Raw genomic sequence first — 56087 nt, forward strand, 5'->3', positions numbered from 1 at the left:
CGTGGACGCGGCCGCCCAGGTCGCCCACGCGATCGGGGTGCATGCGGTGGAGACCGAGTCCGACTACTTCACCGCTGTGGACGACAGAAATGCCTCCGACGAGTCCGGGGCCGGAATGATCGGCACCGTCGACTTCAACTCCAGCACGCTGTACCGCTACGCCGCGGTTGATGTGGACCGGCTGTACGACAACCTCGGCGCGGGTCCGAGCGACAGCGGCCCCGCGACCGATCCGGTACGGAGGGCCGTCGAGGCGTTCCTGGAGGGCTTCATCACCTCCCTCCCCACCGGCAAGATCAACACCTTCGGCAACCACACTCTCCCCGATGCCGTCGTGGTGAAGCTGCGGACGTCCCGCCCGATCAGCTTCGCCGGGGCCTTCGAGGCGCCCGTGGTCGCGAAGGGCACGGGCGGCCACGTCGAGGAGGCATGTACGGCGCTCGCCTCGTACGTGCCCGGTGTCGAGGCGGCGTACGGAGCCGAGAAGGACACGAGCACGTGGGTCGTGCGGGTCGGATCAGCCACGGACGCGCTGGCGGGCCTGGGTACCGAGGTCACCCTGGCCCAGCTCGTCGAGTCGGTGGGTGCGGCTGTCGGCGACCGGCTGGGCGGCGTCTGAATGAGCGTCCTGACCCTCCGGCTCGCCGGTCCGCTCCAGGCCTGGGGCTCTTCGGCCCGCTTCTCGCGCCGCACCACGGATTCGGCGCCCACGAAGAGCGGAGTGGTCGGCCTCCTGGCCGCGGCGCTCGGACGCCCCAGGGACGGTGACCTCTCCGACCTGGCCGCGTTGCGCTTCGGCGTACGCATCGACCAGCCGGGCACCCGTATCCGGGACTTCCAGACCGCGCACCACGACGACACAGGCAAGTCAATGCCGGTGTCCGAACGCTTCTACCTTGCCGACGCGGTGTTCGTCGCCGGCCTGGAGGGTGACGAGGACCTGCTGATACGCCTGCTCGCAGCCGTACGAAGCCCCGTCTTCCTCCCCTTCCTCGGCAGGAGATCATGCCCGCCGAGCCGCAACATCGATCTCGGTCTGCATCCCGGAGCCGAGCTCGCCGCGACGCTGGCCGCCCACGCATGGGAGGCATCCGACTGGTACTGCCGACGACGGCGCCAGGACGAGTCCGTCGACCTCACCATGCTCCTGGAAACCGGGCCCGATGCCGACGGTACGGAGGGGCCGGGCGACGCGGTACGGGATCAGCCGATCAGCTTCGATCCGCGTCACCGGCGGTACGGGCTGCGCGGGGTGGTCGCGCGAACGGTGACGGTCCCCAACCCGCGTGCCGACCGGAGGAACGGGCGGGCGGCCCTCGCCTCGCACGAACCGGTCGGCCACCTCACTCTGCTGGACAGGGACGGTGCCTGACATGTACCTCACGCGCTTCCGTTTCAACGCGGCGAGGACGGGCGCCCGGCGACTGCTGACATCACCGCAGATGCTGCACGCGGCGGTGATGTCCTCCTTCTCCGACGCACCCCCCACACCCGACGGGGGACCCCGGGTGCTCTGGCGGATCGACTACAACTCGGCGGCCGAGGTGCTGCTGTACGTGACCAGCCCGGCCAGGCCGGATCTGACGCATCTGGTGGAGCAGGCGGGCTGGCCGACGGCGGAGCCCCAGGGCTGGTCGACGTACGACTACGCCACCTTCCTGACGGGACTGTCCGCCGACAGCGTCTGGGAGTTCCGGCTCACCGCCAACCCGGTGCACAGCATCCGCCGCAAGGAGGACGAGCCGACGAAACGCACCGCGCACCGGACGCCCCGCTACCAGATCGAGTGGCTGCTCAAGCAGCAGGACCGTGGCGGCTTCGCCATCGTGGAGAAGGCGCCGGAGGCCCGTCGCCTTGAGCGGGGGGACGAGTACGAGCTGGCGGTGGGCGGGGCCCGGGGCCTGTCCTTCAGCAAGAAGAGTTCGTCGACGGGTAGGGACGGTTCCTCATCCGGTAAGGACGGTTCCAAGACGGCGGGCAGGGATGCCGTACGGATCGCCGCCGTGACCTACCAGGGTCGGCTACGGGTGACCGACCCGGAGGTCTTCCGCCTGAGGCTGGCGTCCGGACTGGGTAAGGCGAAGGCTTACGGCTGCGGGCTGATGACCCTCGCTCCGGTGGTGTGAGGGCGGACCGTGACCTCTCCATCGCTGGGCGCTCGCAAGCTCTCCTCGCCGCGTGAACTGAGCCGGGTGGGGGACCGGCTGTCCTTCGTCTATCTGGAACGGTGCGTCGTGCACCGCGACGCGCACGCCATCACCGCCGAAGACGCGGAGGGCACGAGGCACATTCCGTCCGCGACCATCGGAACACTCCTCCTCGGCCCCGGAACCCGCATCACCCATCAGGCCATGAGCGTCCTCGGCGAATGCGGAGCGGGCGTGGTCTGGGTCGGTGAACACGGAGTCCGTTTCTACGCGGGCGGGCGTGCCCTCACCCGCTCCTCCGCCCTGGTGCAGGCTCAAGCCACGGCCTGGGCGAACCAGCGCCGGCGCCTGGCGGTCGCCCGCGACATGTACCGGCTGCGCTTCCCGGACGAGGACCCGGCCCGCCTGACCCGTCACGAACTGCTCGGGCACGAGGGCACGCGCGTCAAAGCCTGCTACCGCAAGGAGGCCGCCCGCACCGGTGTCCCCTGGCACGGCCGCCACTACACCCCGGGCGACTTCGCATCCGGCGACGCGCCCAACCAGGCGATCACCGCGGCGGCACAGTGCATGTACGGCATCGCCCACGCAGTCGTGGCCGCTCTCGGATGCGCCCCAGGCCTCGGGTTCGTCCACTCCGGCCACGAGCTGTCCTTCGTGCTGGACATAGCCGACCTCTACAAGACAGAAATCGGCATCCCGGTCGCGTTCGACGCCGCGGCCGAGGGCCCTGAAGACATCGGCCCCCGAACCCGACGCGCCTTGCGGGACGCCGCGAACCGTACGGGCCTGATGGACCGCGTGGTCAACGACATCAAGCAACTCCTCGGAGCCGGGACCGGTTCTGGAACCGACGCCGACACAGCCGACGAGGACGCGCGAGATCAGGTGATGCTCCAGTCGGACGGTGGAACGGAGCTGAGTGCGGGGCGTAATTACGATGAGGGCATCATCTGGTGACGGTCATCGTCCTTACCAACTGCCCGGTGGCCCTGCGTGGTTTCCTCACGCGCTGGCTCCTGGAGATTTCCCCGGGCGTCTTCATCGGCGGCCCCTCTACACGCGTGCGGCAGGCATTGTGGGCGGAGGTCAGAAAGTACTCGGGCCAAGGACGGGCCCTCCTTGCGTACAGCGACAACAGCGAGCAGGGATACGCGTTCGAGACCCACGACCACAAGTGGCACCCGGTGGACCACGAGGGCCTCACGTTGATCCTCCGCCCGAAGGACAGGCCTCCGCCCGCTCTGTCACCACCCACCAAGGGCTGGAGCAAGGCCGCGAAGCGGCGGCGGTTCGGGGGGCGTTGAGGGCGGCGAGACTCCTGTTTCGCGGGGGTTGCTCGCCCCAGGTTCCATCGCGGACACCCCCTGCTGCCTGCGCACGTCAATGACCGAAGCGGTGGCGTGCCTCGGAGGATGACGAAAGAGGCGAAATGCCCGAGTTGCTGAAGCTGCTTGAGTCCAGCCAGCCCGCCGGATAAAACCGCAGGTCACGGAGTCTGCTCCCCGCGCGTGCGGGGATGAACCCGTGCGGGAGAGGGCCGCACAGGGCGCCCACTTCTGCTCCCCGCGCGTGCGGGGATGAACCCGGCTTCCTTGAAGGCTTTGGTGTTCCGCACCACTGCTCCCCGCGCGTGCGGGGATGAACCCAGGGTGGCGAGCATCCGGCGGACGTCGTCGGGCTGCTCCCCGCGCGTGCGGGGATGAACCCACTCGGGTGCCGGGGATCATCCCGCAGAACCCCTGCTCCCCGCGCGTGCGGGGATGAACCCTGGCCGAGCTGCTCTTCGAACCCGCCGCTGTACTGCTCCCCGTGCGTGCGGGGATGGATCCTCAAGATCCAGATCCAGACCCGCCGCACCAGCCTGCTCCCCGCGCGTGCGGGGATGAACCCAGATTGTCCCCGCCGTCACCGGTCAGGTGGCACTGCTCCCCGCGCGTGCGGGGATGAACCCGCGAAGGTCAGCGACGCCGACCTCCTGGACGCCTGCTCCCCGCGCGTGCGGGGATGACCCCTAGGGCCCCTAGGGGTCCCGCCGCGCATATATGTAAGGAGCCCGCGGCTGCGGTCACCGTGTACAGCCGCTGGCCATACCTCAGGAAGCCCGTACCCGGTCGGGCCACGGCGTGGCAGGGCGTACTCAGCCTCGCCGTAACGCCCGTCGAAGTGGCGACTCATAACCAGGTGCCAACCGCGGAGCCCTGCAGTCGGGGTCGTCGGCGGGGTGCGCCCAGGCATCAGGTCGCGCTCCGCTCATGGAATCGGAGTGGTCGAGTCGGACCGCGTCACCGATGATCAGCTGGTCGCAGCGTCCGCAGATCATTTCCGGGCCTGCTCTGCCTCGCGAACCACGCAGACGGCTACGTCCGAGCAGGCTCGCGGGAACCACGAGTAGGCAGCCCCATCGCTCGGCCGTGCACGCTGCTCGCCCAGGTCGACGTCCGCGCCGACTGTGAGCGGGTACCGGCACCAGACGCACCGCCATCCGCGCTGTTGCTGCATGGTGAGCTCGTTGACGGGCGGGAGTTCTCGCGTGGTCACGCCAGCCGCCTCCCCTGGTGAGCCGAGCAAGTGGTGACCGACCACGCTCTGGTGCCGTCATCCAGGGTGATCTCGCCGACGGGAGCGAGCGTGCCGTTCACGGGGCCACAGAACCAGCAGGCGAAGCTCGGTCGCTCGCCCGTTCCGACCGCTTCGGTCAGTGTGAGTGACGCGCTCATAGCCTGTCCCATCTGCCGCTTCCGTTGACGAGGCAGATCATGAGCCGTGGCGATGGGCACAAGTACCCCAGCCAGGGGTACCGGATGCACTCAGCCCGCGTGACACCACTCGGCGAAGTTCGTCAGCGATTCCGCATCAGCGCGTCGCAGTCGGCGCAGTGTCGCCGCGTCTTCCCGAACCCACGGGTGCTCGCGGGTGTGCTGCGGGGCGATTCGACGGGCGAGCTTGAGGGACTCGAAGCTGTCGTCCATGAGGCCGCCCCACAACTGGGCGCGGGCGAGCTCGATATAGAAGCCGCTGCGCCGTTCGGCCGGCAGATCAGCGGGCGGCTTCCACTCACGGGCCACATCGAAGGCGCGCTGAACGTGGTCGTTGCCAAGGCTGACCGCCACACCGACCTCGTGGATGCGGACACTGTCCGGGCCGAACGCGGTCCCCTGGTAGATGCCTTCGGGCACCTGGTCGGCCAAGGCTCTCGCTTCATCGAGGTGGTCGTCAGCCGCGTCGGTGTACCCCGCCCGGCCTGCGATCACAGCAGCGCGCATGTGCAGTGCGCCGCGGGCGGCGGCAGCCTCGTTGGTGTCTGGGGCCGGGCATGCGTCCACGGCCCGTTCCAGGGATCGGAGTCCTGGCTCGTGGGCGCGGGCGGCGAAGAAGACTTCGGTACGGACATAGCTGACGGTGGCGGACAGCAGCGGGTCGTCAGCGCCAGGGGCTGCCCAGCGCATCAATTCGATGAGCCGGGCAGAGAGGTCTCGCGCCCCGTATTTGTAGGCGACGGAATCCGCGCACCGGTAGGCCGTGACGAGCAGCGACGCCAACTCGGGACTGCCGGTCCCCGACGCGGTCCGAGCGGCTCGGGCGAGTTCGGCCAGAAGGGCGGGAGCCGCGCGGGCGATCTGAAGGTACTGGGCGGACAGGCGCCACGCCGTGACCTGGTCGACCGCAGCCCGCAGCTGGGGCATCGGTCGGACGGGGCCGCCGTCGGGGATGTCATAGGTGGCGATGGCTGCCGAGAGTTCGGGGAGGGCGTCGCGGATGCGGGTGGATACGCGCTCCCGGTCTGCGACGAGCCGGGACGGGTCCACGCCGAGAGCTTCCGCGATGGCATCGAGGGTGTCGTCGGTGAGGCTGCGCTCCCCGCGCTCGATCTTGCGGATGGTGCCGAGGGCGACGTGGGCTCGGTCGGCGAGTTGCTTCTGGGTCATTTTCGGGCGGGCGACGCTGCGGCAGTACGCAATGCGCCGGCCCACCAAACCCGGCTGGGTCGATGGCATCCGGGCTCCGTTCCAGGCGTGCACTTCGAACCGTACCGGCTGCTATGTGCTGTTGGGGCGCGAACGGCTCCACCTCCGACACGTGCTCGGGAGTGGCTGGTTCGGTCAGGGGGAGACCACGTCCAGCAGATCGGTCAGTGAGTTGATGGACCAGTCCGCTGCGGCCCGAACCTCGGGGTCGTCGGCCCACCAGTACCCCCATGGGCCGCGACGGATGTGGGCTGTCAGCAGCCCGGCCGTGCGGGCGGGGAACACGTCGTTGGCGGGGTGGTCGCCGACGTACAGCGTTGACTGAGGACCCGCTCCGGACACCGCGAGGACCCGGGCAAAGAACTCCGGGGCCGGCTTCGCGACACCCCACTCCGCGGACATCACCACCAAGTCGGCGGGCAGATCGAAGGCGCGTAGCAACTGGCCCGCCTTCGCCGTCTGGTTGCCGGCCACAATCACGCGGATGCCCCGTCCTTGAAGCGCCGCCAGGGTGGGGCGGACATCGGCGTAGAGGTCGCGCTCGTCAAGGGATTCGCCACAGCCGGCTGCCTCGCGGGCGGCATACTCGGCGGCGATGTCGATGCCGGGGCGCAGAAGTCGCAAGGCGTCTGCGTTGTCCCGACCTTGGACGACCGCGGCTCCCACGAGGGCGCTGAGCGTGTGCGGAGGTGCGTCGAGCCAGTCGGCCCAGGCGCTCCAGTACCGGTCGTCGCGGATCAGGGTTTCGCCGACATCGAGGACGATGGTCTCAATCACGTTTCGACCCTACGCGGGGGTGTCGTGAGACCACGGCCGTATTCTGAGGGCATGCCCACCCCTCTACCCTCTACGCCAGGCTTCTCGCCGTGCGTTCGCAGGCCGTGGTGAACGTTGACATCCGCGCGTTCCGGCAGCGGCCATCGGGGCGGCTGTCGGCCGATGGGTGCCGGGGCCGGAGGGAAGTTGCTCCCCGCGCATGCGGGAATGAACCCGTCCTCGGCGACGGAGTGGGGCCCACGTCCCACTGCTCCCCGCGCGTGCGGGGATGAACCCCCGGCCCGGACTCTGCGGCGGATCGAGACGAACCGCTCCCCGCGCACGCGGGGATGAGCCCATGTAGAGCTGGGTCTGGCGGACAGCGGAAGGATGCTCCCCGCGGTTGCGGGGGTGAACCCGAGGCCGGGCAGCGGCAGTGCGCCATCGAGCGCTGCTCCTCGCGCATGCGGGGATGAGCCCATCATGATCAGCGGGACCCAGGGCGTCGGCAGCTGCTCCCCGCGCGTGCGGGGATGTGCCCGAAGCGCCAACCTGCTCACGTGAGTAGGTTGGCGCTTCCCGCGTACGCACACAGTGCCGTTCTGCGCCGTGGCCCCGTACGAGCCGAGCCCCCGACCGCCCCCCCAAGACGCCCCCCCCAGACGCGCACGTGCCCGGACGGTGGGGGAACCGGCCGGGCACACGCGGGTGTTGCTATCGGGTATCGGCGGTCGGGGTCAGTCCGTGACCTCGATCTTGCCGTTCTGGGCGGTGGAGGCCGAGGGGGTGGCCGGCTGGGCCGGGACCTCCGGCTTCGGGTTTGCGCCCTTGAGGTTCTGCAGGAGGGCGGCGAGGTCGACGCCCGTGGTGGAGCTGAGGAGTTCCATGCCCTGGGCGACGTTGTCCGTGACGGTGCGCGAGAGCTGGCTCGCGCCGTCCGTCGAGATCACGGTCAGCTTGTCGATGGCGCTCAGCGGCTCGGAGGCCTTGGCGACGACGTGCGGGAGGACCTCGACGAGCATCTGGAGTACGGCGGCGTCGCCGTACTGGGCGAAGGCGTTCGCCTTCTTCTGCATGGCTTCGGCCTCGGCCGCACCGCGGGCCGCGATGGCGGCGGCCTCGGACTCGCCCTCGATGCGTATGGCGTCGGCGAGGGCCGAGCGGTGGAGCTTCTCGCCCTCACCGGTCAGGCGGGAGCGTTCGGCGTCCGCCTCGGCCTCCTTGACCTGGGCGATGCGGCGGGCCTCCGCCTCCTGCTCGGCCTGGTAGCGGGCGGCGTCGGCGGGCTTGCGGACCTTGGTGTCGAGCTCGCGGTCGGTCAGGGCGGCCTGGCGCTGGGCTACCTTCTCCTGCTCCTGGAGGATCTCCTGGCGGCGGGCGGCCTCGGCGAGGGGGCCGGCGGCGTTGGCCTTCGCGGCGGCGGCCTCCGTCTCGACCTTGATCTCGGCCTGCTTGAGGTAGTACGTCCGCTCGGCGATGGCGATCTCCTCGGCGGCCTTCAGCCGGGCCTGCTCCGAGGCGCGGCGGGCGATCGCCTCGGCGATGTCCGCCTCCTGCTTGGCGCGGGCGGCCTCGGGGCGGCCGAGGTCCTCCAGGTAGGAGCCCTCCGTGGTGATGTCCTGGATCTGGAAGGCGTCCAGGATCAGGCCCTGACCGGACAGGCTGGCCTCGGCCTCCTCCGCCACCTGGCCGGCGAACGCGGCCCGGTCGCGAATGATGTCCTCGACCGACATCCGGCCGACGATGGCGCGCAGAGCGCCGGAGAGCACTTCCTGGGTGAAGCCGACGATGCCGTTCTGCTGCTGGAGGAAGCGCTGGGCGGCGGCCCGGATGGCGTCCTCGCTGCCGCCGACCTTGACGATCGCGACGCCTTCCAGGTTGGACTTCACACCGCGCAGCGTGACGGCCCCGCGCACGGCGACGGGGATGTGCCGGCTGGAGAGGTCCAGGGTGAACTTCTGCTGCACGAACGGGACGACGAAGACGCCGCCGCCGACGACGACCTTCTGGCCGCTGTTGTCGATGCTGGCCCGCCCGGTCACCGGGTCGACGGACTTCTTGCCGCGGCGGCCGGTGATGATGAAGGCCTCGCTGGGCCCGGCGACCTTGTAGCGGGTGATGACCACGAGGGCCAGCAGGACGAGGAGTACGACGACTCCGACGATGGCGAGCAGTACTGGACTCATAAGGGTGTCCCCCTCTGCCTCCCGACGGGGACGGCAGTTCTGTTGCGAGCGGTGGTGGGCCGGTCGGCTTGCCGGCTCAGCGTTCGACGGGACGGACCGAGACCGAGGTGGTCGAGAGCGTTGCCTCGACCCAGATCTCGGTGCCGCGTTCGACCGGCACCGGGCTCTTCGCCGACAGCTTGATGACGTGACCCCCCAGCCGCAGCAGTACCTCGCCGTAGCCGTCGGCCGGAATGGCCGTGACTACGGACCCGGCGGAGCCGACGAGATCCTCGTCCCGCGGTGTGGCGTTGGTCTGGTCCGCCATCAGGGCCTGGCTCAACTTCCAGGTGAGCCAGGCGGCGACCAGACCGGCCAGAACCCCGGCCCCCGCGGCGACGAACGTGCCGACGCCGGTCGTACCGAGCACGATCGCGCCGCAGAAACCGAGCATCGAGACGAAGCCGGCGATCACCGGAAGGGAGAGCAGCCCGTCGAAGAGGCCGTCCAGCACGCCCCCGAAGAGGCCTTCGAGGATTCCGTCGAAGATCAGGGACAGTGCCAGCAGCACGACTCCCGCAATTCCGAGACCGAGAAACAAGGTCACGTGATCACCCCTCCCCGTCTGCGGAATCCCCCGAACATTTCCGTCGAACTGGCTGGATGGTCCCATACATACCGGTCCGGCGACACTGCCGGGTTCCGGCAGTTTTCTAGGGGGTCTGGATGCCGGAGAGGTGGCCGGCCAGGGTGTCCAGTGACTGGAAAGTGGCCCCGAGGAGCGCTACGTGCTTCCAGCGCAGTACCCCCTCGGCGTCGATCAGGAACACCGCCCGCCGCACACCGATGCCGGGCGCGGCCACCCCGAAGGTCCGGGCGAGTTCGCGGCCGGTGTCCGCCAGCAGCGGCATCCGCAGGTTGTGGGCGCGGGCGAAGGACTCGTGGCTGTCCACATCCTGTGGACTGATTCCCCAGACCTCCGCGTCGAGCCCCTCGAAGGTCTCCATGCCGGAGGAGTACGAGCAGAGTTGCTTGGTGCACACGGCCGTGTTGTCGCCGGGGTAGAAGGCGAGGACCACGGCCCGGCCGCGGGCGGCGGAGAGTGTGTAGTCGCGGCGTTCGAACGTGTCACCGTCGAGTGCGCCTCCCGGGAGTGTGAAGTCCGGGACGTTGTGGCCGAGTTGTGGTGACGAGCCCATGATGTGTGTCCTTTGTTCCGTGCCGCTGTTCCGTGCCGCTGTTTCGGACTGCTGTCCCGCGCCGCTGTTGCGTGTTGCTGTTCCGTGCCGCTTGTTTTCCGGGGCGACAGTGCCGTCCGCGCTCGTACAGCATGCTCGTTACGGGCCCATCCATCCGCACCGGAGGTACGCATGACACGACGACAGCCCCCCGCGGCGGCGGTACTCCTGCTGCACGGCGGACGGGAGGACGGGCTCGGGGCGCCGCCGCCCGGACCGTTCAACCTGCCCGCGCTGCGCATGCGTCCCTTCGCGCGCGCCCTGCGGCGGGCGCTGCCGGGGGACGTCGTGGTGCGCACCGTCCGGTACGGGCACCGGGGCTGGAACGGGCCCAGGGCCGATCCGCTGCACGACGCCGTGCGCGCCCTGGACGAACTGCGGCGGGCGGCGGGGGACATCCCCGTGGTGCTGGTGGGGCACTCGATGGGGGGCCGCGCCGCGCTGCACGCCGCGGGGCATCCGCTGGTACGGGGTGTGGTCGGCCTCGCCCCGTGGGGTCCGGACGGTGACCCGGTCGAGCAGCTCGCCGGGCGCGACGTCGTCCTCGTGCACAGCCCCCGGGACCGGGTCACCAGCCCGGCGGGCTCCCGGACGCTCACCGCACGGGCCCGCCGGGCCGGGGCGCGCAGCTGTCTGGTCACCGTGCACGGCAGCGATCACCCGATGCTGCGCCGCGCGGCCGCCTGGCACCGGCTGACCACCGCCCTGGTCACCGGGCTGCTGGACCTGGCCCCGCTGCCGGGGCCGGTCGCCGAGGCCCTGCGGCTGCCGCCGGGGTCCTCCGGGGAGGACGGGACGGTGGACCTGGACCGGCTGCTCCCCGGAGGCGGGAGCGGCGGCGGGAGCGGTGGTGCGACGGGCGGGGCGGCGCGCTCGGGTACGGCCCGCTGATCGGCGGTCTGCGGATGCGGGCCGGGTGCGGGCGGCCGACGATGAAGGGCCGGGCAGTCGGGCGGCCCGCGTCCCGCCACAGGAGGTTGCCTTGCAGGCCGATGAGTACGCCGGCAGTCCGCCGCCGCTCGACACCCTGGCGCTCGCGGCCCTGATCGGTGGCACCACGGCCGGGGTGGGCGTCCTCGACACGGAGCTGCGCTACCTCTACGTGAACCCGGCCCTCGAACGGCTCAACGGCATCCCGGCCGCCGACCACCTGGGCCGTACGGTCGCCGAGGTGCTCCCCGGGGTCGACGCCCGGGAGGACCTGATGCGGGCGGTGCTCTCCGACGGCAGGTCCCGCGAGATCACCTCCAGCGGCGTGACCCGCGCCGGGTCGAAGACCGTACTGCGCCACTGGCACGGGGTGTACCACCGCCTCGAGGTGGGCGGCCGGGTGGTGGGCGTCGCGGGCATCCTGATGGAGGTCATGGCCTCCGACGAGGAGCGGCGCCAGCTGGCCGAGGCCCGTCGCCACCTGAGCCTCCTGGACACCGCGAACACCCGCATCGGCACCACGCTCGACATGGACACCACCTGTGCCGAGCTGGTCGACCTGGTCGTGCCGGGGCTCGCGGACCTCGCCACGGTCGAGGTGTTCCCGCCGGACGTCGCCCCACCGGTGCGCCCGGCGCCGCCCGGGGTGACCCGGCTGCGGCGGGCGGCGATGACGGCGGTGCCGGGGCTGCGGGAGCGGGTCGCGCGGTTCGGGGTGGCCGGTGACTACGTCGACTACCAGGAGGACGCGGCCGTGACGCGCTGCCTGGCCACTAACCAGCCGGTCGTCGAGAACCTCACCGGCGACGAGCAGCTGGGCCGCTCCGCGCCCTCCCCCGAACGGGTCGCCGTCTACCGGGCCCTCGGGATGCACTCGGCGGTCATCGTGCCGGTCTCCGTGCGCGGTGGGCCGATCGGCGTCCTCGGCCTGGTGCGGGCCGGGGCGTCACCGGCCTTCACGGAGCAGGACGTGGTGGTGGCCCGGGAGCTCGCCGGACGGGCCGCCGTCGATCTGGACCACGCGCGCCGCTTCACCCACGAGCACACCATCGCACTGGAGCTCCAGCGCTCGCTGCTCTCCGAGCCGCGCCAGCCGCATCCGCACATCGAGGTCGCCACCCGCTATCTGCCGGCCGACCGGAGCGTGCTGGTGGGAGGCGACTGGTTCGACATCATCCCGATGCGCGACGGACGCCACCTGAAGGCGATGGGCGATGTGATGGGCCACGGTGTGGAGGCGGCCGTCGCGATGAGCCACTACCGCTCGCTGCTGCGGCTGCTCGCGGACGAGGAGCTGCCGCCGCACCGCATCCTGGAGCAGCTCGACCGGATGGTGGAGCGGTCCGGTCTCGACCGGGCGGCGACCTGTCTGCTCGCGGTCGTGGACCGGTCCGGCGGTATCTGCAAGGTGTCGAGCGCCGGGCATCTGCCGCCGGTCTTCATCGACCCCGGGCCGGGGGGCACCCGGCTGGGCGACGTACCGGCCGGACCGCCGCTCGGTACCGGGTTCGGCGGCTACCGGACGACGGAGGTGCGGTGCGCGCCGGGAACGGTGCTGTTCATGTACACCGACGGCCTGGTGGAGCGGCGCGGCGAGGACATCGACGTCTCCGTGGGCCGGCTTCGGGGGCTGAGGCTGCCGGAGAGCGGCAATCTGGAGGAGCTGCTGGACGAGGTGCTCGACCGCTTCGGCCCGGGGGCCGAGGACGACATCGCGGTGATGGCGTCGCGGGCCCGGTACGCCCCCGGTGGCGGGGAGACCTTGCTGGGGAGCGTGTGACGGGAGCGGTCGGGCAGCCGGTCGAGCGGCGGCGTTGTCAGCGGCGGCGGACTTGTCCGTGGCGGCTGCGGACGGCCGGCTGGGCGGGGGCGTTGTCAGTGGCGGCTGCGAGGATCGGTGTCATGAAGCCGTTCCTCCTCGCCGACATCGAGGCCGCCGTCCGCAGCAGCTGGGGTGCCGACACCACCACGCCCGTGCGCCGCCCGCACTGGACCCCGGGCAACCCCGCCCGTGACCAGTGCGGGGTGACCGCCCTGGTCCTGCACGACCTGCTGGGCGGTGACCTGATACGCGGCGAGGTCCGGGTCGGCGGCGTGCGCACGGACTACCACTGGTGGAACCGGCTGGGCCCGGGGACGGAGATCGACCTGACCCGTGAGCAGTTCGCGCCCCAGGAGGTCGTCACCGGCGGCACGGTGGTCGCCCGGCCGCCCGAGATCGTCCGCCTGCGCGAGGAGTACGAGCTGCTGCGGGGCCGGGTCCTGGAGCTGCTGCACGGGCACGCGTAGGGAAAGCGGCGCACGCGTAGGGAAAACGGCGCATGCGTAGGGAAGCGGCGCATGCGTAGGGCAAGAGGCGCATGTGTCGGGAAGGGGCGCACGCGTAGGGGAACGGGCCGGCGGGTCAGCCCAGTTCGAGGCTGGTGATGCCGAAGAGTCCGCTGTGATCGACGTCCGGCGCCGGACCGGTGTACATGCGGGCCGTCTCGAACGACGGGCTGAGCCCGAGCTGTCCGGCCAGCCGTACCGCCGCCGGGTTGACGTCGGGAACGTCCACCGCGACCGGGGCGGACGGATCGGTCGCCGCGAGCGCGCTGACCAGGGCCGCGGCCGTGTCCGGTGAGGCCGCGTACAGCGGGCCGATGCGCGAGGACGTGCGGCAGGCGCGCATCACCGCGAGCCCCTGTACCTCTCCCTCGCGCAGGGCGACCAGCGCGGTGCGGCCGGGGGTGGTGGTCCAGGCGGCGAGGAAGCCGTCGCGCTCCGCCGGGAAGAACCGGCGGTCGTACGCGGTGATCTGGCCGAACGGCAGGGTGCGGGCGTCTGCCAGGGTGACGCCGGGCGGCGGCGCGAGGTCCACCGGTGCCAGCCCCTCGTACCGCATGTTCGTCCAGACGGGGCGGAAGCCGGACCTGCGGTAGTTGGCCTGCTGCGCCACCACCCCGTCGAGGCCGGTGTTGCGTCCCTCGAGGCGGGCCGTCCCGGTGGCCCAGAGCCGGCTGCCGTAGCCCTGGCCGCGCAGTTCCGGGCGGGTGAGGTAGAAGCCCAGGAAGCCGTGGCCGCTGCCGTAGCGGATCACGGAGACGCAGGAGGCGGGCGCGCCGTCGAGCCTGCCGATCAGGAAGCCGCAGGGGTCGGCGGCGAAGAAGGCCTGGCCATCGGTCAGGCCCGGGTTCCAGCCCTCGGCATGGGCCCAGTCCGCCATCAGCCTGATGTCGTCCGCGCTTGCTGTGGTGATTTCGAATGTCGGCACGGGACAAGCCATACCCGGGTACCGGTGGTTCAACGTCCGGCCGCCCCGTTCACCACCGGCCGTTCCCCCCGTTCCCCCTGTTCACCCCGGTGCTGTCCGTTCACCACCCGCCCGTCCGTTCACCACCCCGTCCAGAGCAGGTGGTTGACGAGCAGGGCGACGGCCGCCTGGGCGGCCAGCCAGCCTCGGCGGCCCCGGTCGGGCAGCAGGGCGGCGGCGGGCAGCAGCCAGAGCATGAAGGGCTGCCAGATCCGTTCGGTCTCCGCCTTGCTCATCCCCGACAGGTCGGCGGCCAGCAGCATGAGGAACGCCGCGAGCACGAGGAGGACGAGGCGCTGCGGCGCGCCCGCGGTCCCGGGCCGCAGCGCCCTCAGCGCGCCCGGCGCCGCCGTCGCGGTCCGGCGCAGGCCCGCGACCGTCGCGGGTCCCACGGCGATCACGGTGCAGGCGAGGTTGGCCCAGACCCAGTACCAGTAGGGGCGGAACCCGCCCGCCGCCTGGTAGTACCGCTCGACGAGCAGGTGGTACGCCTCCCACCAGTTGAAGCCCGCCAGGGTGAAGGCCACCGGCACGACCAGCGCACCCAGCACGAACAGCGGAACCGGCCGGGCGGTACGGGCGAGCAGGAGCACGACCAGGAGCGGCAGCGCGATGAGCGCCAGACCGTAACTGAGGTAGCAGGTCAGCCCGTACAGCAGTCCCGAACCGATCGCGGCGGCCGCCGGGCTGCGGACCCGGCCGGTCGCGGCCAGGGTCAGCAGGGCGACGGACCAGGCGGCGACGGCGGCGAAGTAGCCGTCCGCCGAGGTGCCCGCCCAGACCGCGACCGGTGCCAGGACGAGGAAGGGCGCGGCGCGGCGGGCGGTGCGCTCGTCGGCCAGGGCGCGGACGGCGACCAGCGCGGCCAGCGCGGCGGTGGTGCCGGTGACGATGCACCAGACCCCGGCCCAGGCCCCGCCGCCGAGGCCGATGCGGTCCAGCAGGACGAAGGTGAGGGTGGCGCCCGGCGGGTGACCGGCGACATGGGCGGGCCAGTTGCCCGGCGGGCCGATCAGGATGTGGTCGTTGAAGCCGCGCAGGGCGGCGCCGATGTCGTCGAAGCGGCCGATGACCCTGAGGTACTCGTGCTTGGTGGTGAGGCGTTCGGCGATGCCGCGGCCCCAGCCGTCGATCAGCGCCAGCGAGAACACCCAGGCGAGCGAGGCGCCCCAGCAGCTCAGCAGCAGGGTCCGCCAGCGCAGCCGGACGGCGAGGGCGGGTCCGTACGCCACGACGGCCACGGCCACCAGGGGCGCGGCCCAGGTGCCGGGGCCGGTGTGCGGGTACCAGGACGCGAGCAGCGGTGGCCAGTGGACGTACAGGACGCGGGCGTAGGCCTCGATGTTCCGGCCGACGAGCACGGCCGCCGCGACCAGCAGTACGCCCGCGCCCGCCGCGGCCAGGTCGGCGCGGCCGCCGGTGCGGTGGCCCTTCTCCGGTTCGGTGCGCTGCTCCGCGCGTTCCTTGGTCTTCACCCAGGCACGGTATGCACGCCGGGGCGGTGCGGGCGGGTGCTGACGGGGCGCGTCACCGAACCGTCAGATTCCGCACCCGGCCGGGCCCACCGGGGGCGGCACGGCAGCAGTCGGATGACGTCAGCGTTTCGTCAGGAGTCGTACACGCCCTGCCCGGGTACCCCGGGCATAGCGTCGGTGCCATGGGCGACCGACGTCGGTTCCGACGACTCAGACTTCCCGATTCCCTTCCCGCATCGCTGTCCGGACTCTCCTCCGGCCGCGCGGCCGGACTCCTGGAGCGGACCCCCTCCGCGCCCGGTTTCTGGCGCAGCCCGGTGCGCGGGGTCCGGTTCACCGCGGTGCTCGGGCTCGTGCTGCTCGGCGGGATCACCTTGCTGTTCGTGACCGGTCTGCTGTCGTACGCCGCGTACAACCCGGACCTGAACCCGGTCAACGACAAGACCCCGGACAAGGGGGTGCTCGGCTTCTACCTGTTCGCCTGGCCGACCGGCCCGCACTGGCTGTACCGGCTGACGCAGGGGCTCCACGTCACGGTCGGCATCGTGCTCACCCCGGTGCTGCTGGCCAAGCTGTGGTCGGTGGTCCCGAAGCTGTTCGCGCTGCCGCCGGCCCGGTCGGTGGGGCAGGCGCTGGAGCGGCTCTCGCTGCTGCTCCTGGTGGGCGGGGCGCTGTTCGAGTTCGTCACCGGGCTGCTCAACATCCAGCTGGAGTACCTGTTCCCCGGCTCGTTCTACCCGTTGCACTTCTACGGGGCGTGGGTGTTCTTCGCCGCGTTCCTGGCCCATGCCGGGCTGCGGACGCCGCAGGCCGTACGGGTGCTGAGGTCGGGCGCGCTGAGCGGGAACGTGCCGGGGGACACGCTGGCCTCGCCGTCCCCGGCCGAGCCGACGCTGTCGCGGCGCGGGGCGCTGACGATGGTGGGGGCCGGCTCGCTGCTCCTGCTGATCACCTCGGTGGGGCGCAGCTTCGACGGGCCGTTGCGGCGCATCGCGCTGCTCACCCCGCGCGGCGCCGCCGAGCCCGGTCCGGGCCCCAACGGCTTCCAGATCAACAAGACCGCCGCCACGGTCGGGATCACCTCGGCCGAGACGGGGGAGGGTTGGTGGCTGACCGTCAGCGGCCCGGCCGGGGACCTCCGCTTCACCCGGGAGCAGCTGCTGGCCATGGACCAGTACAGCGCGGCGCTCCCGATCGCCTGCGTGGAGGGCTGGTCCACCTCGGACCAGTGGTGGCGGGGCGTACGGCTGATGGACCTCGCGGAGCTCGCCGGGTACCCGCGCAACCCGCCCGGGGTGCTGGTGGAGTCCGTCCAGCGCAGCGGCCCCTTCCGCCGGGCGGCGCTCCGCGACAACCAGGTGCGCGACTCCCGCTCGCTCCTCGCGTTGCAGGTCAACGGCGTGGACCTGTCGCCCGACCACGGATATCCGGCGCGGATCATTGTCCCGGCCGCGCCCGGCGTACTGAACACCAAATGGGTGTCCCGGCTGACCTTCGGGGATCTGTGAGGAGACCCGTGACGAGAGAAGTGAGGAAAGCTGTGGACAGGCTGAACCCCGTCGGCCTCGTGCGGCGCTGGTACGGGGAGGGCCCGCTGCACCTCCTCCTGATGGCCGCCTCCTTCGCGCTGGCGGGGTACGCGGGGGTGCGGCTGCTGGCCGGGGACGCGTTCGGCGTCGCCGTCTGGTTCGTCGGCGCGGCCCTCGTCCACGACCTGGTGCTGGTGCCGCTGTACGCGACGGCGGACCGGCTGCTGCTGCGCTCGCTCGGCCCGCGCCGCGCCCTGGTCAACTTCGTCCGGGTGCCGGTCTTCCTGTCCGGCCTGCTCCTGCTGATGTGGTGGCCGCTGATCACCCGGCACACGAGGCGCTACGAGCCGGCGAGCGGGCTCTCCCCCGATGTGTTCCTGGGGAACTGGCTGCTGATCACGGCCGCGCTCTGCGTGCTGTCGGCGCTGTGGCTGGTGGTCAGGACGCTCCGGCTGCGGCGCAGCGCCACGAAGGTCCGGCCGTCCGTCTCCCACTGATCGGCCGTCAGCCAGCCCAGCAGTCCGGCGTACCGCAGCAGCGCCGGTGTGCCGAGCCGGGCCCAGGGGAAGGGCGCGGCGGACCGGTCCCGGCCGGCGCGCCCGTCGTCGAGGTGGACCCGGGACCGTTCGTCGATGTCCTGCGGCGCGGTCTCCGCGATGAGCAGCCCGCCCGGGGCCAGCACGGCCGCCGTGCGGTGCAGGAGCCTGCGGGGGTCGCCGCCGATGCCGATGTTGCCGTCGACGAGCAGGACGGTGCCCCAGCGGCCCTCGCCCGGCAGCGGTTCGAAGACGGAGCGGTGGAGTGCCGAGCCGCCGAGCCGCAGGGTGCGGGCCACCGCCGCCTCGCTCACGTCGATGCCGAGCGCGCGGTGGCCGCGGGCCGCGAGCGCCGCGACCAGCCGGCCGGGCCCGCAGCCGATGTCCAGGACGGGGCCCTCGCAGCGGTGCAGCGCCGACAGGTCCGCGGCGTCCGCGCCCGCGCACCAGCGCTCCACGTCCAGCGGCAGCAGCCAGCCGTCCGTCCGGCGCAGGAAGAGCGGACCGTGGCCGTTGCGCAGGGCGTTGGCGTACGGGTCGGTGCTCCACGAGGTGGCGTCGGGATGCGGCGGCCGGACGCTGTCGTGCTGGGGGACCGTCTCGTGCTGGGAAAGTGTCTCGTGCTGGGGAACTGTCTCGTGGCGGGGGACCGTCCGGCTCATCGGGCCACCGCCCCGCTCAGCTCGGCGAGCACGGCGGCGAACCTGCCGTGCGGCGCCAGGGCGGCGACGTCCACGGCGTCGGTCGCCGTGTCCACGTCCCGCAGCCGGGGCAGATCGCGCACCGTCAGTCCGGCGTCGACCAGCCGGCGGCGCTGCACCGCGCCGGTCTCCGGCACGGACATCGGCACCCCGCGCAGCAGTTCCGGGTCCGGCTCGGCCAGCCCGAGCGCCCAGAAGCCGCCGTCCTCGGCCGGGCCGAACCACGCGTCGCAGCCGTCCCAGGGACCGGGGGAGAGCGCGGGCGCCAGATCGGCGGCCGTGATCTGCGGGGTGTCCATGCCGATGAGGAGCGTGGGCCCGGTGCTGCCCGCGAACGCGGCGGCGAGCCGGGCGTCGAGACCGCCCGCGCACTGGCCCACCACGTCGATGCCCGGCGGCAGCCAGGGGCCGGGTTCCCCGTCCAGGACGAGCACCCGTCGGGCGGCGGGCAGGGCGAGGACGGTGCGCAGGGTGTCCGCGAGCGAGGCCTCGGCCAGCCGTGCGGCCTCCTGCGGGGTGAAGGGCGGCGTGAGCCGGGTCTTGACCCGGCCGGGCAGCGGCTCCTTGGCGATGACCAGCAGAGTCACCGCACCTGCACCCGAACTTGCACCTGAACCAGCACCAGCACCCGAACCAGCACCAGCACTCGAACCAGCACCCGCACCAGCACCAACACCCGAACCTGCGGCTCCGGTTTCCGTCCCCGCACCCGCACCCGCACCCACGTCACCGGCTCCCGCCCCCGCGCCCGTACACGCGGCCGGGGTCATCGGGACACCCCCACCGGGGCCGCAGCCGGCGCCTCGGCCAGCACGGCGCGCATGTCGCGCACCGCGTGCCAGGTACCCCGCCAGGTACCGGTGACCTTCGACTTCCCGGTGCGCGAGAGGTAGGGGACATCCGTCTCGGCGACCCGCAGTCCCGCGTCCGCCGCCCGCACCACCATTTGCAAGGGGTAGCCGCTGCGCCGGTCGGTGAGGCCGAGCGCCAGCAGGTCCGTCCGGCGCCCCGCCCGCATCGGGCCCAGGTCGTGCAGCCGGAGCCCGGTACGTCTGCGCAGCAGCCGGGAGAGCGCCAGATTGCCCGCACGGGCGTGCAGCGGCCAGGCGCCGAGCCGGTCGGGGCGGCGGCGGCCGAGCAGCAGGTCGCTCTCGCCGTCCGCGATCCGGCGGACGAAGCCGGGGAGCAGCCCGGGGTCCAGGGAGCCGTCGCAGTCGCAGAAGCAGACGTACTCCGCCTCGGCGGCGAGCAGCCCGGCGTGGCAGGCGGAGCCGAAGCCTCGGCGCGGTTCGTGCACCACCGTCGCGCCGAGCGAGCGGGCCAGTTCGGCCGAGCCGTCGGTGGAGCCGTTGTCGACGACGATCGCGCGCCAGCCGCGCGGGATCGCGCCGAGCACCCCCGGCAGGGCGGCGGCCTCGTCCAGACAGGGCAGCACGACGTCGGCGCGGGGGGCGGAGTTATCGGAGGAGTCGGTCACCCGGCTCACCCTACGGAGAGGAAACCGACAATTCGGGCCAAGGATTCTTACGAAACGTGGACGTCGACCGTGTGGCGGTGTCCGCGCGTCCTGCGCGCGGGGGTCGGGTGCCAGGGTGGAGTCATGCAGCCCGCCACGCCGGCCCGTCCGGAGTCCGAGGGCCGGGGCGCCGCGAGCGAGGCTCCCGGTCCCGGTCCCGCACCCCTGCCCGCCCCCGCCCCCGCCCCGGGCCCCGTTCCCGCGCCCGCCCCCGGCCGCGTCCTCGTCGTGGACGACGACCCGACCGTCTCCGAGGTCGTCGCCGGGTACCTGACCGGCGCCGGTTACGAGGTGGCCCGCGCGGCGGACGGCCCGGCGGCGCTGGAGTGCTTCGCCCGGCGCCGCCCCGACCTGGTGGTGCTGGACCTGATGCTGCCCGGCATGGACGGCTTCGAGGTCTGCCGCCGGATGCGGGCGCACGGGCGGGTGCCGGTCATCATGCTGACCGCGCGCGGCGACGAGGACGACCGCATCCTCGGCCTGGAGACGGGCGCGGACGACTACGTCACCAAGCCGTTCAGCCCCCGCGAACTCGTCCTGCGCGTCGACTCCGTGCTGCGCCGCGCCACCGCGGACCCGGTACCCGCCGGGCGGGCGGTGCTGCTCGAGGGCGCGGGCCTGGTCCTCGACCCGGTGGCCAGGAGCGCCACCCGGCAGGGCCGGGCGCTGGCCCTCACCCTGCGCGAGTTCGACCTGCTGGCCTTCCTGCTGCGCCACCCGGGCCGGGTCTTCACCCGGGAGGAGCTGATGAGCGAGGTCTGGGGCTGGGACTTCGGCGACCTGTCGACGGTGACGGTCCATGTGCGCCGGCTGCGCGGCAAGGTCGAGGCGGACCCGGCCCGCCCGGAACTGATCCGTACCGTCTGGGGGGTGGGCTACCGGCTGGACCTGCCGACCGGTACGGCTGACCCGGCTGACCCGGCCGACCCGACTGCCCCGGCTGACCCGGCCGCCCCCACCGCCCCCACCAGCCCGGCCGGCCCGGCCGGCTCCTCCTGGGTGTCCGGCGCCCACGGCTCACCCGGAGCGCCTTCATGACCGACATACTCCTCATCGCGCTGTTCGCGTTCCTGGGCGCGGCCGCGGCCGGGCTGCTCGGCGCGCTCGTCCTGCGGTTCTTCCGGCACCGCTCGCTGGTCGTCTCGCTGACCGTGGTCGCCTCGGTCGCCGTGACCGCGATGCTCGCCGGGACGCTGGCCGTCGCCTGGGCGATGTTCCTGTCCCCGCACGACCTTTCCGTGGTCACGACCGTCGTCGCGATGGCCGCCGTCGTCTCGCTCGCCACCGCGATACTGCTCGGCCGCTGGGTGGCGGCGCGCAGCCGCGATCTGACCCTCGCCGCCCGGTCGTTCGGGGACGGCGGGACCTTCGCGGCCCCCGCCGCCCCGGCCACCGCCGAACTCGCCGCCCTCACCCGCGAACTGGCCGCCACCAGCGCCAAGCTCGACAGCTCACGCGAGCGCGAACGCGCCCTGGAGACCTCGCGGCGGGAGCTCGTCGCCTGGATCTCGCACGATCTGCGCACCCCGCTCGCCGGACTGCGGGCCATGTCGGAGGCGCTGGAGGACGGCATGGCCGTCGACTCGCAGCGCTATCTGCGGCAGATACGGACCGAGGTCGAGCGGATGAACGACATGGTCGGCGACCTCTTCGAGCTCTCCCGCATCCACGCCGGCTCGCTCACCCTCAGCCCCACCCGGATCTCGGTGTACGACCTGGTGGGCGACGCGCTGGCCGGCGCGGACCCGCTGGCCCGCGAGCACGGCGTACGGCTGGTCGGGGACCGGATCGAGGCGGTGCCGGTCGAGGTCGACGGCAAGGAGATGAGCCGGGTCCTGGGCAACCTCCTGATCAACGCGATCCGGCGCACCCCCGCCGACGGCACCGTCGCGGTCGCCGCCCAGCGCACGGGCGGCGGCGTGGTCCTGTCGGTGACCGACGGCTGCGGCGGCATCCCGGAGGAGGACCTGGCCAGGGTCTTCGACACCGGCTGGCGCGGCAGCCACGCCCGTACGCCCCCGGCCGGCGCGGGCCTCGGGCTCGCCATCGTGCGCGGGATCGTCGAGGCGCACGCGGGCCGGGCCGAGGTCCGCAACGTCACCGGCGGCTGCTGCTTCGAGGTCACCCTGCCGGTGGCGTGAGCCCACGCGTGGCGGCGGGCCCGGTCAGCGGGCCGGGCTCGCCGCCATGCCCCGCAGCGGGGCCGAGGCGAACTCCGCCATCCCCTCCGCGAAGCCCACCGAGGGCTTCCAGCCCAGCTCGTCGCGGAGCCGCCGCGAGTCGGCCGTGACATGGCGTACGTCCCCGAGCCGGTACTCACCGGTGATCTCCGGGGCCGGGCCGCCGTGGGCCGAGGCCAGGGCCGAGGCCATCTCACCGATGGTGTGCGGCTCCCCGCTCCCGGTGTTGTACGCGGCGAAGCTGCCCGGCCGGAGCCCGGTGACTGCCTCCAGCGCCACCGCGTTCGCGGCCGCCACGTCCCGCACATGGACGAAGTCCCGCCGCTGGGCGCCGTCCTCGAAGACCTGCGGCGACTCGCCCCGGGCCAGCGACGAGCGGAAGAACGAGGCGACCCCGGCGTACGGGGTGTCGCGCGGCATCCCCGGCCCGTACACGTTGTGGTAGCGCAGCGACACCGCCCGCCCGCCCGTGGCACGCGCCCACGAGGAGGCGAGGTGTTCCTGCGCGAGCTTGGTCGTCGCGTACACGTTGCGCGGGTCAACGGGCGCGTCCTCGCCGACGAGACCCGGGGTCAGCTCCGTACCGCAGGACGGGCAGAGCGGCTCGAACCGGCCCGCCGCCAGATCGGACTCCGCCCTCGGGCCCGGCCGGACCGGCCCGTGGCGCGGGCACTCGTAGCGGCCCTCGCCGTAGACGACCATCGATCCGGCGAGCACCAGGTCCCGCACCCCGGCGGCGGCCGAGGCGGCGAGCAGTACGGCGGTGCCGAGGTCGTTGCACCCGACGTACAGCGGGGCGTCCGCGAAGTCCTTGCCCAGGCCGACCATCGCCGCCTGGTGGCACACGGCGTCGATGCCGCGCAGCGCCCGGTCCACGGCCTCGCGGTCGCGCACGTCCGCCACGACGAACCCGCTGCCGGCCGGCCGGTCCGGGGCGTCGCCGTGGGCCGAGGGGAGCAGGGCGTCGAGCACCACCGCCTCGTGCCCGGCCGATGTGAGGGTCCGGACGATCTCCGACCCGATGAACCCGGCTCCGCCGGTGACCAGTACGCGCATGACGGCCACGTTAGGGCGCCGCGGGCCCCGGGCGCGGTTGCGCGGACGGCACGTCACAGGGCCGTAAGAACCGGACCCGTTCGGCGGGACGCGGCCCGGTCACCCGGCGGGTGCTCAGCCGAAGAGGAACGCGCCCGCCGTGGCCGCTCCCAGCGCGGCTCCGGCGCTCACCTGGCCGACCGTGTGGTACCCGAGCGCGACCCGGGACCAGCACACGGTGGCCGTCATCACGTACCCGAACAGCCACCACGGCGAGTGGACCACGGCGAGCAGGGCGACGACGGCCGAGGCCACCGACGCGTCCACCGAGATCTTCCAGACTGTGTTGACGGCCAGCAGGACGACCGTCATCGCCCAGAGCCCGAGCATCGCCGTCAGGATGCCGGAGGGGGCGCCGCCCAGCACCATGACGGCCGAACCGATGCCGATGGAGCCGAGGATGACGAAGAAGATCGGGGCCCGCTTGGTGCGGTCGACGACATGGCGGTCGCCCCAGGTGCCGCGCCCGCGCTCCCACTCGATGTAGCCGGCCGGAATGATCCCCGCGCACAGGGCGCCGAGCAGCCCCCACAGCAGCCCCGTCCACTCACCGGCCGCCGCGAACCCGGTCGCGAGCATCCCGGCGAGCAGGAGATTACGTGGCTGGAAGACGTCGGTGACCGTACGCGCCGTCCCCGAGGCATCGGCGGTGTCGGTGGTGTCGGTGGTGCTCATGCGCTCTGCTCCTTGGCTGCTGCTGCTCCGGCGGACTCGGCTCCGGACGGCTCCGGCCCGGTGCGGGAGGACTCCAGGACCTGGCGGGCGCGTTCGGCCGTGACCGTGCGGTACGCGGCGGCGACCCGGACCAGCCAGGCGACCTCGCCGTCCTGGTCGGTCGCGTGCTGGGTGCCGACGGCCGCCGCTTCCCCGGGGGCCGCGCCGTCGCCGTGGGCCACGAGCGCGGCCTTGATCCAGTACGCGTCGGTGAGCGGGCCAGTCCGGTCCCGGTCGCCGGGCCGGGCCTCGGCGGCGGCCCCGGCGGCGGCGAGGAGGGTGCCGGGGGCGTAGTGGCGCAGCTTCTCCACCGCGTCGGCGATGTCCGCCGCCCAGCGGTCGATGCGCAGGTCCGCCGGGGTGCCGAACCGGGTCAGCTCGCGGACCAGGGAGGCCGGGGGGTCGAAGGGCTGGTCGGGGAAGGCCGCCATCAGCTCGTACCAGAGCGCGTGCAGCCGCACCTGCGCGCGCCAGAGCTTCGCGCGGCGGCGGACGTTGCCCAGGGCGGGGATGGAGGCGCCCACCGCGAAGAACGCGAACAGCACCACCTGCGAGGCCTCGGTGATCTCGTCGAAGTCCAGCGCGAAGGACTCGCTCGGCCTGTCGATCACGCTCACCCAGAGGAACAGCGTCCGGCTGACGGTGTATCCGACCCCGATGAACATCGCGAACGTCATCATGCCGAGGCCGATGCGCAGCCGGCGCTGCCCGGCGCTCGCGGTGGCCAGCGCCCACTGGTAGGCGCAGACGGCGGAGGCGGTGCCGAGGTAGAGGTAGAACACGCTCATGTAGAGCGTCGCGCCCCACTGCCCGGCGTGGTCGGCGACGAACCGGTCCGAGGGGACGGAACGGTCGACGACGGTGAAGAAGAGCACCGTCAGCAGCACCAGCGTGGCGACGGACGCCTTGGTTGCGACCTGCTGGATCAGCCGGGCGAACCGTACGTGCCGGGGGATGTCACCGGCGTCGGCGTACTGGCCGTAGATGGCGACGATGTAGCTGAGGATGGCGAGGATCGCGATGGTCGCCGTGTAGTGCTTGATCAGCACCGAGAGGTCGGTGACCGAGCTGTCGTTGAGACCGATGCGCACGACCCGGGTCTTGGTCCACAGGGCGGCGGCGAATCCCGCGTAGCAGCCCCACAGGGCCCGGCGGCGTCTGTCCTCCTCGTCGCCCCGCAGGGCGGCCGGCATGCGCCACAGGGCGACGGCTGTCATCAGGCCGGCTATCAGGTAGCCGGCGAGGTCGAGCGGTGTCACGGCGGAGTCCTCGGGGTGGGGGTGAGGGGCGGGTGAGGGGCGGGTGAGGGTGGGGCGGCGGCGGTGGGGGGAAACGGTTCGGCAGCGGGGCGGGCGTCGATCCGGTGCTACGTGCGGCGGAACAGGCCGCGGCGGCGGTGGGCGACCGGGAGGGAGAGCGAGTTGGCGAGCCGCCCCACCATGTCATCGCTCGTCACGTCCCTGGCCATCCGGGGGATGAGCGAGGCACCGAATTCGGCCATGCGTTCGTCGTGGGTGTCGTACTGCGCGCGGGCCTGTACGGCGTCCGGGGACCGGAGCGCGTCGGCGCCGACGACCCGCGAGATCAGCGAGGTGTCGAAGACGGGCAGCAGCCGCTGGAGCTGCTCGGCGTCCAGCGAGGTGCCGTGGTCGAACCACTCGTGGCACAGCTCGTGCAGGATGACGTGCTGGGTCTGGTAGGCGGTGGGGCGCCGCCGGTAGAGCACGAAGCTGGTCCCGCCGGCCTTCAGCCGCAGCCCGCAGGCGCCGTTGACCCGGGCCAGCCGGTCGGGCATCTCGTGCAGCACGATGGTGCGGCCGCCGGCCGCCTCCATGTTCGCGACCAGCCCCTCGACCGTGAAGGGGGCGGGCAGGGGCAGCCCGGCGAGTCCGGCCTCGCACTCTTTCCGCAGTTCGCGCAGGGACATCGCCTAGGACCTTTCGGGTCCGCCGTCGGCCGGGCGCTGCCGGTTCTTCGCGTCCTCCAGCAGGGACAGCGCGAACTGCAGCAGCTCGGGGGGCAGTCCGTCCTCGTCCAGGCCTCGGCCGGCCAGCCCGCTGATGTCCCCGGTGCGCCGCTTGGCCAGGAACTGCAGACCGTCCACGACGTCGTCGACGACCTCGGACTCCTCCTTGAAGAAGCGCCAGTCCACACCGAAGCCGAGGCCGAGCGCCTTGAGGATGTCCTCGGACGGCTGGGTGACCTTGCCGGCCAGGATGTTGGAGAAGTAGCTGTGCGAGAGCGACCCGCCGCGCTCCTTGACCAGGTCGGCGAAGACCCGTCCGGAGATCTTCCGGCCGGGGAAGGTCTTCTCGACCATGTACTCGACCTTCTGCCGCAACGTCCGCAGCTCCGGCGCGCGTTCTTCGGCGCTGTCCATCCGGCCCCCCACGTGTCCCGTACCCGCCCGGTCCCTGTCCGGCGCCGCGCGGTGTCCGATTCGGTCAACGGGCTCGTACTGTAACCAACCCGGGGCCGCCGTCCCCAGTGCGGGGAGCCGTTGGCACATACCGAACAGGGACGTAGCGGCACATCCCGTGCCGGTGTGCGGAAGTAGGGTTGCGCAAATACTCTACGTCACTGTTAACTCGAAAAAACATGGGCAGGGGGCCACGAGGGGAGCCCCTTGCCCATGAAGTCCGGTGACGGCGTGTGCGGTGGACCGGTGCCTTCCGTGACGGGCGAGGCCCGCGGGGTCTCGGGCACCCGGTCTCGCGCATAGGGGTGTAGCCCTTCACGACGGGGGATGCGTGAAGGGCTACGTGTGCATTATGGCCCGACGGCAGTCAGTCATCAACTGACCCGCCGGTCAGTGTTCTTGGCGCGCCCTGCGACGGGGGTCGCGCACGGGCGGCCCCGGGGCGGCGCCCTCAGATAACTTCCCCCGTCCGGCCAGGGAAATCTGTCGCGGCTATGATAGAGACGATGGCTCGCACAACGAGAGTTTCCCTTCCGGTCAACGAAGTCGGCGACACGCGGCAGGTGCCCATGCCCCCCGAAAACCCTGCGCATCCCGCCGATCGTCTCGATGACGACGACTACCCCGCCTACACCATGGGCCGCGCCGCGGAGATGATCGGCGCCTCCCCCGGATTCCTCCGTGCGATCGGCGAGGCCCGGCTGATCACCCCCCTGCGGTCCGAGGGCGGCCACCGCCGCTACTCCCGCTACCAGCTCCGCATCGCCGCCCGTGCCCGGGAGCTCGTCGACGGGGGTACGCCGATCGACGCCGCCTGCCGCATCGTGATCCTGGAGGACCAGCTCGAAGAGGCCCTCCGGCTCAACGAGGAACTGCGCGGGCCGTCCCGCTCCTGAGCGTCAGTGCCTCTCCTCAGCCGCCGTTCACCGCTGCCGTGCTGCCCCGTTCGATGAGCCGGGGCAGCGGCACCTGGATGGTGTGCGCCGTGCCGCCGTCGAGCAGCGCCGTCAGCTCCCGCGCCGCGAGCCGCCCGAACGCGACGGTGTCCCTGGACAGCGCGGTCAGCCACGGGGCGGTCAGCCGGCAGAGCGCGGAGTCCTCCCACGACACCACCGACACGTCCTCCGGGACCCGCAGGCCGAGGCCGGCCGTGACCGCCACCCCGGCCGCCGCCATCACGTCGTTGTCGTAGACGATCGCGGTCGGCGGGGTGCCGTGCTCCAGTACCCGGCGGGTCACCGCCGCGCCCTCGGTGTCCGAGTAGTCCGTGGTCACCGAGTGGGCCTCGGTCAGTCCGCGCCGGTCGGCCTCGATGCGCAGGGACCGGATGCGGCGGTCGGTGTGCGCGAGTGAGGGCAGTCCGGCGATGTGCACGATGCGCCGGTGGCCCAGTTCGTGCAGCCGTCCGACGACGGCCGCCATCGCTCCCGCGTCGTCCGCGCGGATCTGCGAGAGGCCCGGGTGGGGGCCGGTGTCGCTGCCGGGCAGGGCGCCGATGACGACGCCGGGCAGGCCCAGTTCGTCCAGCAGACCGACGCGCGGGTCGTCGGTGCGCGGGTCCACGACGAGCACCCCGTCCACCCGCCGCTCCGCCCACCAGCGCCGGTAGACCGCGCACTCGGCCGCCACGTCCTCCACCACCTGGAAGAGCAGCCCGAGCCGGCGCTCCGCCAGGACCTCCTGGATGCCGGAGATCAGCTGGAGGAAGAAGGAGTCCACGCCCAGGTTCGCCGCCGGGCGGGCCACCACCAGACCCACGGTGGCCGAGCCCTCGCCGGACAGTGCGCGGGCGGCGGTGCTCGGGTGCCAGCCCAACTGCTCGGCCACGCGCCGGATCCGGTCCCGGGTGACCGCCGAGACCCCCGGGCGGTCGTTGAGCGCGAAGGACACCGCGCTCTCCGACACCCCGGCCCGCTGGGCGATGTCCTTCATGGTCGGCCGTCGCGCGGGCGTCCGTCTGGCCGGCGAGGTGTCCCCGGCCGGCGGCCCCTTCGGTGTCACCGAGTGCCTCTCTCCTGCGTTCCCTGTGGCTCATGGGTCGTCGGGTTCGCTCTCCCCCGGGGGCATCGTAGGGCCTTGTGGGCCATTGGTCGAGAGCGAAGCGCTCAGACAACTAATGCGCTTGAGCTACAGACACCTAAAGCGCATTAGTAATCGATCTTCAATGCATCTCAACAAGGCTCTGAGCTGCATGTATGCCGAAAGGTGTGGCCTGATTGAAGAGAATGTATTGACTTTCCTCCACGCGCATTGCAGGGTCTGCTGGGCGAACGCATCCGGCCGGTCGGTGACCTCCGGTACGCCGTCCGCACGCCTGGTCCGAGCAAAGGAGCCGTTCACCGTGCGCATCTCTCGCAGAGCAGTCGCCACTGCCGCCGTCCTCGCCACCGTCCTGCCGCTGAGCGCCTGTGGCGGCGGATCGGGTTCGGGCTCGTCCGGCGCCTCGGGCAAGGTCGAAGGGAAGATCACCTTCCAGACCTGGAACCTGCAGGCGAACTTCAAGGACTACTTCAACGGCGTGATCGCGGACTTCGAGAAGAAGTACCCGGGCACCGAGGTCAAGTGGGTCGACCGGCCCGGCGAGGGCTACGCGGACAAGATCAGCGCGGACGCGGCCGGCGGCACCCTGCCCGACGTCGTCAACGTCTCGCCCGACCTGGTGGCCCCGCTGGCCAAGGCGGGCATCGCGCTCGACCTCGACAAGGCGGCCTCCAAGTACCGCAAGGAATACCTGCCGGGCGCCTGGCAGAGCCACCAGATACCGGGCACGCAGGGGACGTTCGCCTTCCCCTGGTACCTCAACACCGGCCCGATGTTCTACAACAAGCGCCTCCTCAAGGACGCCGGACTCGACCCGCAGAAGCCGCCGTCCACCTACGACGAGGTCTTCTCGGACGGACTGAAGCTGGCCGAGAAGAGCAAGGGCAAGGTCGCCACCCTCGCCAACGTGCCCACCATCGAGGACTTCGGCCGCTACGGCGGACAGCTGATGAACAAGGAAGGCACCGGCTTCGCCTTCAACGACGCCAAGGGTGTCGAACTGCTCACCCGCTACAAGGAGTTGTACGACGCCAAGGGGCTCGACGCGCAGGCGCTGACCGCGACGCCCGAGTCGTCCGGCCACAAGTTCCTCACCGAGTCCGTGGCGATGAACCCGGGCAGCGCGCTGGACCTGGCCAACTTCAAGAAGCAGGCGCCCAGCCTCTACAAGAACATCGGCATCACCGACCAGGTCAGCAACACCGGCAAGGCCAACATGTACGTCATGGGCGTCATGGTGAACGCCCAGACCAAGCGGCAGCCCGCCGCCGTGGCCTTCGCGCACTACATGACCGACGCGACCCGGCAGATGGAGTTCGCGAAGCAGGTCGCCATCTTCCCCAGCACCGCCGGATCGCTCGACGACCCGTACTTCACCAAGGAGGACGGCACCGACGAGACCCGCGTCCGGGTCGCCGCCGCCAAGTCCCTGAAGACGGCGGAGAATTACACGCCGGTGCTGTTCAGCGAGCAGATGAAGACCGAGCTGCGCAACCAGATCGCCAAGGCGCTGCAGGGAAAGCAGAGCCCCAAGGAAGCCCTTGATAACGCTGTCAAGGCCTGTGACCGGCTGCTGCAGCAGAGCTGAGCCCCCTCGTGACTACCCCCGCCTCCGCCCCGGCCCTCACCCCCGTCCCCACGCCGGCGGCCGCGCCCACCCCCGGACCGGTCCGCCGGATCAGCCGCCATCTGCCCCTGAGCCCCTGGCTGTTCGCGGCCCCCGGGCTGATCGTGGTCGGCGCGTTCAGCCTCTACCCGTTCTTCAGCACGCTGGTCAACGCCTTCACCGACCGGCGGACCCTGGTCCCGGGGAAGTTCGTCGGCCTGGCGAACTTCCGGGAACTGCTGCACGACGAGATGTTCTGGACCGGCCTGCGCAACAGCGCGCTGTACGTACTGGTCGTCGTCCCGGCCCTCGTCATCCTCCCGCTGCTGCTGGCGATGCTCGTCCAGCGGCACATCCCCGGCATCACCTTCTTCCGCTCCGCCTTCTACACCCCGGTCGTCGCGTCCATCGTCGTCGTCGGCCTGATCTGGGTATGGATGCTCGACGACCGGGGGCTGGTCAACTCGCTCCTGGAAGCCGTGGGCATCGGCAAGGTCGGCTTCCTCAGCGACCAGTGGCTGCTGCTCGGCAGCGCGATGGCGGTCACGGTCTGGAAGGGCCTGGGCTACTACATGATCATTTACCTGGCCGCGCTGTCGAACGTGCCGCGCGAGCTGCACGAGGCGGCCTCCGTCGACGGTGCCGGGGTGGTGCGCCGCTTCTTCACCGTCACCGTCCCCGCCATCCGCTCCACCATGGTGCTGGTCGCGGCGCTCTCCTCGGTCTCCGCCTTCAAGGTGTTCTCCGAGGTCTACCTGATGGCCGGCCCCTCCGGCGGACCGGCGGGCGAGGACACCACCCTGGTGATGCTCGTCCAGCGGGTCGGCACCGGACTGACCGGGCGGGTCGGGTACGCCTCCGCCATCTCCGTCGTCATCTTCGTCGTCACCGTCGGCCTGATGCTCCTGGTGCTGCGCGCCGACCGCAAGGAGGACGCGTGAGCATCCTGAAGACCACCGACGCCGAGGGACGCCGCATCGCGCCCTGGCAGCTCGTCCTGCGCTACGTGCTGCTGCTCGCCGTACTGGTGCTGACCGTAGGACCGTTCCTGTGGCAGCTCTCGACGTCCCTGAAGGGTCCGGGCGAGGACATCTTCAGCTCACCGCCGAAGTTCTTCCCCAGCCATCCCACCCTGGACAACTACAGCCGGGTCGCCGACACCATCCCGGTGTGGGACTACGCCTTCAACTCCCTCAAGGTCGCCGCCGCCAACGTGGTCACCAACTGCGTGGGCGCCGCACTGGCCGGCTACGCGCTGGCCCGGCTGCGCTACCGGGGGCGGCGGGCCGCGACGCTGGCGTTCATCCTCGCCATGCTGGTGCCCGTGGAGGGCATCATCATCGCCCAGTTCACCACCATGCGTGATCTCGGCCTGAACAACACCCTGCTCGGGGTGCTGCTGCCGGGTTCCATCGGGGCGATGAACGTCCTGCTGATGCGCAACGCCTTCCTGAACCTCCCCCAGGAGGTGGAGGAGGCGGCCTTTGTGGACGGTGCCAACGTCTGGCAGCGCTTCCTGCGGATCGCGCTGCCCTCGGTCAAGGGGACCCTCGCCGTCGTCGCGATCTTCGCCTTCATGGGCTCGTGGGACGACTTCCTCTGGCCGCTGATCGTCCTCAGCGACCCGGAGAACTTCACCCTGACCATCGGGCTGAACTACCTGCACGGCACCTTCGCGAACGACGAACGCCTCGTCGCGGCGGGCACGATCATCGCCGTGCTCCCGCTCATCGTGCTCTTCGCCGGTCTGCAGCGCTTCTTCTTCCGGGGTGTCGGCGAAGGCGCCGTCAAGGGCTGACCGACCCGCCGCCACCCGCACCACAGAACCAGGACCCCGTTCCCCATGAGCTCCTCCCCGCTTCGCTTCGGCGCCAACTACACGCCCAGCCAGGGCTGGTTCCACCACTGGCTGGACTTCGACCTCGACGACGTACGGGCCGACCTCGACTCGATCGCCGGTCTCGGCCTCGACCACATCCGGGTCTTCCCGCTCTGGCCGCTCTTCCAGCCCAACCGCACCCTGATCCGCCCGCGCGCCGTCGAGCAGCTCGTCCAGCTGGCCGACGCCGCCGCCGAGCGCGGACTGGACGTCAGCGTGGACGGGCTCCAGGGCCATCTGTCGAGCTTCGACTTCCTGCCCGCCTGGACCGGGACCTGGCACCGGCGCAACCTCTTCACCGACCCGGACGTGCTCTCCGGGCAGGCCGAGTACCTGCGCACCCTGGCCGCCGCCCTCGCGGACCGGCCGAACTTCATCGGGATGACCCTCGGCAACGAGATCAACCAGTTCTCCGGGGACCCGCACCCCGACCCGGACCGCATCACGCCCGAACAGGCGGGCAGCTGGCTGACCCGGATGCTTGAGGCCTGCGAGGAGGGGGCGCCCGGCAAGCTCCACCTGCACGCCGAGTACGACGCCGCCTGGTACCAGGACGACCACGCCTTCACCCCGGCGCACGCGGCCCGGATCGGGGCCGTCACCGCCGTGCACTCCTGGGTCTTCAACGGCACCGCCCAGCGCCACGGCCGCACCGGCACCGCCACCGAGCACCACGCCGCCTACCTGATCGAGCTCTCCAAGGCCTGGGCGCTGGACCCGCACCGCCCGGTCTGGCTCCAGGAGGTCGGCGCCCCCGCCCCGCTGATCCCGGCCGAGCACGCCGCCGCGTTCACCTCGGCGACCGTCGAGAACGCGCTGGACTGCGAGGACGTCTGGGGCGTCACCTGGTGGTGCTCCCACGACGTGTCCCGCTCCCTGGCCGACTTCCCCGAACTCGAGTACGGGCTGGGCCTGCTGACCAACGACCGGCAGGTCAAACCGGCCGGACGGGCCATCGCGCAGACCGTCGGGGAACAGCGCGGCCGGACCCGGACGCCCGCGCCCCGCACCACGGCCCTCGTCGTCGACACCGGCGACGACACGACCGCGCCCCACCGCTCCACCTGCGCCCCCGGCGGCGCGGTCTTCGAGGCCTTCGCCCGGCTCACCGCCGACGGGGTACGCCCCACGACCGTCCTCGCGAGCAGGGCCGGGGACCGGGAGCACCTGGCCGCGCGCTCCATCACCGAGGTCGTCACGCCCGAACAGGTCCGATGACCGCGCCGCCACCCGCCCGAACCACCTTGCCCAGCACCGGAATCGCACCTCACACGATACGGAGCACACCATGAACCGCCCCCTGCCGCGTCCGGCCGCCCCCACCCGCCGCACCGTGGTCCTCGCGGGCGCCGGGACCGCCGCCGCCCTCCTGGCGCCGGCCTCCGCCGCCTCCGCCGCACCCACCGGACCGGGCGGGCGGCAGCCGTACGCCTCCTACTGGTTCCCGGACTCGCTGCCGGCCGGCGAGCCCGGCGACGGTGTCACCTGGCGCAGCCTGAAGGCCTGGCGCGCCGCCAGCGACCCCGACCTGCCGTTCAACACGGCGTCGGTGCCGCTCGCGGACCGGTTCACGCCCGTCCCGGTGAACCCGACGGCCCGCGCCGGCCAGGCGCGCATCAGCTCCCTGGTGGCGTTCGGCAACACCGCGGGGAACCCCTCCCAGGGCTCCGCGACCGCCGACCACTACGCCCTGAACCACTGGGCGTACATCGACGAACTCGTCTTCTGGGGCGGCTCGGCCGGCGAGGGCCTGATCCTCGCGCCCAACGCCCCGGTGGTGGACGCGGCGCACCGCAACGGCGTGCCGGTGCTCGGCACCGTCTTCCTGCCGCCCGTGCACCACGGCGGTGACCTGCGGTGGACGCGCGACCTCGTGCAGCGCGACGCCGCCGGCCGTTTCCCGCTGGCCGCGAAGCTGGTGGAGGCGGCGCTCGCGTACGGCTTCGACGGCTGGTTCATCAACGCGGAGACCGAGGGCGGGGACGCCGCGCTCGGCGCCGAGATGCTCGCCTTCGTCACCGACCTGCGGGCGCGCGGCCGGTCGGCCGGTCTGCGGATCACCTGGTACGACGCGATGACGGTCCGGGGCGAGGTCGGCTGGCAGGGCGCGCTCAACGCGCAGAACGAGGCGCTGTTCGAGCAGGCGGACTCGATGTTCGTGGACTTCCGCTGGACCCCCGGGACGCTCGCCGCCTCCGGGGAGAGGGCCGAGACCGCAGGCCGCAGCCGCTACGAGCTCTGGGCGGGCGTCGACGTCGAATCGACCGGCTGGAACCGGTCGGTGGACTGGGACGCGATCATTCCCACCGACCGCCCGCACACCGTCAGCTACGGCTTCTACCGGCCCGAGTGGACCCTGAACCACCTCCCCGAAGGCCGCACCCCCGCCCAGTTCCACGCCGCCGACCAGCAGTTCTGGACCGGGCAGTCGCTCGACCCGGCCCGCCCCGGCCCGGCCGGCGGCTGGCGGGCCCCCGCGACGGCGGTGGCCGACCGCTCTACCGTCGACCGGCTGCCGTTCGCCAGCACGTTCAACACCGGCCACGGGCTGCGCTGGTACGAGAACGGCCGGATCACCTCGGCCGCCGAGTGGAACCACCTGGGCCTCCAGGACCGCCTGCCCGGCCGGCGCTGGGTGGTCCGCACCGGGGGCCGGACCCCGTCCGTGGCCTTCGACTTCGACGACGCCTGGCACGGCGGCAGCAGCCTGCTGGTCGACGGCGAGCTCGACGCCCCGGTGACCGTCGGGCTGTACGGCACCCGGCTGCCGTTCACCCGGCACACCGTCGTCGAGCTCACCCACCGCACCGACGCGGGATCGGGGCCGGTCACCGTCGAACTCGCCGTCGCCCGGCGCGAGCCGGAGCGGCCCGGGGACCCGATCGCGTACACGTACGTCCCGGCGGGCGAACTACGGGCGGGCTGCGCCGGCTGGACCACCTCCGTGCTCCGGCCGCACTCCCTGGCCGGAACGGTCCGCGCGCTGGGCGTACGCCTCACGGCGGCCGGTCCGGTGCGCTGGCGGCTCGGCGCCCTGGCCGTACGGGACGGCGCGGTCCCGGCCCCGGCCGCGCCGAGCGCACTGCGCGTCACCGGCGCGTCCCCGGGAAGCGACGGCACCGGACTGCGGCTGCGCTGGCACCGGGCCCCCGGCAACCCGCGCCACTACGAGCTGCACCGCGTCCTGCCCGACGGCACCCGGCGCTTCCTCGGCGGCACCTGCGGCACGGCGTTCTTCGTGCCGGGCGTTCGCCGGGAACCGGCCGAGAAAGCCGCTCGTTTCCAGGTCAGGGCCGTGAGCGAGCTCTACACGACGTCCGGCGCCGCCACCACCACGCACCGCTGGTAACCCCCGCCGGGCACCGCCGGCACCCCCACCCGCACCCACCTCACAACGGAGCCACCCTCATGCACGACGACCGCACCCTGGTCGAAGCCCGTCTGAAGCGCGTCCTCGACGAGCGCATCCGGCCGGCCGTATACCCGGAATCCGTACCGCTGGACGTCGCCGTCTGGAACGCTCCGGGCGAGCCGGTCCCGGTCGCCGAGGGCCTGGCCGCCGCCACCGAACCGATCGCGGTCGGCGACCGCTGGGGCGCTCCGTGGGGCACCTGCTGGTTCCGGGTCTCCGGGACGGTCCCGCAGGAGTGGGCGGGGCGGACGGTGGAGGCGCTGCTCGACCTCGGCTTCGACGAGAACATGCCGGGCTTCCAGTGCGAGGGCCTCGTCTACCGCCCCGACGGCACCCCGGTGAAGGGCCTCAACCCGCGCAACCAGTGGGTGCGGGTCGGGGCGCCCGCCGAGGGCGGCGACGAGGTGCTGCTGCACATCGAGGCCGCGTCCAACCCGGTCATCCTCGACTACCACCCCTTCCTGCCGACCCGGCTGGGCGACAAGGAGACCGCGGGCAGCGAACCGCAGTACGTGCTGGCCCGGATGGACCTCGCGGTCTTCGACGAGAACGTGTGGAACCTCGTCCAGGACCTGGAGGTGCTGGGTGAGCTGATGCAGGAGCTGCCGGTGGACGGCGCCCGCCGCTGGGACCTCCTGCGCGCCGTCGGCCGCTGCCTGGACACGGTCGACCTCCAGGACGTCAACGGCACCGCGGCCGCCGCCCGCGAGCAGCTCGCCGCCGTCCTCAGGGCGCCCGCGCAGCCCTCCGCGCACCGCATCAGCGCCGTCGGCCACGCGCACATCGACTCCGCGTGGCTGTGGCCGCTGCGTGAGACGGTGCGCAAGGTCGCGCGTACGACGTCCAACATGACGGCCCTTCTGGAGGACGAGCCCGACTTCGTCTTCGCGATGTCGCAGGCCCAGCAGTTCGCCTGGATCAAGGAGCACCGCCCCGAGGTCTACGCCAAGGTCAAGCAGGCCGTCGCGGACGGGCGGTTCGTGCCCTCCGGCGGCATGTGGGTCGAGTCCGACACGAACATGCCGGGCTCGGAGGCGATGGCCCGCCAGTTCGTGCACGGGAAGCGGTTCTTCCTCGACGAGTTCGGCATCGAGAACGACGAGGCCTGGCTGCCCGACACGTTCGGCTTCGCGGCCGGGCTGCCGCAGATCATCAAGGCCGCCGGTTCCAAGTGGCTGCTCACGCAGAAGATCTCCTGGAGCCAGACCAACAAGTTCCCGCACCACACCTTCCAGTGGGAGGGCATCGACGGCACCCGGATCTTCACGCACTTCCCGCCCGTCGACACCTACAACTGCTCGATGAAGGGCAGCGAGATCGCCCACGCGGCGAAGAACTTCAAGGACAAGGGGGTCGCCCAGCACTCCCTCGCGCCGACCGGCTGGGGCGACGGGGGCGGCGGCACCACCCGCGAGATGATCGCCAAGGCGGCCCGGCTGCGCAGCCTCGAAGGGTCCGCGACGGTCACCTGGGAGACGCCCACCGACTTCTTCACCAAGGCGGAGGCCGAGTACCCCAACGCACCCGTGTGGGTCGGCGAGCTCTACCTGGAGCTGCACCGCGCGACGCTGACCAGCCAGGCGAAGACCAAGCAGGGCAACCGCCGCAGCGAACACCTGCTGCGCGAGGCCGAGCTGTGGGCCGCCACCGCCGCCGTGCGGACCGGGGCCGCCTACCCGTACGAGCAGCTGGACCGGATCTGGAAGACGGTGCTGCTGCACCAGTTCCACGACATCCTGCCCGGCTCGTCGATCGCCTGGGTGCACCGCGAGGCGGAGAAGACGTACGCCGCCGTCGCCGAGGAGCTCAACGGCATCGTCGACGCCGCGCAGCGCGCCCTGGCCGGTGACGCCACGACGGGCGGCACCCTCCTCTTCAACTCCGCCCCGCACGCCCGCGGCGGTGTCCCGGCCGGTGCGGCCGGCGCCCTCACGGCCGCCGACGGCGCCACCCTCGCCCCGCGGGAGGGCGGCGGCTTCGTCCTGGACAACGGGCTGCTCCGGGTGGAGATCGACGCCCGGGGGCTGGTCGTCTCGGCGTACGACCTCGCCGCAGGGCGCGAGACGGTGGCCCCGGGCCGGGCCGCGAACCTGCTCCAGATCCACCCGGACTTCCCGAACATGTGGGACGCGTGGGACGTCGACGAGTTCTACCGCAACACCGTCACCGACCTGACGGACCTCGACGAGCTGACCCCCGTCCACGACGGGGAGGCCGTCGCCGTACGGATCGTGCGCGGCTTCGGTGAATCGAAGGTCACCCAGCTGCTGACGCTCGCGCCGGGCGTCAAGCGGCTCGACATCGACACCGAGGTCGACTGGCACGAGACGGAGAAGTTCCTCAAGGCGGCGTTCCCGCTGGACATCCACGCCGAGCGGTACGCCTCCGAGACCCAGTTCGGGCACTTCTACCGGGCGACGCACACCAACACCAGCTGGGAGGCGGCCAAGTTCGAGGCGTGCAACCACCGCTTCGTGCACCTGGAGGAGCCGGGCTGGGGCGTGGCCCTGGTCAACGACTCGACGTACGGGCACGACGTGACGCGCACCGTCCGGGACTCGGACGCGGGCACGACCACCACCGTGCGGGTCTCGCTGCTGCGTGCCCCGCGCTTCCCCGACCCGGAGACCGACCAGGGCGTGCACCGCTTCCGGCACGCGCTCGCGCCGGGCGCGGCGATCGGTGACGCGGTCCGGGAGGGCTTCCGGATCAACCTGCCGGAGCGCCGGATCGCGGGCGACAGCGAGGTGGCCCCGCTGGTGGCCGTCGACAACGACGCGGTCGTGGTCAGCGCCGTCAAGCTGGCGGACGACGCGAGCGGCGACCTCGTCGTGCGGCTCTACGAGTCGACGGGCGGCCGCGCCAGGGCCCGGCTGACCACCGGCTTCGAGGCCGAGGGCCTCGCGGTGACCGACCTGCTGGAGCGGCCGCTGGCCGACGCGGTGGCACCAGAGCTGAGTGAGGGCGGCGTCCAGCTGTCGCTGCGCCCGTTCGAGCTGATCACGCTGAGGTTCGCGCGCCGCTGAGTTCCGGCCCGGTGGGCCGGCGGACCCGTCCGCCGGCCCACCGGGCGGTCAACTACCGACCCGTTCGGCCGCGAATATCTACAGCGACAAGCACAGAATTTTACGCAATGTGCGATGAGGGTTTATGACACGCCGGGTGGAGTGTAATTACTTGCCGCGCCCGCTCGCATTCATTGTGCTACTGTAGATCTCAGTTGCAGTTGTGGTTCCCAAAGACTCCAAGTGCTCTCCTCAGCTAAATGGGCTGATGGGTGCACTTTTGTATTTCCGGTTCATTATCCGGATGGGGTAATCATCGCGGCGACGCGGGACTGGCACAGTGCGAGTCCCCGGGCTCTGCCCCAGAAGGAGATAAAACATGGCTACTGGCACCGTCAAGTGGTTCAACGCGGAAAAGGGCTTCGGCTTCATCGAGCAGGATGGTGGCGGCGCTGACGTCTTCGCCCACTACTCGAACATCGCCGCCAGCGGCTTCCGTGAGCTGCAGGAGGGCCAGAAGGTGAACTTCGACGTCACGCAGGGCCAGAAGGGCCCGCAGGCGGAGAACATCACCCCCGCGTGAATCTGATTGCTCCGGCGCTCACGCGCTGAGATGCTTTCGCGCAGCTGGGGCCCGCACCTTGGGGTGCGGGCCCCAGCTCGTTGCTTTCCCGGGTCCACCCCCGAGCGATGCCGTGCCGGTGTACGACCGCCACGAGCCGCCGGGCAGGCGCCCGGACCACGATCTTCACCGTGCGGCGGACGATCCGCCATGGCCCCCGGACCGGAAAACCGGCCCGCCGGGGCCCCATGACATGACCTGCCGGACCGCTCTGCGGCCCGCTCGTCCCGTCATTGCGAAGCACCGGACCCGGTTCGGCCGGGCCCGTATCGGCTCAAGACCGGCTGCCGGGCTTCGTTCACGTATGCCAACGGCCCGTTCTTGCGATTCTTGTGCCGCTCGTCGCCGCAATGAATTCCTCGATACGCGCCATATCGAGGGAGGGTTCCTATGAACCGCGACCGCACAGCCCGCTCGAATGACCGTTATTCCCGCACTTCCGGCGGCTCACGCTCGGGAGGCGGCTTCCGCTCGCAGGCCCCGGGCCGCCAGGGCGGCCAGGGCCGTTTCGGCGCCCCGGCCCAGCGCTCCGGTGGCGGCGGTGGCTACGGCCGCAGGCCCGCTGCCAAGCAGGGCGAGTTCGCACTGCCGACGACCATCACCCCGGCGCTGCCGGCCGTGGAGGCCTTCGCCGATCTCGAGATGCCCGCGCAGCTGCTGTCGGCGCTCGCCAACGAGGGCGTCACGGTGCCGTTCCCGATCCAGGGGGCCACGCTGCCGAACTCGCTGGCCGGCCGTGACGTGCTGGGCCGGGGCCGTACCGGCTCCGGCAAGACGCTCGCCTTCGGTCTGGCCCTGCTGGCCCGCATCGAGGGCCGCCGCGCCGACGCCCGGCGCCCGCTGGCCCTGGTGCTCGTCCCCACCCGGGAACTGGCCCAGCAGGTCACCGACGCGCTCACCCCGTACGCCCGCTCGCTCAAGCTGCGGCTGGCCACCGTCGTCGGCGGCATGTCGATCGGCCGGCAGTCCGCGGCGCTGCGCGGCGGCTCCGAGGTCGTCGTCGCCACGCCGGGCCGGCTGAAGGACCTGATCGAGCGCGGCGACTGCTCGCTGGACCGGGTCTCCATCACGGTCCTGGACGAGGCCGACCAGATGGCCGACATGGGCTTCATGCCGCAGGTCACCGAGCTGCTGGACCAGGTGCAGCCGGAGGGCCAGCGGATGCTGTTCTCGGCCACCCTGGACCGCAACGTCGACCTGCTGGTGCGCCGCTACCTGCACGACCCGGTCGTCCACTCGGTCGACCCGGCCGCCGGCGCGGTCACGACGATGGAGCACCACGTGCTCTACGTCCACGGCGCCGACAAGTACGCCACCACGACGGAGATCGCCGCCCGCGACGGCCGCGTGATCATGTTCCTGGACACCAAGCACGCCGTGGACAAGCTCACCGACCACCTGCTCAACAGCGGGGTCCGGGCGGCGGCGCTGCACGGCGGGAAGTCGCAGCCGCAGCGCACCCGCACCCTGACCCGGTTCAAGACCGGGCACGTCACGGTGCTGGTCGCCACCAACGTCGCGGCGCGCGGCATCCACGTCGACAACCTCGACCTGGTCGTCAACGTCGACCCGCCGAGCGACCACAAGGACTACCTGCACCGAGGCGGCCGTACCGCCCGCGCCGGGGAGTCCGGCAGTGTCGTCACGCTGGTGCTGCCCAACCAGCGCCGCGAGATGACCCGCCTGATGGCCGACGCCGGGATCACCCCGCAGATCGCCCAGGTCCGCTCCGGAGAGGCCGAGCTCAGCCGGATCACCGGTGCTCAGGCGCCCTCGGGCGTGCCCGTCGTCATCACCTCGCCGGTGTCGGAGCGCCCCAAGGGCGGCTCCTCCTCGCGCGGCCGGCGCAGCCGTCCGGCCCAGGCCCGGCGCACCTCGTCGTCCTCCTCGGCGTCGGTCTCCTCGGCCTCCTCGCCGCGGGGCGGCGGCGCTCAGCGCCGGGCCTCCGGCAACCGCGCCGCCTGACCGATACCCGCGTTCCCGTCCGGTTCCGCTCCCCGACCCCGTTGAGGCACTATGCGCTGCGTCATCGCCCGCTTCCCCTTCGACCTCTTCAAGCATGAGGTCGAGGCATCGATGAAGGGCATCAAGCCCGAACCCGTCACCGGGGACTCGGTGATCATCAGCCGTCGTGTCTACCCGGTCAAGCAGGTGGGCGAGGTCATCACCCGCCAGGACCGGCGCGACTTCACCGCCGGTGAGGTGACCAGGGCGCTGGGGCGCCTCGGCTTCACCTGCCGGTCCGTGCCGGCGCCCGCCGCTCCGGTGGAGCTCAGCCCCATGGAGGCCGCTTCGGCGGCGCTGGGCACCCCCGGACAGGACGCCTGAACCACACCGCACAGCTGAGTCACCGCACGCCGGGGCCCGGTTCCCTCCCGGGGGAGCCGGGCCCCGGCGCGTCGTGGGCGGTGCGGCGGTCAGCCCCAGAGCGCTTCGGCGAGCGCGACGCCGGCGAAGACCGCGCCGAGACCCGCCACCACGCTCGCGACCACGTTGGCCGCCGCGTAGAACCGCGCGCCGTCCTCGGCCAGCCGCAGCGTCTCGTAGCTGAAGGTGGAGTAGGTGCTCAGGGCCCCGCAGAGCCCGGTGCCGAGCAGCAGCTGTACGTGGGACGAGGCGGCCCCCGCCGTCACCGCGCCGGTCAGCACCCCCAGCACCAGGCAGCCCGCCACGTTCACCGTGAACGTTCCCCAGGGGAAGACGGTGTCGTGCCGGGACTGCACCGCCCGGTCGGTCAGGTAGCGCAGCGGGGCGCCGACGGCCGCGCCGGCGATCACCAGGAGCCAGTTCACCGGGGCTCCTCCGGCTCGCCGCGCCGCACCAGCTCGCAGGCGTCCAGGACGACCGGGCTGTCGCCGGTCAGCTCCTCGATCAGCGGCAGGAACGCGCGCACCTTCTCCTCGGCGTCCACGATCACCACCGCCACCGGCAGGTCCTCGCTCAGCGAGAGCAGCCGCTGGGTGTGGATCATCGAGGAGGCACCGAAGCCCTCGATGCCCCGGAACACGCTGGCGCCCGCCAGTCCCGCCGCGTGCGCCCGGTGCACGATCTCGGTGTAGACCGGCCGGTGGTGCCAGCTGTCGGACTCCCCGACCAGGACGGTCAGCCGCAGGGCACGCTCGGTCCTCGATGTCGTCATGACTGCCTCCACGCCAGCACGCGGCGTGTCAGCCACACCGCGCTCCACACCGCCGCGAGGGCCGCGAGCAGTGTCAGTCCCAGATACGCCAGACCGCTGCGGGCCCGGCCGCCGTCGACGAGGCGCTGGATGTCCACGGCGTAGGTGGAGAAGGTCGTGAACCCGCCCAGCACCCCCGTACCGAAGAACGGCCGCACCAGGCGGTGGGCGGCCCAGACCTCGCTGATCACCACCATGAACACGCCGATCACCGCGCAGCCGATGACGTTGACCACGAGGGTCGTCCACGGGAATCCGTCGCCCGCCGTGGGCCAGAGCAGTGACGCCCCGTAGCGGGCGCACGCGCCGGCGGCGCCGCCGAGCGCGACCACGGCGACGACCGGGGCCTGCGGGTTCAGGGGTCCGGTGGGCGGGGTGGTTCCGGTGGGTCTGGTGGGCACGCTTCTCCTACCTGCCGGGGCACCCGCCGGACGCGGGCGCGCTCGTACGCAAGTAGGGACCGTTGGCGGCCGCTGTCCGCGGCCGCGGTTCGGGTACGGCGGGCCCCACCGCCGCGCGGCGGCCGTCTCCGGCGCCGCTCGCCCCCAGAATATCGTGGGGCCCCCGCGGGGGCGTGCCGGGCGGTTCACCCGATCGGCCACCGCATCTGCGGACGTGACCGGCAGGCCGCAGGGTGGTCCCATGTGGCCCCGTCGAGTCGCGCTGGGCGCCGCGGTCCTCCCGCTCACCCTGCTGGTGCTGCGGGACGCCCCGGTGCGGTTCGCGCTGCCCATGCCGGCCGCCGCCGCCCACGAGCGGCCGCGCCCGGTGCCGCACGGCGTGCCGCAGCCCGCGATAGTCAGCCGGGCTGCCTGGCACGCCGACGAGCACTTGGTCAGGGAGCCCGCGGTCTACACGGGCGCGGTGCGGGCGGTCTTCATCCACCACACCGGGGAGTCCAACGACTACGACTGCGCGGACGTGCCCCGGATGCTGCGCGCGGTGGAGGAGTCCCACATCAAGGGCAACGGCTGGGACGACATCGGCTACAACTTCCTCGTCGACCGGTGCGGGACGATCTACGAGGGCCGGGCGGGCGGCGTCCGGCGTTCGGTGCGCGGCGCGCACACCACGGGCTTCAACGCCGACAGCGTGGGCATAGCGGTGCTGGGCAACTACGGCCGGGGGGCCACGGTGCCGCCGGTCCTGATGCGGGCGCTGGCGAAGGTGGCCGCGTGGAAGCTGCTGCCGGGCATCGATCCGCGCGGCAAGGTCCGGCTGGTCTCGACGAACGACGCGAGCCGGTTCCCCAAGGGCACGGCCGCCGTGCTGAACGTCATATCCGGCCACCGCGACGCGTACCAGACCACCTGTCCGGGCGAGGCGCTGTACGCCGAGCTGCCCGCGATCCGGGCGGCGACGGCGGCCCTGCGCAGGACGCGGTGAAACGGCGGGACCACACCGTGGCGCCTCATTGCGCTAGTACATATTCATTTTCTGTCTAGTTCGAACCGGGTTATGGTTCCGGCATGTCTGCCACACCTCCGCACCCCGTGACCCTGACCGGCCGCCACGTACGCCTGGAGCCGCTGTCCCCGGACCACCTCGACGGCCTCTTCGCCTCGGGCGGCGGTGACGAGGAGGTCTGGCGCTGGCAGGGCGGACCGGCCCCGCGCACCCGGGAGGAGCTCGGCGAGAAGATGGCGGACCTGCTCGCGGACGCGCGGCGGGGCGCGTGTGTCCCGTTCGCCGTCATCGACCTCGCCGGCGGCCGGGCCATCGGCTGGACCACGTACATGGACATCGACGTGGCCGACGAGCGCCTGGAGATCGGCTGGACCTGGTACGGCCGCGCGTACTGGCGCTCGGCCGTCAACACCGAGACCAAGCTGCTCCTGCTCACCCACGCCTTCGAGGAACTCGGCATGGGGCGGGTTCAGTTGAAGACCGATCACCTCAACGAGCGGTCCCAGGCGGCGATCGCACGCCTCGGTGCCCGGCGCGAAGGGGTGCTGCGGCGCCACCGCCGCCGCCCGGACGGCAGCTGGCGCGACACCGTGTACTTCTCGCTGCTCGCCGACGAGTGGCCGCAGGCGAAGGCGGGGCTCAGGGCCCGGCTCGACGCCGGGTCCGCCGCCTGACTCCGAGGTCGCGCACCGGCCGGGTACGGGGGAAGGCCCCCGGGGCCTTGTCCACCGGTCGGTGGACACCGGGTTCCACCGGGCGGGGCTGCCGGGCGAGGGGCCTCGCGGACGAGCATTTACCGCATGAGAATACGACCCGTACGCATGGCCCGCTGGAGTGCGCGGCACCCGTGGAAAGCGATCGTCGGCTGGTTCCTCTTCGTGCTGCTGTGCCTCGGCGCGGGCATCACGGCAGGCAACAACCCGGCCACCACCGAGGACTTCTGGGTCGGTGAGGCCGGCCAGGCCGAGTCGATGGCCACCGACGCCGGCCTCCAGCGCAGGCCCACCGAGCACATCCTGATCCGGTCCGCCTCCGGCCCCCTGGACAGCGCGGAGGCCACCGCCGCCGCCCATGACGTCACCGCCAGGATGAGCGCGCTCGCGGAGGTCCAGGAGGTCGCTCCGCCGGTCCGCTCGAAGGACGGCACCGCACTGCGGGTGACCGTGGTGATGAAGGGCGCCGAGCTCGACGGCAAGAAGAACGTCGTCCCGCTCCTCGACGCGACCGGGAAGGCGGCCGACGCCCACCCGGGGCTGATCGTGGAGGAGACCGGGTCGCCTGCCATCTCCAAGGGCGTCAACGACCAGCGCGGCAAGGATCTCGCGCTCTCCGAGCGCCTCACCCTGCCGGTCACGCTCGTCATCCTGCTGATCGTGTTCGGCTCCGCCGTGATGGCCGGGGTGCCGCTGCTGCTGGCGCTCTCCTCGATCGCCGCCACGATGGGCCTGGCCATGCTGGCCTCGCACCTGATGCCCGACCCGGGCGTCGGCACCAACATGATCCTGCTCATCGGACTCGCGGTCGGCGTCGACTACACGCTCTTCTACCTCAAGCGCGAACGCGAGGAGCGGGCCCGCGCCAAGGGCCGGCTCGGCCCGGAGGCCTTGGTGGAGCTGGCCGCGGCGACGGCGGGCCGTGCCGTGGTGGTCTCCGGCCTCGCGGTGATCGTCTCCACCGCCACCCTGTACCTCGCCACGGACGTCATCTTCTCCTCACTGGCGACCGGCACCATCCTGGTCGTCGCCGTCGCCGTGATCAGCTCGCTCACCGTGCTGCCCGCCCTGCTCGTCAAGCTCGGCCACCGCGCCGAACGGCGTGCCGCCAAGAAGGCCGCCCGGCGGGCCGAGCGCGGCACACCCGCCGTGACGAAGAGCGCGAAGCCCGAGAACGGCCGGGTGTTCGGCGCCCTCCTGCGCCCCGCCCGGAAGCACCCGGCGATCACCCTGTGCGTGTCCGTGCTCGTGATGCTCGCCGTGGCCGCGCCCGCGCTGGGGCTGAAGCTCATCGACCCGGGCAAGGACACCTTCTCCCGCGACATCCCGGCCATGCAGGTCTACGACCGGCTCACCGCCGAGTTCCCCGAACTCCTGGTCAAGCACGAGGTGGTGACCCGCTCCGCCCCCGGCCGGGCCCCCGAGGTCAGGCAGGCCCTGACGGAGCTCGGGCGCCGGGCCCAGACGGACCCGCTCTTCGCGCGGAACGCCGCGCCGGTGCTGCGGACCTCCGGTGACGGGCGGATCAGCGTGCTGGAACTGGGCGTGCCGCACCCGGCTCCCTCCGACGAGGCGATCGCGTCCCTCGACCACCTCCGTGACCAGTACATCCCGTCCACCGTCGGCAAGTTGGCCGGCGCGGACACCGCGGTGAGCGGTGACGTGGCCCGGGGCCAGGACTATGTGCACCACGAGCGGAACAAGCTGCCGCTCGTCATCGGCTTCCTCCTGCTGCTGACCTTCGTGGCCACGGCGGTCGCCTTCCGCTCGGCGGTCGTCGGTCTGATCGGCGTCGTACTGAACCTGCTGTCGGCGGCGGCCGCGCTCGGCGCGCTCGTGCTGGTCTTCCAGGGCACCTGGGCGGAGAGCCTGCTGGACTTCGACTCCCTCGGCGCGATCGCCTCCAGGGTGCCGCTCTTCCTCTTCGTGATCCTCTTCGGACTGTCGATGGACTACCAGGTCTTCGTCGTCAGCCGGATCAAGGAGGCCATGGAGCACGGGATGTCGGCCCGCGAGGCGGTGCTCGACGGCATCGAGCGGTCCGCGAAGGTGGTCACGAGCGCGGCGCTGGTCATGGTCACGGTGTTCGCCGCCTTCGTCTTCCTGCACCTCACCGAGATGAAGCAGATGGGCTTCTGCCTCGCGGTGGCGGTACTGCTGGACGCCGTCATCATCCGGATGATGATCCTGCCCTCCGCACTGCTGCTCCTGGGCGAGCGCGCCTGGCGCCCGCTGCGCCCTTCACGGCGGCGTGCGCGGAGCACCGAACCTGCCGCTCCCGCTCTCCCGCACGTAATCTGACGGCCATGCTTCAACGGCCGCAGCGCGACGATCCGGTCTGGATCTGGGTGCTCCACGGGTGGGAGGCGCTCTCCTGGGCGCTGGCCGCCCTGGTCACCCTGATCACCCTGCTGGGGGGCACGTCCCCGGGACGCAAGCTCGGACTGCTCGCGCTGATGGCCGTGCTCGCCCTCTGCTACGCCCTGGTGCGGCTGCGGCCCGGCAACCCGGGCTTGAGCCCGTACGGATATCTCGGCGTGCTCGCAGTCGTGCTGGGCGGTGTCTCGTACCTCGGGGACGGCTTCGGGGTGTTCTACGCCGTGATGCTGACCCAGTTCATCGTCTTCGCGGACAGCCCGAGGGGCGCGATCCTGGCCACCGGGCTCGGCGCCCTGGCGATCACGGTCGGCGGCAGCCTGCGGGAGGGCGGGCGGGCCGAGGTGTTCCTCAGCAACTCGGCCTCCTCCCTCGGTGTCTGGGCCGTCGCCGTCGTGATGGCGGTGCTGACTCCCCGGGCGCTCGCCCGGCGCGACGAACGGGCCGCACTGCGTGCCGAGTTGCGGAGCACGCAGGTCGAACTAGCCGAGGTGTACCAGCGGCAGGGCGCCGCGGAGGAACGCGAACGGCTCGCCCGGGAGATCCACGACACCCTCGCCCAGGGCTTCGCCTCCATCATCGTGCTGGCGGAGGCGGCCAGGTCCCAGCTGTCGGTGGACACCGAACGCAGCGCCCAGCAGCTCCAGTCCATCGAGCAGACGGCCCGGGAGAACCTGGCCGAGGCCCGGGTCCTGGTCGGCGCCGCCCCCAGCAGCGGGGTGGCCGCCGGCTCGGTCGCCACGACGCTCCGGCGCACCCTGGACCGCTTCACCGAGGACACCGGCCTCACGGTCACGGCGGAGCTGGCCGACATCGAGTGCGACCAGCCGACCCGGATCGCGCTGCTGCGGTGCACCCAGGAGTCGCTGGCCAACATACGCAAGCACGCCGCCGCCTCCACCGTGGGCGTCGTCCTGGCCCGGCAGCCCGAAGGCGCGGAACTGGAGATCACCGACGACGGGCGCGGGTTCGTCGTCGAGGACTCCCACGGCTTCGGGCTGGACGGCATGCGACGGCGCCTCGCGGAGTTCGGCGGCGGCCTCACCGTCACCAGCTCGGTCGGGGACGGCACCCGCATCCTCGCCACGATCCCGCTGAGCACACCGCCCCCGCCGGGCATCACAACCCCGCTGAGCCAGGGCCCGCCGAGCCACGAACCCTCTGAACGACAGGCCCCAGGTGTGACATGACATCAGACCACGCGGCAGCCGCCGCCCCGCTGCGCATCATCCTGGCCGACGACCACACCGTGATGCGCGCCGGTCTGGTCGCCCTGCTGGGCTCCGAGCCCACCGTCGAGATCGTCGGTGAGGCGGGCGACGGCCGGGAGGCGGTCGGCCTCGTCGAGCGGCTCCGGCCGGACGTGGCCCTGCTCGACCTGCGCATGCCGGTCCTGGATGGGGTGGGCGCGACCACGGAGATCGTCGCGGGCCCCACGTCCACCCGCGTCCTGATCCTCACCACGTACGAGACCGACGCGGACATCGAGCGCGGTGTGGAGGCGGGCGCCACCGGCTACCTGCTCAAGGACGCCACCCGGGAACAGCTCGTCGACGCCATCCACGCGGCCTCCCGGGGCGAGACGGTGCTGGCACCCCGGGTCGCCCAGCGGCTGGTGGCCAGGATGCGCCGGCCGGTGCCGGTCACGCTGACCGCCCGTGAGGCCGAGGTGCTGGACGCGGTGGCCGACGGGCTGTCCAACGGGGAGATCGGCCGGCGGCTGTTCATCGGTGAGGCGACGGTGAAGACCCATCTGCTGCGGATCTTCGCCAAGCTCGACGTCAACGACCGTACGCGCGCGGTCGTTGTCGCGATGAACGGCGGTCTGCTGCAACGCCGTTAGGGCCCCCGACCACATCGCGCCGGGACGGGCGGAAGGTTCCCGCACTTGTCGTTTATCGATATGCCCCTCTACAGTGGGCATATCGATATTCGATGGATGGGGATGCGATGAACAGTCGACTCACGAGCGTGCTGGCCTCCGTGACCTTCGGGCTGGCGGTGCTCAGCGGGCTGGCCTTCCTCGGCAAGGGTGCCTCGCACATGCTCGACGACGGAGCGGTCTGCGTGGAGACGGGCTTCTGGGCCAACGCCCGGCTGGCGCCGGAAGGCCTGCCGGTCGCGAAGGGCGTCGAGGCCACGGGCAGCCTCACGCGCCTCTGCCAGGAGAGCCCCTCGGTGGGCCAGCGCGCGGCCGACCTCGGGAGCGGGCTGCCCTGGCTGCTGTTCGGCGCGCTGGCGCTGCTGCTCTTCTCCCGGCTGCTGACGACCGTGCTGAAGAAGGGCCCGTTCACCGAGCCGGTGGCCCGGCAGCTCACCACGCTCGGCTGGGTCGTCGCAGCCGGTACGCCGCTGGCCGGTCTCGTCGTCGGGTGGTCGCAGTCCTGGCTCGTAGGGTCGATGGCGCCGGTGGTGGGTTCCGGGCCGACGGTCGCCGGGCCGCTGGTTCTGGTGTTCGCCGGCCTCGCCGGTGTGATCCTTGGCAGGATCATGCGCGACGGTGTGCGCATGCGGGAGGACCTCGAAGGGACCGTCTGACTGATGCCCGAGGACGAAATCCACTCGATCCGTATTCACCTCGACCGGCTCCTGGCCGAACGCGGCATGACGCTCACCGAACTGTCCGCGCAGGTGGGGATCACCGTCGTCAACCTGTCCGTGCTCAAGAACGGGCGGGCCAAGGCGGTCCGCTTCTCCACCCTGTCGAGGATCTGCGAGGTCCTCGGCTGCCAGCCGGGGGACCTGATCACTCACGAACCCGCCGAGCGGGCCTAGGCTCCGCGCGGGCGTCGGTGGCGAGCGCCGCGCCGTGGCCGAGGGCGCCGTGGTCGTAGGCGCTCTCGGCGTGCAGCGTCTGGTCGAGGCCGGTGAGCTCCTCGTCGGCGGAGGCCCGCAGGCCCATCAGCCGGTCGATCGCCTTGCCGATCCCGTACGTCATGAGGAAGGTGTACGCCGCCACGGCGAGGACGGCGACGGCCTGCCGGCCGAGCTGGGCCGCGCCGCCGCCGTAGAGCAGCCCCTCCGGGCCGCCGGTCATCGTGGTGGTCGCGAACAGGCCGATGAGCAGCGTGCCGACGATGCCGCCGACGAAGTGCACGCCGACCACGTCCAGCGAGTCGTCGTAGTCGAGGCGGAACTTCCACCCGACGGCGTAGGAGCAGACGACCCCGGCCGTGAGTCCGACCGCCGCGGCCCCCACGATGCCGACCGTGCCGCAGGCGGGGGTGATCGCGACGAGCCCGGCGACCGCGCCCGAGGCGGCGCCGAAGGTGGTGGGGTGGCCGTCGCGCTTCTGCTCGACGAAGAGCCAGCCGAGCAGCCCGGTGCAGCCGGCGACGAGCGTGTTGAGCATCGAGGCCGCCGCCAGGCCGTTGGCGCCCAGGGCCGAACCGCCGTTGAAGCCGAGCCAGCCGAACCAGAGCAGTCCGGCGCCGAGCATCACCATGGGCAGGTTGTGCGGGCGCATCGCGTCCTTCTTGAACCCGATGCGCGGCCCGACCACCAGCGCGAGCGCCAGCCCGGACGCCCCGGAGGCGATCTCCACCACCAGTCCGCCGGCGAAGTCCAGCGCACCCAGCGAGTCCTTGATCCAGCCGCCGGGGCCCCACACCCAGTGGGCGACGGGAGCGTATACGAGCAGGGTCCACACCGGTACGAAGACCAGCCAGGCGGCGAACCTCGTACGGTCCGCGATCGCGCCGCTGATCAGGGCCGCCGTGACGATCGCGAACGTCAGCTGGAACGTGGTGAACAGCAGGGTGGGGACGCTGCCGGTGAGGCTCGCGGGACCGATGCCCGCCATGCCCAGGTGGCCGAGGCCGCCGACCAGGCCGCCGAACGCGTCGCCGTCGAAGGCCAGCGAGTAGCCGGCGAGCAGCCAGACGACCGTGACCAGCGCGATCGACACGAAGCTCATCATCAGCATGTTCAGGACGCTCTTCGTGCGGACCATGCCGCCGTAGAACAGCGCCAGGCCCGGAGTCATCAGCAGGACGAGCGCGGTGGCGGCCAGCAGCCAGGCGGTGTCGCCTGTGTCGAGGCCTGCCGCGGCCAGATTCACGGGGGTCACTGTGGGGGTCCCTCCTCGGAACGGCGTGCGGGTCGGGCGACAGAGAGGCTGTCGGAGAGCGTGACCGGCGCGCGTTTCGTAACGGGGACCCGGGTGTTTCCGCGATATTTCATTGCGGGGTGGTTGCCGAAATCTCACCACCCCGGACGGCGGACAGGGGACCCGGTTCAGCAGTGGCGTGCCCGGGGCAGCCCGTAGACCGAGTCCAGCCGGTAGGTGCCGCTCCTGGGCACGGTGAGCTCCGTCCAGTCGCCGTCCTGTCGCAGACAGCCGCCGGCGCCGCGCCCGCCGACCTCGCGCGCCCGCAGCCACGGCGAGTACGCCAGCCGCACCGTCAGCGAGCCCGCCCTCGGCACCCGGACCACCAGGTCGGCCTCGCCGCCGCTCACCACCTCGGCCGGCACCGGCACCAGGGGCACGGCGTCGCGCACCCGGTAGACGGACCAGCCGTCGTCCCGCCACACCCGTCGCAGCCAGGGCAGCCCGCCGCGCACCAGGGCCGCCTCGGCCTCGGCGGGGCCGTCGGGCTGCCCGTGGTGCAGCACCACGTACCCCACGGCCCAGCGGTCCAGCCAGGCACGGTAAGTGGCCGGGGACAGCGTCCCGTCGTAGAAGAGGCGCCCCCGCTCCACGTCGAGCTGCCGGTTCCAGCCGCGTGCCATGTTCACGTGGCGGGCCAGCACCGTCGCCTCGCGGTGGTTGCGGGCGGGGACGACCTCCACACGGGTCCGGCCGGCGTTCAGGCGGCGCAGTTCGCTGACGACGCCGTCCGTGCGGGCCGCCCATACGGGCACGTCGTTGGAGACCCGGAGGTCGTCCAGGGTCTTGTCGGCCAGCCAGTTGGCGGACAGCCCGAGGGCCACGGCGATGACGACCGTACGCGTCCAGTTCCGCTCCCGGACGAGCTCCAGGAGCGCCGCGAGGAGCACGGGGACGGCGACGAGGCCGAGGAGCCGCTCCACGTTCGTCCCGATCGGGGAGGCGACGAGGAAGACGAGGACGACGCCGACCGCGTACACCACGGCCCCGTAGCGCGGGACGCGCCACCGCCGGGCCGCCGGCGCCGCGAGGGCCAGCGCGGCGCAGATCATGAGCGGCATCCACAGCCGGCCCCGGTTCATGGGCTGCTCGCCCTCGCCGGGGAAGAGCAGCGCTACCGCCGCCACGACGGCGAAGAACGGCACGATCAGGACGACGCCCTTGCGCCACTGCCGGTCCAGCAGGTACGCCGCCCCCGCCACCACGAGGAACAGCCCCGCCACCGGACTGGCCATCGCCGCCAGCGCCCCGGCCACGAGCGGGACCACGACGCGGCCGACGTACAGGCAGGCGACGAGCCCGATCGCGACGCCGAGTGCGAACGTCGTACGCCCCGAGGCGACGTTGCACCACAGGGCCAGCGAGGCGAGGACCGCGGGGGCCAGCGGCCGGCGCACCCCGGTACGGACGAACAGCAGGGCGATCAGCCACGATCCGGCGATCCCGGCGGCCACCGAGACCGTCCGGACGCCGAGGAAGGCCATCAGGTACGAGGAGAAGACGCTGTACCCGGCGGTGTGGATGCCGCCGTACCAGGACAGGTTGTACGCGGAGCCCGGGTGGCGCGCGGTGAAGCCCGACCAGGCGAGCTGCGCGGCCAGGTCGCCGCCGCCGGTCGCCAGGACGGCCGCCCACACGGCGTACAGCGGCACCACGACGGCCACCGCGACGAGCGGCACCAGGTGGCGCCGCCACCAGGGCGGTACGGCCGTTTCCCCGTCCCCGCCCTCCCGCCGCAGCTCATCGACGTCACCCGTACTCGCTCGCACTTCCCCGCTGACACCCACCCGGGCAACCCTAGGGTCTTTTGTCGGGATCGGGCGGGGCCACCGCAGGTCTGCGGCCGCCCCGGGCCGAACAGTTGAGAGCATATCGTGACATGTCAGGACTGTTTGCTACAGCGGTATGTCGGTGTCATGGCAGGACCGGCCGCGCTCTGGTGGTGCCGTGCACGGGCGGCCGAGACTGACGTCCGCACATCTGTGCTCACGGCCCGTCCCCCCAGAAAGCTCCACGGCACATGCATACGTCCCCACGGCCCGGCGCCCCCGAAGCGCACCGCTCGCGTGCGGTCAGGAGGTGCCGAGCATGGTGCGCTACGTGACGCGCAAGGCTGCGGGCTGGCTGCTGATGATCGTGGTCGCGATCAACGCCACCTATTTCCTGGCCAGTTGGTTCCTGGACCCGCGCTCGAACTTCAAGGAGCTGCGGCCCGTCCGCAGCGAGGCCCGGATCGACGACGCGCTGGCGCCCTACAACCTGGACCCGCGGGTGCCGGTCGTGCGGCGATGGTGGGACTGGCTCGGCTCGGTGGTCACCCACTTCGACTGGGGGAGCTCGCCCACCGGCGTCTCCGTCAACGGCGAGATCGGCTACCGCTCCCTCGTCAGCGCCGAACTGGTCGTCATCGCGACGGTCCTGTCCGTGGTGATCGGTGTATCGCTGGGCGTGTACACGGCGTCGAGGCAGTACGGCTGGGCCGACCGCGTGTCACAGGCCTTCTCCATCGCGGTGTTCAACATCCCGACGTCCGTCGCCGCGCTCGCCGTCGTCTTCGTCGCCATCTGGCTGAACCAGCATCTGGGGCTGCGCTTCCTCTACGTCGCCGGGGAGAACTCACCGAACGTCGAAGGGCTGCTCCCGACGATCGGCGACCGATTCCTGCACCTGATCCTGCCGACGCTGACCCTCACGCTGATGGGTTACGTCGGCTACCACCTGACGCAGCGCTCACTGCTGCTCGACACCATCAACGCCGACTTCGTACGGACCGCACGGGCCACCGGACTCACCCGGACCCAGGCCGTCCGCAGACACGCCCTGCGCACGGCGCTCATCCCGACGGCGACCTCCGTGGCGTTCAGCGTCCCGGCCATCTTCACCGGGGCCGTCATCACCGAGACGATCTTCGGCTGGAACGGCATGGGCCGCTACTTCATCCAGACCATCAGCAAGAACGACGTCCACGGCACGGTCGCGACGGCCGCCTTCGCCGCCGCCCTGACCGCGATCGGCGCGATCCTCGCGGACATCGCCACGGCCCTCCTCGACCCGAGAGTGCGGGTGAGCTGACGTGGCCGCGGACATGACCCCCGTAGCGAAGTCCGGGACGGCCCCCGTCGCGAACGACGGTACGAGCACCCTCACGAAGGGCGGGACAACCACCCTCACGAAGGCCGGCGCCAACCGGCGCAACCTCGGCCTCGGGCGGCTCTACCTGCGGCGCTTCCTGCGCAACAGGCTCGCCGTCGTCGGCGTGGTGATCTTCGTGCTGCTGGTGCTGTTCAGCGCGGCCGGCGACCTGTTCACCTCGTACGCGTACTCGGACGCGGACTTCGCCGCGCTCACCCAGCCGCCGAGCTCGGCCCACTGGTTCGGTACCAACCAGGGCGGCAACGACATCTACGCCTCGGCCGTGCACGGGCTCAGACGCTCCCTGGTGATCGCCGTGAGCGTCTCCGTCCTGACCGTCGTCGTCGCGGCGCTCATCGGCTCCGGCGCCGCCTACTTCGGCGGCCGGACCGAGAAGGCGACGCTCGCGGTCATCCACTTCCTGCTGATCGTCCCCTCCTTCCTCATCCTCGCCCTGGTCTCCAACCGGCTGGCCGGGGACTGGCGGGTCCTCATCGTCGTACTGACGGTGTTCGGCTGGATGTCCACCGCGCGGGTCATCTGGTCCGTGTCGACCTCACTGCGCGAACGGGACTACGTGACAGCCGCCGAATTCATGGGCGTCGGCCCGCTGCGCATCATCCTGCGCCACATCATCCCCAACCTCGGCTCGCTCCTGATCGTCAACCTCACGCTCGGGGTCGTGGCGACCGTCCTCAGCGAAACCGCCCTGTCCTACCTCGGGTTCGGCGTCCAGGCACCGGACGTCTCGCTCGGCACGATGCTCGCGGACGGCGCGGGCACGGTCACGAGCGCCCCCTGGCTCTTCGCGTTCCCCGCGGCACTGGTCGTGCTGCTCACCGTGTCGATGACCTTCGTCGGCGACGGACTGCGCGACGCCCTCGACCCGATGTCCGTGACCGGCGCGGCAGGAGGCCGACGATGACCCGTACGACAACGCTGACCAGGACCGGACTGCCCGACGGATCCGTCACCCCGGTGCTCTCGGTGCGGGACCTGCGGATCTCCTTCCCCTCGGAGGCCGGGACCGTCGAGGCGGTGCGCGGCGTCGGCTTCGACCTGCTGCCGGGCCGGACCCTCGGCATCGTCGGGGAGTCCGGCTCGGGCAAGTCGGCCACCGCCATGGGCGTCATGGGGCTGCTGCCGCCCTCCGCCGCCCTGAGCGGCCAGGTGCTGCTGGAGGGCCGGGACCTGGTCGGCCTGGGCGACAGGGAACTGTCCGAAGTGCGGGGCAGGTCCATCGGCATGGTGTTCCAGGACCCGCTGTCCGCGCTCACCCCGATCTTCTCCGTCGGCAGACTGCTGTCCGACGCCCTGCGGGTCCACCAGGACCTGACGAAGCGGGCGGCCCGGGAACAGGCCGTCCAACTGCTCGACCTCGTCGGAATCCCCGACCCCCGGGGCCGGGCCGGCGCCTTCCCGCACGAGTTCTCCGGCGGCATGCGCCAGCGCGTCGTCATCGCCATGGCCATCGCCAACAAGCCGTCCGTCCTCGTCGCCGACGAACCCACCACCGCCCTCGACGTCACCGTGCAGGCCCAGATCCTCGACGTCCTGCGCCTGGCACAGCGGGAGACCGGAGCCGGCCTCGTCCTCATCACCCACGACCTCGGGGTCGTCGCCGGCTACGCGGACGACATCGCCGTCATGTACGCGGGCCGGATCGTGGAGCGGGCCGGGGTGGACGAACTGTTCCGGCGGCCGGTCATGCCCTACACCGCGAGGCTGCTCGCCGCCGTCCCCACCGTCGACGCCGGGGTCCACCGCCCGCTCGTCCCGATCGGCGGGGAGCCGCCCGCCCTGGTCGGCCTCGCGCCCGGCTGCCCCTTCGCGGACCGCTGCGCCCTCGCGGTGGACGCGTGCCGCACCGAGGAACCCGCACTCCGCGAGATCGCCGGGCACGGGGACGTGGCCTGCCTGCGCGCCGACGAGACGGCCGACGGTTCGC

At 72.0% G+C, this 56087-nt stretch carries 53 protein-coding genes and 1 CRISPR repeat array (2 of these 54 only partly in view); of the genes, 31 read left to right on the forward strand and 22 right to left on the reverse strand.

Features of this window, described 5'->3' with window-relative positions; genetic code table 11:
- The 5 genes in view from cas7e to cas2e are tightly spaced (at most 9 nt apart) and all read left to right on the forward strand, a layout consistent with a single transcriptional unit that may run on beyond the window.
- On the forward strand, positions 1–619 hold the 3' portion of the coding sequence (gene cas7e / locus EDD93_RS11165) for a type I-E CRISPR-associated protein Cas7/Cse4/CasC (RefSeq protein WP_123525005.1). 602 nt of this gene lie to the left of the window's left edge; only the last 619 of its 1221 coding nucleotides appear in the window; the start codon falls outside the window, past its left edge; the stop codon is at positions 617–619.
- Positions 620–1372: a type I-E CRISPR-associated protein Cas5/CasD gene (gene cas5e / locus EDD93_RS11170; protein WP_123525006.1), complete on the forward strand. Its 753-nt coding sequence runs from the start codon at positions 620–622 to the stop codon at positions 1370–1372.
- Between the two features lies 1 nt (position 1373).
- Complete coding sequence (gene cas6e, locus EDD93_RS11175; protein ID WP_123525007.1) at positions 1374–2126, forward strand: type I-E CRISPR-associated protein Cas6/Cse3/CasE; 753 nt, start codon at positions 1374–1376, stop codon at positions 2124–2126.
- 9 nt (positions 2127–2135) lie between these two features.
- A complete protein-coding gene (cas1e, locus tag EDD93_RS11180; RefSeq protein ID WP_260255690.1) occupies positions 2136–3107 on the forward strand; it encodes a type I-E CRISPR-associated endonuclease Cas1e in 972 nt (323 codons plus the stop codon).
- Entirely contained in the window at positions 3104–3454 is a 351-nt protein-coding gene (cas2e, locus tag EDD93_RS11185; protein WP_123525009.1) for a type I-E CRISPR-associated endoribonuclease Cas2e, read from the forward strand. The genes cas1e and cas2e overlap by 4 nt, the downstream gene beginning before the upstream one ends.
- A 191-nt stretch (positions 3455–3645) precedes the next feature.
- A CRISPR array of direct repeats spans positions 3646–4162; the repeat unit is 29 nt; unit sequence CTGCTCCCCGCGCGTGCGGGGATGAACCC.
- A gap of 795 nt (positions 4163–4957) precedes the next feature.
- Here cas2e and EDD93_RS11200 read toward each other — a convergent pair.
- The 5 genes from EDD93_RS11200 to EDD93_RS11220 all read right to left on the reverse strand — a co-directional run bounded on the left by EDD93_RS11200 (position 4958) and on the right by EDD93_RS11220 (position 10235).
- Positions 4958–6145 carry a helix-turn-helix domain-containing protein gene (locus tag EDD93_RS11200; protein ID WP_185092275.1) on the reverse strand — a complete coding sequence of 396 codons (1188 nt, stop codon included), beginning with the start codon at positions 6143–6145 and terminating at the stop codon, positions 4958–4960.
- 105 nt (positions 6146–6250) lie between these two features.
- Positions 6251–6892 carry an HAD family hydrolase gene (locus tag EDD93_RS11205; RefSeq protein WP_123525012.1) on the reverse strand — a complete coding sequence of 214 codons (642 nt, stop codon included), beginning with the start codon at positions 6890–6892 and terminating at the stop codon, positions 6251–6253.
- A 716-nt stretch (positions 6893–7608) separates the two neighbouring features.
- Positions 7609–9057: a flotillin family protein gene (locus EDD93_RS11210; RefSeq protein ID WP_123525013.1), complete on the reverse strand. Its 1449-nt coding sequence runs from the start codon at positions 9055–9057 to the stop codon at positions 7609–7611.
- Positions 9058–9133: 76 nt separating this feature from the next.
- The gene (locus tag EDD93_RS11215) at positions 9134–9643 is read right to left on the reverse strand and encodes a hypothetical protein (protein ID WP_123525014.1); all 510 of its coding nucleotides are present in this window, start codon (positions 9641–9643) and stop codon (positions 9134–9136) included.
- A 106-nt stretch (positions 9644–9749) separates the two neighbouring features.
- The gene (locus EDD93_RS11220; RefSeq protein ID WP_123525015.1) at positions 9750–10235 is read right to left on the reverse strand and encodes a peroxiredoxin; all 486 of its coding nucleotides are present in this window, start codon (positions 10233–10235) and stop codon (positions 9750–9752) included.
- 171 nt (positions 10236–10406) lie between these two features.
- Here EDD93_RS11220 and EDD93_RS11225 point away from each other — a divergent pair, with 171 nt between their 5' ends.
- From EDD93_RS11225 to EDD93_RS11235, 3 genes are all read left to right on the forward strand, one after another.
- Positions 10407–11165, forward strand: coding sequence for an alpha/beta hydrolase (locus EDD93_RS11225; protein ID WP_123525016.1), 759 nt, complete (start codon positions 10407–10409; stop codon positions 11163–11165).
- 91 nt (positions 11166–11256) lie between these two features.
- The gene (locus EDD93_RS11230) at positions 11257–12984 is read left to right on the forward strand and encodes a SpoIIE family protein phosphatase (protein ID WP_123525017.1); all 1728 of its coding nucleotides are present in this window, start codon (positions 11257–11259) and stop codon (positions 12982–12984) included.
- A 122-nt stretch (positions 12985–13106) separates the two neighbouring features.
- The gene (locus EDD93_RS11235) at positions 13107–13493 is read left to right on the forward strand and encodes a hypothetical protein (protein ID WP_123525018.1); all 387 of its coding nucleotides are present in this window, start codon (positions 13107–13109) and stop codon (positions 13491–13493) included.
- A 115-nt stretch (positions 13494–13608) separates the two neighbouring features.
- Here EDD93_RS11235 and EDD93_RS11240 read toward each other — a convergent pair whose 3' ends face one another.
- A complete protein-coding gene (locus EDD93_RS11240) occupies positions 13609–14469 on the reverse strand; it encodes a GNAT family N-acetyltransferase (protein WP_185092276.1) in 861 nt (286 codons plus the stop codon).
- Between the two features lie 107 nt (positions 14470–14576).
- Positions 14577–15971, reverse strand: a complete 1395-nt coding sequence (locus tag EDD93_RS11245) for a hypothetical protein (RefSeq protein ID WP_123525020.1) — start codon at positions 15969–15971, stop codon at positions 14577–14579.
- A gap of 182 nt (positions 15972–16153) precedes the next feature.
- Here EDD93_RS11245 and EDD93_RS11250 point away from each other — a divergent pair, with 182 nt between their 5' ends.
- Positions 16154–17479, forward strand: coding sequence for a molybdopterin-dependent oxidoreductase (locus EDD93_RS11250; RefSeq protein WP_123525021.1), 1326 nt, complete (start codon positions 16154–16156; stop codon positions 17477–17479).
- A 361-nt stretch (positions 17480–17840) separates the two neighbouring features.
- Here the strand turns inward: EDD93_RS11250 and EDD93_RS11260 are convergent, their stop codons facing one another.
- From EDD93_RS11260 to EDD93_RS11270, 4 genes are read right to left on the reverse strand one after another with little or no spacing between them, the layout of a single operon-like run.
- Positions 17841–18698: a bifunctional 2-polyprenyl-6-hydroxyphenol methylase/3-demethylubiquinol 3-O-methyltransferase UbiG gene (locus tag EDD93_RS11260; RefSeq protein WP_123525022.1), complete on the reverse strand. Its 858-nt coding sequence runs from the start codon at positions 18696–18698 to the stop codon at positions 17841–17843.
- Positions 18695–19318, reverse strand: coding sequence for a DUF2064 domain-containing protein (locus tag EDD93_RS11265; protein WP_123527699.1), 624 nt, complete (start codon positions 19316–19318; stop codon positions 18695–18697). The genes EDD93_RS11260 and EDD93_RS11265 overlap by 4 nt, the downstream gene beginning before the upstream one ends.
- Before the next feature lie 2 nt (positions 19319–19320).
- Positions 19321–19467: a hypothetical protein gene (locus EDD93_RS39885; RefSeq protein ID WP_221217304.1), complete on the reverse strand. Its 147-nt coding sequence runs from the start codon at positions 19465–19467 to the stop codon at positions 19321–19323.
- 36 nt (positions 19468–19503) lie between these two features.
- On the reverse strand, positions 19504–20214 hold the full coding sequence (locus EDD93_RS11270) for a glycosyltransferase family 2 protein (RefSeq protein ID WP_123525023.1): 711 nt from the start codon (positions 20212–20214) through the stop codon (positions 19504–19506).
- A 123-nt stretch (positions 20215–20337) separates the two neighbouring features.
- On the opposite strand from EDD93_RS11270, the gene EDD93_RS11275 reads away from it, so the two are divergent.
- Together EDD93_RS11275 and EDD93_RS11280 are read left to right on the forward strand one after the other, a co-directional pair.
- A complete protein-coding gene (locus EDD93_RS11275) occupies positions 20338–21291 on the forward strand; it encodes a response regulator transcription factor (RefSeq protein WP_123525024.1) in 954 nt (317 codons plus the stop codon).
- On the forward strand, positions 21288–22394 hold the full coding sequence (locus EDD93_RS11280) for a sensor histidine kinase KdpD (RefSeq protein WP_123525025.1): 1107 nt from the start codon (positions 21288–21290) through the stop codon (positions 22392–22394). The genes EDD93_RS11275 and EDD93_RS11280 overlap by 4 nt, the downstream gene beginning before the upstream one ends.
- A gap of 24 nt (positions 22395–22418) precedes the next feature.
- On the opposite strand, the gene EDD93_RS11285 is transcribed toward EDD93_RS11280, so the two are convergent.
- The 5 genes from EDD93_RS11285 to EDD93_RS11305 form a co-directional block, all read right to left on the reverse strand.
- Positions 22419–23489: an NAD(P)-dependent oxidoreductase gene (locus tag EDD93_RS11285; RefSeq protein WP_123525026.1), complete on the reverse strand. Its 1071-nt coding sequence runs from the start codon at positions 23487–23489 to the stop codon at positions 22419–22421.
- A 114-nt stretch (positions 23490–23603) separates the two neighbouring features.
- Positions 23604–24203: a hypothetical protein gene (locus EDD93_RS11290; RefSeq protein ID WP_123525027.1), complete on the reverse strand. Its 600-nt coding sequence runs from the start codon at positions 24201–24203 to the stop codon at positions 23604–23606.
- The gene (locus EDD93_RS11295; RefSeq protein WP_123525028.1) at positions 24200–25501 is read right to left on the reverse strand and encodes an MAB_1171c family putative transporter; all 1302 of its coding nucleotides are present in this window, start codon (positions 25499–25501) and stop codon (positions 24200–24202) included. The genes EDD93_RS11290 and EDD93_RS11295 overlap by 4 nt, the downstream gene beginning before the upstream one ends.
- Positions 25502–25608: 107 nt before the next feature.
- Positions 25609–26169: a toxin gene (locus EDD93_RS11300; protein ID WP_123525029.1), complete on the reverse strand. Its 561-nt coding sequence runs from the start codon at positions 26167–26169 to the stop codon at positions 25609–25611.
- Between the two features lie 3 nt (positions 26170–26172).
- Positions 26173–26622 (reverse strand): hypothetical protein, encoded by a 450-nt coding sequence (locus tag EDD93_RS11305; protein ID WP_123525030.1) that lies wholly within the window; start codon positions 26620–26622, stop codon positions 26173–26175.
- Between the two features lie 608 nt (positions 26623–27230).
- On the opposite strand from EDD93_RS11305, the gene EDD93_RS11315 reads away from it, so the two are divergent.
- Positions 27231–27557, forward strand: coding sequence for a MerR family transcriptional regulator (locus tag EDD93_RS11315; RefSeq protein ID WP_123525032.1), 327 nt, complete (start codon positions 27231–27233; stop codon positions 27555–27557).
- A gap of 16 nt (positions 27558–27573) precedes the next feature.
- Here EDD93_RS11315 and EDD93_RS11320 read toward each other — a convergent pair whose 3' ends face one another.
- A complete protein-coding gene (locus EDD93_RS11320) occupies positions 27574–28593 on the reverse strand; it encodes a LacI family DNA-binding transcriptional regulator (protein ID WP_123525033.1) in 1020 nt (339 codons plus the stop codon).
- Positions 28594–29002: 409 nt separating this feature from the next.
- On the opposite strand from EDD93_RS11320, the gene EDD93_RS11325 reads away from it, so the two are divergent.
- The 9 genes from EDD93_RS11325 (at position 29003) to EDD93_RS11365 (ending at position 41553) form a co-directional block, all read left to right on the forward strand.
- Complete coding sequence (locus EDD93_RS11325; protein WP_123525034.1) at positions 29003–30289, forward strand: extracellular solute-binding protein; 1287 nt, start codon at positions 29003–29005, stop codon at positions 30287–30289.
- A gap of 8 nt (positions 30290–30297) precedes the next feature.
- A complete protein-coding gene (locus EDD93_RS11330; protein WP_398903338.1) occupies positions 30298–31248 on the forward strand; it encodes a carbohydrate ABC transporter permease in 951 nt (316 codons plus the stop codon).
- A complete protein-coding gene (locus tag EDD93_RS11335; RefSeq protein WP_123525035.1) occupies positions 31245–32105 on the forward strand; it encodes a carbohydrate ABC transporter permease in 861 nt (286 codons plus the stop codon). The genes EDD93_RS11330 and EDD93_RS11335 overlap by 4 nt, the downstream gene beginning before the upstream one ends.
- A 45-nt stretch (positions 32106–32150) precedes the next feature.
- Complete coding sequence (locus EDD93_RS11340) at positions 32151–33404, forward strand: glycosyl hydrolase (RefSeq protein ID WP_123525036.1); 1254 nt, start codon at positions 32151–32153, stop codon at positions 33402–33404.
- A gap of 70 nt (positions 33405–33474) precedes the next feature.
- A complete protein-coding gene (locus EDD93_RS11345) occupies positions 33475–35535 on the forward strand; it encodes an endo-beta-N-acetylglucosaminidase (RefSeq protein ID WP_123525037.1) in 2061 nt (686 codons plus the stop codon).
- Between the two features lie 59 nt (positions 35536–35594).
- Positions 35595–38624 carry a glycoside hydrolase family 38 C-terminal domain-containing protein gene (locus tag EDD93_RS11350; RefSeq protein ID WP_123525038.1) on the forward strand — a complete coding sequence of 1010 codons (3030 nt, stop codon included), beginning with the start codon at positions 35595–35597 and terminating at the stop codon, positions 38622–38624.
- Positions 38625–38982: 358 nt separating this feature from the next.
- Entirely contained in the window at positions 38983–39186 is a 204-nt protein-coding gene (locus tag EDD93_RS11355; RefSeq protein WP_015609674.1) for a cold-shock protein, read from the forward strand.
- Positions 39187–39615: 429 nt separating this feature from the next.
- A complete protein-coding gene (locus EDD93_RS11360; protein ID WP_123525039.1) occupies positions 39616–41190 on the forward strand; it encodes a DEAD/DEAH box helicase in 1575 nt (524 codons plus the stop codon).
- A gap of 51 nt (positions 41191–41241) precedes the next feature.
- Positions 41242–41553 (forward strand): SCO5918 family protein, encoded by a 312-nt coding sequence (locus EDD93_RS11365; RefSeq protein ID WP_123525040.1) that lies wholly within the window; start codon positions 41242–41244, stop codon positions 41551–41553.
- A gap of 89 nt (positions 41554–41642) precedes the next feature.
- On the opposite strand, the gene crcB (EDD93_RS11370) is transcribed toward EDD93_RS11365, so the two are convergent.
- Genes crcB (EDD93_RS11370) through crcB (EDD93_RS11380) form a run of 3 tightly spaced genes read right to left on the reverse strand, consistent with a single transcriptional unit; the run spans position 41643 to position 42804 of the window.
- Positions 41643–42017 carry a fluoride efflux transporter CrcB gene (gene crcB, locus EDD93_RS11370; RefSeq protein WP_123525041.1) on the reverse strand — a complete coding sequence of 125 codons (375 nt, stop codon included), beginning with the start codon at positions 42015–42017 and terminating at the stop codon, positions 41643–41645.
- A complete protein-coding gene (locus tag EDD93_RS11375; RefSeq protein WP_123525042.1) occupies positions 42014–42364 on the reverse strand; it encodes a DUF190 domain-containing protein in 351 nt (116 codons plus the stop codon). Before EDD93_RS11375 ends, crcB (EDD93_RS11370) begins: the two co-directional genes overlap by 4 nt.
- A complete protein-coding gene (gene crcB / locus EDD93_RS11380) occupies positions 42361–42804 on the reverse strand; it encodes a fluoride efflux transporter CrcB (RefSeq protein ID WP_123525043.1) in 444 nt (147 codons plus the stop codon). Before crcB (EDD93_RS11380) ends, EDD93_RS11375 begins: the two co-directional genes overlap by 4 nt.
- A 241-nt stretch (positions 42805–43045) precedes the next feature.
- On the opposite strand from crcB (EDD93_RS11380), the gene EDD93_RS11385 reads away from it, so the two are divergent.
- The 7 genes from EDD93_RS11385 to EDD93_RS11415 all read left to right on the forward strand — a co-directional run bounded on the left by EDD93_RS11385 (position 43046) and on the right by EDD93_RS11415 (position 49674).
- A complete protein-coding gene (locus EDD93_RS11385) occupies positions 43046–43789 on the forward strand; it encodes a peptidoglycan recognition protein (RefSeq protein WP_123525044.1) in 744 nt (247 codons plus the stop codon).
- 83 nt (positions 43790–43872) lie between these two features.
- A complete protein-coding gene (locus EDD93_RS11390) occupies positions 43873–44484 on the forward strand; it encodes a GNAT family N-acetyltransferase (RefSeq protein WP_123525045.1) in 612 nt (203 codons plus the stop codon).
- Between the two features lie 126 nt (positions 44485–44610).
- Complete coding sequence (locus tag EDD93_RS11395) at positions 44611–46824, forward strand: MMPL family transporter (protein WP_123525046.1); 2214 nt, start codon at positions 44611–44613, stop codon at positions 46822–46824.
- Between the two features lie 5 nt (positions 46825–46829).
- Entirely contained in the window at positions 46830–48089 is a 1260-nt protein-coding gene (locus EDD93_RS11400) for a sensor histidine kinase (RefSeq protein WP_123525047.1), read from the forward strand.
- Positions 48086–48742 (forward strand): response regulator transcription factor, encoded by a 657-nt coding sequence (locus tag EDD93_RS11405; RefSeq protein WP_123525048.1) that lies wholly within the window; start codon positions 48086–48088, stop codon positions 48740–48742. The genes EDD93_RS11400 and EDD93_RS11405 overlap by 4 nt, the downstream gene beginning before the upstream one ends.
- Positions 48743–48849: 107 nt before the next feature.
- A complete protein-coding gene (locus EDD93_RS11410; protein WP_123525049.1) occupies positions 48850–49437 on the forward strand; it encodes a DUF2975 domain-containing protein in 588 nt (195 codons plus the stop codon).
- 3 nt (positions 49438–49440) lie between these two features.
- Positions 49441–49674 carry a helix-turn-helix transcriptional regulator gene (locus EDD93_RS11415; protein ID WP_123525050.1) on the forward strand — a complete coding sequence of 78 codons (234 nt, stop codon included), beginning with the start codon at positions 49441–49443 and terminating at the stop codon, positions 49672–49674.
- On the opposite strand, the gene EDD93_RS11420 is transcribed toward EDD93_RS11415, so the two are convergent.
- Together EDD93_RS11420 and EDD93_RS11425 are read right to left on the reverse strand one after the other, a co-directional pair.
- Positions 49646–50968, reverse strand: a complete 1323-nt coding sequence (locus tag EDD93_RS11420) for an ammonium transporter (protein WP_123525051.1) — start codon at positions 50966–50968, stop codon at positions 49646–49648. The genes EDD93_RS11415 and EDD93_RS11420 overlap by 29 nt on opposite strands.
- A 167-nt stretch (positions 50969–51135) precedes the next feature.
- Positions 51136–52686 carry a hypothetical protein gene (locus EDD93_RS11425; RefSeq protein ID WP_123525052.1) on the reverse strand — a complete coding sequence of 517 codons (1551 nt, stop codon included), beginning with the start codon at positions 52684–52686 and terminating at the stop codon, positions 51136–51138.
- Between the two features lie 409 nt (positions 52687–53095).
- On the opposite strand from EDD93_RS11425, the gene EDD93_RS11430 reads away from it, so the two are divergent.
- The 3 genes in view from EDD93_RS11430 to EDD93_RS11440 are tightly spaced (at most 13 nt apart) and all read left to right on the forward strand, a layout consistent with a single transcriptional unit that may run on beyond the window.
- Positions 53096–54079: an ABC transporter permease gene (locus tag EDD93_RS11430; protein ID WP_123525053.1), complete on the forward strand. Its 984-nt coding sequence runs from the start codon at positions 53096–53098 to the stop codon at positions 54077–54079.
- Positions 54080–54092: 13 nt separating this feature from the next.
- Entirely contained in the window at positions 54093–55064 is a 972-nt protein-coding gene (locus EDD93_RS11435) for an ABC transporter permease (RefSeq protein ID WP_260255691.1), read from the forward strand.
- On the forward strand, positions 55061–56087 hold the 5' portion of the coding sequence (locus tag EDD93_RS11440; protein ID WP_123525054.1) for an ABC transporter ATP-binding protein. 1061 nt of this gene lie beyond the right edge of the window; the window shows 1027 of its 2088 coding nt (coding positions 1–1027); its start codon is at positions 55061–55063; the stop codon falls past the right edge of the window. The genes EDD93_RS11435 and EDD93_RS11440 overlap by 4 nt, the downstream gene beginning before the upstream one ends.

The sequence above is a fragment of the Streptomyces sp. 840.1 genome (assembly GCF_003751445.1).
GTDB lineage: Bacteria > Actinomycetota > Actinomycetes > Streptomycetales > Streptomycetaceae > Streptomyces.

What these genes read in the sequence shown, in the direction of transcription:
- EDD93_RS11250 (WP_123525021.1), top strand. Translation starts at nt 16,154, where the DNA reads ATGGGCGACCGACGTCGGTTCCGACGACTCAGACTTCCCGATTCCCTT.
- EDD93_RS11415 (WP_123525050.1), top strand. Translation starts at nt 49,441, where the DNA reads ATGCCCGAGGACGAAATCCACTCGATCCGTATTCACCTCGACCGGCTC.
- EDD93_RS11395 (WP_123525046.1), top strand. Translation starts at nt 44,611, where the DNA reads ATGAGAATACGACCCGTACGCATGGCCCGCTGGAGTGCGCGGCACCCG.
- EDD93_RS11260 (WP_123525022.1), bottom strand. Translation starts at nt 18,698, where the DNA reads ATGAGCCGGACGGTCCCCCGCCACGAGACAGTTCCCCAGCACGAGACA.
- EDD93_RS11375 (WP_123525042.1), bottom strand. Translation starts at nt 42,364, where the DNA reads ATGACGACATCGAGGACCGAGCGTGCCCTGCGGCTGACCGTCCTGGTC.
- EDD93_RS11355 (WP_015609674.1), top strand. Translation starts at nt 38,983, where the DNA reads ATGGCTACTGGCACCGTCAAGTGGTTCAACGCGGAAAAGGGCTTCGGC.
- EDD93_RS11305 (WP_123525030.1), bottom strand. Translation starts at nt 26,622, where the DNA reads ATGGACAGCGCCGAAGAACGCGCGCCGGAGCTGCGGACGTTGCGGCAG.
- EDD93_RS11240 (WP_185092276.1), bottom strand. Translation starts at nt 14,469, where the DNA reads ATGGCTTGTCCCGTGCCGACATTCGAAATCACCACAGCAAGCGCGGAC.
- EDD93_RS11345 (WP_123525037.1), top strand. Translation starts at nt 33,475, where the DNA reads ATGAACCGCCCCCTGCCGCGTCCGGCCGCCCCCACCCGCCGCACCGTG.
- EDD93_RS11390 (WP_123525045.1), top strand. Translation starts at nt 43,873, where the DNA reads ATGTCTGCCACACCTCCGCACCCCGTGACCCTGACCGGCCGCCACGTA.
- EDD93_RS11400 (WP_123525047.1), top strand. Translation starts at nt 46,830, where the DNA reads ATGCTTCAACGGCCGCAGCGCGACGATCCGGTCTGGATCTGGGTGCTC.
- EDD93_RS11220 (WP_123525015.1), bottom strand. Translation starts at nt 10,235, where the DNA reads ATGGGCTCGTCACCACAACTCGGCCACAACGTCCCGGACTTCACACTC.
- EDD93_RS11235 (WP_123525018.1), top strand. Translation starts at nt 13,107, where the DNA reads ATGAAGCCGTTCCTCCTCGCCGACATCGAGGCCGCCGTCCGCAGCAGC.
- cas6e (WP_123525007.1), top strand. Translation starts at nt 1,374, where the DNA reads ATGTACCTCACGCGCTTCCGTTTCAACGCGGCGAGGACGGGCGCCCGG.
- EDD93_RS11210 (WP_123525013.1), bottom strand. Translation starts at nt 9,057, where the DNA reads ATGAGTCCAGTACTGCTCGCCATCGTCGGAGTCGTCGTACTCCTCGTC.
- EDD93_RS11435 (WP_260255691.1), top strand. Translation starts at nt 54,093, where the DNA reads ATGACCCCCGTAGCGAAGTCCGGGACGGCCCCCGTCGCGAACGACGGT.
- cas5e (WP_123525006.1), top strand. Translation starts at nt 620, where the DNA reads ATGAGCGTCCTGACCCTCCGGCTCGCCGGTCCGCTCCAGGCCTGGGGC.
- EDD93_RS11285 (WP_123525026.1), bottom strand. Translation starts at nt 23,489, where the DNA reads ATGCGCGTACTGGTCACCGGCGGAGCCGGGTTCATCGGGTCGGAGATC.
- EDD93_RS11340 (WP_123525036.1), top strand. Translation starts at nt 32,151, where the DNA reads ATGAGCTCCTCCCCGCTTCGCTTCGGCGCCAACTACACGCCCAGCCAG.
- EDD93_RS11225 (WP_123525016.1), top strand. Translation starts at nt 10,407, where the DNA reads ATGACACGACGACAGCCCCCCGCGGCGGCGGTACTCCTGCTGCACGGC.
- EDD93_RS11365 (WP_123525040.1), top strand. Translation starts at nt 41,242, where the DNA reads ATGCGCTGCGTCATCGCCCGCTTCCCCTTCGACCTCTTCAAGCATGAG.
- EDD93_RS11430 (WP_123525053.1), top strand. Translation starts at nt 53,096, where the DNA reads ATGGTGCGCTACGTGACGCGCAAGGCTGCGGGCTGGCTGCTGATGATC.
- EDD93_RS11405 (WP_123525048.1), top strand. Translation starts at nt 48,086, where the DNA reads ATGACATCAGACCACGCGGCAGCCGCCGCCCCGCTGCGCATCATCCTG.
- EDD93_RS11385 (WP_123525044.1), top strand. Translation starts at nt 43,046, where the DNA reads ATGTGGCCCCGTCGAGTCGCGCTGGGCGCCGCGGTCCTCCCGCTCACC.
- EDD93_RS11200 (WP_185092275.1), bottom strand. Translation starts at nt 6,145, where the DNA reads ATGCCATCGACCCAGCCGGGTTTGGTGGGCCGGCGCATTGCGTACTGC.
- EDD93_RS11300 (WP_123525029.1), bottom strand. Translation starts at nt 26,169, where the DNA reads ATGTCCCTGCGCGAACTGCGGAAAGAGTGCGAGGCCGGACTCGCCGGG.
- EDD93_RS11315 (WP_123525032.1), top strand. Translation starts at nt 27,231, where the DNA reads ATGCCCCCCGAAAACCCTGCGCATCCCGCCGATCGTCTCGATGACGAC.
- EDD93_RS11360 (WP_123525039.1), top strand. Translation starts at nt 39,616, where the DNA reads ATGAACCGCGACCGCACAGCCCGCTCGAATGACCGTTATTCCCGCACT.
- EDD93_RS11280 (WP_123525025.1), top strand. Translation starts at nt 21,288, where the DNA reads ATGACCGACATACTCCTCATCGCGCTGTTCGCGTTCCTGGGCGCGGCC.
- EDD93_RS11275 (WP_123525024.1), top strand. Translation starts at nt 20,338, where the DNA reads ATGCAGCCCGCCACGCCGGCCCGTCCGGAGTCCGAGGGCCGGGGCGCC.
- EDD93_RS11320 (WP_123525033.1), bottom strand. Translation starts at nt 28,593, where the DNA reads ATGAAGGACATCGCCCAGCGGGCCGGGGTGTCGGAGAGCGCGGTGTCC.
- EDD93_RS11290 (WP_123525027.1), bottom strand. Translation starts at nt 24,203, where the DNA reads ATGAGCACCACCGACACCACCGACACCGCCGATGCCTCGGGGACGGCG.
- EDD93_RS11350 (WP_123525038.1), top strand. Translation starts at nt 35,595, where the DNA reads ATGCACGACGACCGCACCCTGGTCGAAGCCCGTCTGAAGCGCGTCCTC.
- EDD93_RS11410 (WP_123525049.1), top strand. Translation starts at nt 48,850, where the DNA reads ATGAACAGTCGACTCACGAGCGTGCTGGCCTCCGTGACCTTCGGGCTG.